The organism is Mesorhizobium sp. P5_C1, from assembly GCF_054049815.1.
Genome location: NZ_JBFULQ010000003.1, coordinates 1 through 54,967 on the forward strand (window position 1 = coordinate 1; position 54,967 = coordinate 54,967).

Below are 54,967 nucleotides of genomic sequence, written 5' to 3' on the forward strand. Positions count from 1 at the left end.
GGCATGCACGGTCGACACCTGAACCCCGACCACCTTGCCCTTGAGGTCCGCGGGCGCGGGCCCGAATTTCTGGTCCTTGGGACCGATGATCGCGGTTGGCGTGTTGTAATATTTGTCGGAGAAGTCGATCGTCTTCTGGCGCTCGGCGGTGATCGACATCGAGCTGGCGATGACATCGATCTTCTTTGTCGTCAGCGCCGGGATGATGCCGTCCCAGGCAACCGGGGTGATGACGCAGTCGAGCTTCTCTTCGGCGCAGACGGCGTCGATGAAATCGATCTCCCAGCCAACCCACTTGCCCGAAGCATCCGGCGAGGTGAAGGGTGGATAGGGCTCGGCGGCGACGCCGATCTTGACCGGATCGGCCTTGGCCACGCCCATGGCGGCGACGCCCAGCAGCAGCGCTGCGGCAAATGTCTTCAGAACAGTCTTCATTTCACGACTCCCAGTTTGTTGTTGGTTCCCGGTTTTCTTCCGTCTCGGCCTGTCCTAGCCGATGTTGCGGATGAACTGCTTGAGCCTTTCGGATCTGGGCGCGCCGAAGATCTGCTCCGGCGGTCCTTCTTCCTCGACCAATCCATTGTAGAGATAGACGACATGCGTCGCGACCTCGCGGGCGAACTTCATCTCGTGGGTGACCAGCACCATGGTGCGGCCTTCGCGCGCCAGGTCGCCGATCACCTTCAGCACTTCACCGACCAGTTCGGGATCGAGCGCCGAAGTCGGCTCGTCGAACAGCATGACGCGCGGATTGATGGCCAGCGCCCGGGCGATCGCGGCACGCTGCTGCTGGCCGCCCGACAGATAGGCCGGATAGACGTCGCGCTTTTCGGCCAGGCCGACGCGGGCGAGCAGCTTCTCAGCCTCGCGGATCGCCACATCGCGCTGGATGCCAAGCACGTGCACGGGAACCTCGATGACGTTCTCGATCAGCGTCATGTGGCTCCACAGGTTGAAGTTCTGGAACACCATGCCGAGCTTGGAGCGGATGCGCTCGATCTGCTTGCGGTCGGCCGGAACCGTGTGGCCGTGGCTGTCCGCCTTCAGCTTGATCTCCTCGCCATTGACCCGGATGATGCCGCTGGTTGGGTTCTCCAGGCAGTTGATGCAGCGCAGCAATGTCGATTTGCCCGAGCCCGAGCCGCCGATAATGGCGATGACCTCGCCGTCGCGGGCCGACAGCGAGACGCCTTTCAGCACATGCACCGAACCGCTTGTGCAGGTTCTCGACATGGATGGCTTCGGCGGCGCCGCCCTGCGCCGTGTGTTTCAGTATGGGGACGGCGCTTTGCGCCATCATCCCTTCGACGCTCCGAGGAGTGGTCGAGCCCGTCGCTGCTGGATTCTTTTACCCATTACCCGTCACTAGACAGAGTTCCCGTTCTCAAGATGGACCGTTCCGCTTGCCTCCGTCAACCATGGTTTTTGGACTATTGATCACAGCTTGCCGTAGTGGTTAGTGGCGGCAACGGACGTGTCGGGAGAATTGAGTGGGCAAATCATACGGGTCGCAGTCCATGGCCGGACCGCTGAAACGCGTGCTTATGCGGTCCGCCGCCAGCGCCATGCGTGATGCCAGGGCGCAGGAGTGGCACTACGGCCCGGGCTTCGAGCCGGGAAGAGCCGCTGCCCAGCATGAGCGATTGACGCAGCTGGTTTCGGCCTCCGGCGCGGAGGTCGAATGGCTGACGGATGCCAACGACGGGCTGGCCGATTCGGTCTTCACCCATGATCCTTCGCTGATGACTGATCACGGCGCGATCATTCTTGCCATGGGCAAGGCGCTGCGCCGGACTGAGCCCGGCCTGCACGAAGCCGCCTACAAGCGCCTGGGCATTCCCATCCTCGGCCGCATCGATGATCCGGGCCAGGTGGAAGGCGGCGACTGCGTCTGGGTGGATGCGAACACGCTGGCCGTCGGCCGTGGCGTGCGCACCAACCAGGACGGCATCCAGCAGCTCGCCAACCTGCTTTCGCCCAGGGGCATTTCGGTTTTTGGCTTCGATCTGCCGCTCTGGCACGGCGAGGAAGCCTGCCTGCACCTGATGTCGGTGATCAGTCCGCTTGCCGACGATCTGGCACTGGTCTACGCGCCTCTGCTGCCGGCCGCCTTCTACCAGATGCTGAAGGGCCGCGGCATCACGCTGGTCGAAGGCGATGCCGAAGAGTTCTATGCCTCCAACGGGCTCAGCCTCAATGTGCTGCCGACGGCCCCGCGCCAGGTCATCGCCGTCGCCGGCTTCCCCAGGACGGCGGCTGCCATGCAGGCGGCTGGCTGCACGGTTTCCACCTTCGAGGCGGATGCGCTGTGCATCGCTTGCGAGGGTGGCCCGACCTGCCTGACGCGACCGGTGCTGCGCCAATGACCACCATTGGGACCACGACTGAGACCACCCCCGGGAACACCATAGGGACGACTGTCGGCGAGGCGCTCATTTCGCTGCTCGAAGCCCATGGCGTCGACACGGTCTTCGGCATTCCCGGCGTGCACACAGTCGAACTCTACCGGGGGCTTGCGCGCTCGAAGATCCGCCATGTCACGCCGCGTCACGAGCAGGGCGCCGGCTTCATGGCCGACGGCTATGCGCGCGCCAGCGGTAGGCCGGGCGTCGCCTTCGTCATCACCGGACCGGGGCTCACCAACACCATCACCGCCATGGGGCAGGCGCGTGCCGATTCGGTGCCGATGCTGGTGATCTCAGGCGTCAACGCAACGCCGACGCTCGGCAAGGGCCTGGGCCATCTGCATGAACTGCCCGACCAGCGCGGCATGATGGAGAAGGTGGCGCTGTCTTCGCTCAGGGTCACCGAGGCCAGTGAATTGCCTGGCGCATTGGCGCAGGCCTTCGCGCTGTTTTCATCGGCCCGGCCCGGTCCGGTGCATATCGAAATCCCGACCGACGTCATGGTCAAGCCGGCGGATGGCATCACCGCCATGCTGAGCAATGCAGCACCGCCTGCGCCGTCCGGCGCGGCAATTGCCAGCGCGGCCAAACTCATCGCCGCCGCGCGCGCTCCGTTGATCCTGGCCGGCGGCGGCGCCAAACGCGCCGAAGCGCCATTGCGGCGTCTGGCCGAACAGCTGGGCGCGCCGGTCGTCGAGACAGCCAATGCGCGCGGCCTCCTGCATGCCCATCCGCTTTGCGTGCCGGCCAGTCCAAGTCTCAAGGCAGTGCGGGCGCTGATGGCGCAAGCGGATCTGGTCATTGCCGCCGGCACCGAATTCGGCCCCACCGACTATGACGGCTACAGCGATGGTGGGTTCGTCCTGCCCGCCAATCTGATCCGCATCGATATCGGCGCGGACCAATTGGCTCGCCGCCCGGCGACGATTTCGATTCAAGCCGATTGCGCCGAGGCGCTCGAAGCGCTGCTGCCGGAAATCAGCCATGTCCCGGCAAGCGAGGGCGGACCATCACGCGCCGCCGCAGCACGAGAGGCGGCCTTTGCCGAGATCAGTTCGACGATGCAGTCGCAGGTGCGCGCCGTGGAAGTGATCCGCGACGCACTACCCGGCGCGCTCATCGTCGGCGATTCGACGCAGCCGATCTATGCCGCCAATCTCTACTACGACCATGATCGCCCCGGCGGCTGGTTCAATGCCGCCACCGGCTTCGGCGCGCTCGGCTACGGCCCGCCGGCGGCGATCGGCGCCGCCCTTGCCGTGCCCGATGCGCCGGTCGTCTGTCTCACGGGGGATGGCGGCTTCCAGTTCACGCTACCGGAACTGGGCGCCGCACTTGATGCCCAGGCACCGGTCATCTTCGTCGTCTGGAACAATCGCGGTTACCGCGAGATCGAAACCTCGATGCTCGATGTCGGCGTCGAGCCGGTCGGCGTGTCGCCGGCGCCGCCGGATTTCTGCAAGCTGGCCGAAGCCTACGGCCTTGGCGCCGAACGGCTTGCCGATATCGACGCCTTGGCGGATGCGTTGAAACGCGCCCGGGCAACCGGGCTGCCGCGCGTCATCGAAATCACTGTCGACTGAAGAGTGGCGGCGCAACGTGCTTCATGTGCCTCAGCCGGCATGGACCCGGCTGGCCGACAGGCCGATGCATGCAAAGACGCAACAACTGCCATGTCGAGATATCAGTTGAGTGATGGTGCGAAAGGCGCGACGCTCTGCGTCGGGCGGCGTAACAAGCGACACAATCAAAAGAATAACAGGAGCGGTCCAGGATGACGGAAACACTTGAAGGCAGGCACATTGTCGTGACCGGAGGCACCGGGGCGCTCGGTGGTGCGGTCGTCGGCAAACTGCTGAGTGAGGGCGCGATCTGCCATGTGCCCAATGCCCATGCCGCGGCACCCGGGCATTTCCCCTTTGCCGAGCATGACCGCGTCAAGCTGGTGCACAATGTCGATCTCTCGGACTCCGCCAAGGTAGAGGCGTTCTACAGCCAGGTTCCAGGTCTGTGGGGCTCGATCCACCTGGCCGGCGGCTTCACCGCGGCACCGGTGGAAAAGATCGAGTCGGCATCCTTTGCCGAGATGATGGACACCAACGCACGCACCGCCTTCTTGTGCTGCCGCGCGGCGGTGCGCTCGATGCTGGCGTCGGACATCGCGGGCCGCATCGTCAATGTCACGGCGCGCGCCGGGCTCGACCCGCGGCGCGGCAGCGGCATGGTTGCCTACGCCGCCAGCAAGGCCGCGGTAGCGGCGATGACGGTGGCGATGGCCGAGGAGTTGAAAGGCAGGGGCATTCTGGTCAATGCCGTGGCGCCATCGACGCTCGATACGCCGGCAAACCGCGCCGATATGCCGGATGCCGACGTCACCAGATGGGTCAGTCTCGAAGCGGCCGCCGAAGCCATTGCCTATCTCGCCTCGCCAGCCAATCAAGCGATGAGCGGAACGCTGGTGCCGCTCTACGGCAGGGCCTGAGCAGAAGCCGTCGAAACAGGGCAGGTGGCCTCCGATCCGTCGGCGTTGCGGTAGCTGTAGAGCCGCAGCGGCGAGGAAGCATCCGTCGGACACTCCTTGAGCCATGATGGCGGGTGGCCCTCCATCAGCGCTGCCGCGAATGGATAGGTGGTTTCGAGATCTGGCGACGGTGGGCCTCTCCACCCGCAAAGGGCGACATGCGTCGCCTTGGACGCATCGAGAAACGAGCGCGGGTCGGCGGTCGAGGGATCAAGGAAGCGATAGCTGCGTTCGATCCCTTGAGCCGACGGGTGATTGGGGATTGTCACCACCTTGGGACCTTCGGCAAGAGCAAGAAAATGCGCTCCGATCAACGGTGGCGTCAGAACGACGGCGCCTGCCGGCCAACCCTGTCGCGGCTCAATGTGCCTGAGATCGCAGCTGTCGGCGAACTCGCCGGCTGGAATGGCTGCATGCGATGGTCTTGCCGACAGCTGGTACAGCGCCATCGCCGCGGACAAAACCAGACCGGGCAGGATCAACGCGTATCTTGGCGATGCCACCGGCACGCGTGATTTCAAATAGCGCCCCAGTCCCGCATCTGGTGGCAGGAAACTCGCCAGCACGAAGGTCAGACCGATGCCGGAAAAGACCGGAAGATAGCGAAAGTAGCGGAAGTAGCCGATCGCCAGCGCCAGCGAGAGCAGCGAGAACAGCGACAGGATGACCAGCGGCCGGCTCCGGCTCCGCGGATTGAGGCAGATGACTGCCGGGGCGAGCGCGCCGACGAACAGCAACGCCATGCTGGGAAAGCTGTCCGACAAAACGAAATCAGGGCGCCGGAACAAGCTCAGTTCCTGAGGGATCCTGTTGAGCATGTTGTCGCGTACATAGGCGTCGAGCGAAGCATAAGGGCCGTCCAGGCATTGCGGGAACAACACCACCAGCGCCGCCGCGCTGGCGGCCGCGAACACCAGCAAGATTGCCGTCCGCGTCGCCCATCCGCCGCGCCGGCCGACAAGCAAAGGCACCACGGCAAATGAAAGCCCGGCCGCTACGAGTGCCGTCACATGCGGTGTCGAATAGGTGTCGCACCTGACGGCGGAATAGGCTGAAGGCGGCACGATCGCGGCGAACAGCCCGAGCCCGCCAAGGGCCAATGCCAGCCCGAAGCCAGCGATCCTGTCGGCACCCCGTTCGCGGCCGAAGATCCAGTCAAAGGCATAGACCGCCATCACCAGCGCATAGAACGGTGCGAACTCGGCGCTGATCGCAAGCGCCAAGGCCGCCAGCAGCCCGTTGATGAAGGCAGCGAAGCGGTTCTGCGACAACATCAAGACCAGGGCCGCGAGCAGAAGCAGTATTTGCAGATTGTGGTAGTCGATCCGTCCCGGGGCATATTCGAAAAAGCTGCGTGCGGCAAAGATCAGAGCCAGCGGCAATGCAACGGCCGGGTTGGCAAAGCCCACTGCGATCACCAGCCGATTGTAGAAATAGAGCGCCGGCGCAAGCAGCAGCAGCGGCACGGCAAAGCTTGCCATCGTCAGCGCCGGCTCGAAGCCGGCAAACGGCATCAGCAGACGCGCGAAGGCGGCATAGGGCAGGTCCACGATCCATGGCCAATGCGAGACATAGGGCTCTGGCTGGGCAACACCGGGCAGCATCCGGTCGAAGATGTTGCCCGTTTCAAGCAAGGTGCGGACTTCATGCAGTTTGACCAGGTCGTCCACGTCGCCGTTGAGCTGGAAGCCCAGGGACCAGAGGACGGCCATCAAGATCGCCATTCCGCAAAAGCAGAACAAGGCCGGTGACCTGATGTAGAGACGCAGCAACCACGAAGAGCCCGTAGCGGGACAATCGTCGTCATTGCGCATGGAAAGCCTCTCCTCGGATTACTGGCAAATACCCGAGGAAGTTTATCTTACCGTAAAGAAAAACCCCGCCGGATCGCTCCGGCGGGGCTTGAACTGACCACCGCGCAAGGCGGTGGGGGCAGATGACTTAGCTGCCCTGCTTCTTCAGCGCGGCACCAAGGATGTCGCCCAGCGAAGCGCCGGAGTCGGTCGAGCCGTACTGGGCGACCGCTTCCTTCTCTTCGGCGATTTCCAGCGCCTTGATCGAGACCTGCAGCTTGCGGGTCTTCTTGTCGAAGGCGATGACGCGCGCGTCGACCTTCTGGCCGACGGTGAAGCGCTCGGGGCGCTGCTCGTCGCGGTCACGGCTCAGATCGGAGCGCTTGATGAAGGTCTCGATGCCGCTGTCGACCAGCCGCACTTCCAGACCGCCATCCTTGACGCCGATGACTTCGCAGGTGACGACCGCGTTCTTGCGCAGTTCGCCGCTCGTCGCTGCTTCGCCGACCGTATCCTTGGCCAGCTGCTTGATGCCGAGCGAGATGCGCTCCTTGTCGATGTCGACGTCGAGCACCTGCGCCTTGACCATGTCGCCGCGATTGTACTCTTCGATGACCTGCTCGCCCGGACGGGTCCAGTCGAGATCGGAGAGATGGACCATGCCGTCCACGTCGCCTTCGAGGCCGATGAACAGGCCGAACTCGGTCKTGTTCTTGACCTCGCCCTCGACCTGGCTGCCGACCGGATGGCTGCTGGCGAAAGCCTGCCACGGGTTCTCGAGCGTCTGCTTGAGGCCGAGCGAGATGCGGCGCTTGGCCGGATCGACTTCGAGCACCACCACGTCGACTTCCTGGGTCGTCGACAGGATCTTGCCAGGATGCACGTTCTTCTTCGTCCACGACATTTCCGAAACGTGGATGAGGCCTTCGATGCCCGGCTCCAACTCGACGAACGCGCCGTAGTCGGTGATGTTGGTGACGGTACCCTTGATCTTCTTGCCGATCGGGAACTTGGTGCCGATCTCGGACCACGGATCGCTCTCGAGCTGCTTCATGCCGAGCGAGATGCGGTGGGTTTCCTGGTTGATGCGGATGATCTGCACCTTGACCGTCTGACCGATGCTGAGGATTTCGGTCGGATGGTTGACGCGGCGCCATGCCATGTCGGTGACATGCAGCAGGCCGTCGATGCCGCCGAGGTCGACGAACGCACCGTAGTCGGTGATGTTCTTGACGACGCCTTCGACAACCTGGCCTTCTTCGAGGTTCTGCACGATTTCCGAACGCTGTTCGGCGCGGCTCTCCTCGAGCACGGTGCGGCGCGACACCACGATGTTGCCGCGGCGGCGATCCATCTTGAGGATCTCGAAGGGCTGCGGGTTGTGCATCAGCGGGGAGACGTCGCGGATCGGGCGGATATCGACCTGGCTGCGCGGCAGGAAGGCCACGGCGCCGTCGAGGTCGACGGTGAAGCCGCCCTTGACCTGGTTGAAGATGACGCCTTCGACGCGCTCACCCTTGGTGAACTTCTCTTCGAGGCGGACCCAGCTCTCTTCGCGGCGGGCCTTTTCACGGCTGAGCATCGCTTCGCCAAGCGCGTTCTCGATGCGCTCGACATAGACTTCGACGGTGTCACCGACCTTGAGGGTGGTGTCCTTGCCCTTGACGCCGAATTCCTTCAGCGGCACGCGGCCTTCGACCTTGAGGCCGACGTCGATGATGGCCATGTCCTTTTCGATCGCCGTGATCGTGCCCTTGACGACCTGGCCTTCGCCGGAATGACCTGTGGTGAATGATTCTTCGAGCAGGCTCGCGAAATCATCGCGAGTGGGATTTGCAGCTGACATTGTTTCTCCTGGAATGCCCCGCTTCTGTCGCGGGACGGGCGCCGTGGGTTAGCGTTGCGTTGGCCTGCCGGCGTTCCGGGCTACAAAAGCCCTGGGCCGCTCTTTAAGCGGCAATTCCGGCGCATGAAGAATGCTAGCAGGCTGGTTCGTGCCCGATATGGGTATTTTCTTCGCCTCCGACAACGGAAACACGAGGGAAAAACCCGGCTCAGGCCTTGTCTCTCTTGGCCAGCACGTCGTCGATGATCGCCATGGCCGCAAGAAACGCGGCTTCTATAGCCATTTCGCTGGTATCAAGCAAGTGCGCGTCTGCCGCCGGCTTCAAGGGCGAGTCGGCGCGGCCCATGTCGCGCTCGTCACGGCGCACGATATCGGCGAGGATCTCGGTGAAATCGGCGGTGCCGCCGATGCTCTCGATCTCGGCCAGTCGCCGCCGCGCCCGCACCTCGGCGCTCGCCGTTACATAGAGTTTTATGTCGGCGTCGGGGCAGACGACGGTGCCGATGTCGCGGCCATCGAGCACGGCGCCCGGCGGCGTCGTGGCGAATGCGCGCTGCTTTTCGACCAGGATGCGCCGCACAGTCGGGAAAACCGCGACCTTCGAGGCCGCCTCGCCGACCGCATGCGCCGACAGCACCGACCGGTCGAGCTTCGCCAGATTGACCTGGCGTGCAGCGGTTTCGGCCGCCGAGACATTGTCGAGCGGCAGCGCGTGCTGGATCAGCGCGTAGGCCACCGCGCGATAGGTAAGGCCAGTGTCGAGCAGGTTCAGACGGTAATGGTCGGCAAGTCGCCGAGCCAGCGTGCCTTTTCCGGCGCCGGCCGGGCCGTCGATGGCGATGGTGAAGACGTGTGTCATTGGTGGGCTACCGTGACTGAGATCGAAGAGCGCAGCGGTCCAGACAAGCGTTGCATTCCTTCGCGCTGTCCCTCCGACCTTCCCGTTCGGTCCCAATCTCCCAGGGTTGCTGCCATCAACCGTTACCCAATCTCCGCGCCCAGCCCCTTCATCAGCCCCATGAATTCCGGAAAACTGGTTGCGATCATCGCCTGGTCGTCGATGGTGACGGGCTTTTCCGTCGCCAGCCCCATGACCAGAAAGCTCATGGCGATGCGGTGGTCGAGATGGGTCTGCACCGTCGTGTCCTGGCCGTTGGGATGGCGGCCAAGTCCCTTGCCGCCCGGTTTGCCGCGCACGGCGAGGGAAGCCTCGCCCTCGGTGCAGTCGACGCCGTTGATCTTCAGCCCGTTGGCGACGGCCGACAGCCGGTCGGATTCCTTCACCCGCAGCTCTTCCAGCCCCTGCATCAGCGTTTCGCCCTCGGCGAAGCTGGCGGCAACCGCAAGCACGGGATATTCGTCGATCATCGACGGYGCCCGCTCGGGCGGCACGGTGACGCCTTTCAGTTCGGAATAACGCACGCGCAGGTCGGCGACATCCTCGCCGCCGGCATTGCGCGGATTGAGGATCTCGATCTTGCCGCCCATTTCCTGCAGCGTCAAAAGCAGGCCGGTGCGGGTCGGGTTCATCAGCACATTCTCGATCGTGATGTCGGAGCCCGGTACGATCAGTGCCGCCACCAGCGGGAAGCCGGCCGAGGACGGGTCGCCCGGCACCGCGATCGTCTGGCCGGTCAGTCTGCCCTGGCCTTCGATGAAGATGTGGCGCACGCCGCGCTCGTCGGTCTCCACCGACAGATTGGCGCCAAAGCCCTTCAGCATCTTTTCGGTGTGGTCGCGCGTCATGACAGGCTCTATGACGGTGGTGATGCCCGGCGTGTTGAGACCGGCGAGCAGCACCGCCGACTTGACCTGCGCCGAGGCCATCGGCACGCGGTAGGTGATGGGTGCGGCGTGCTTCGGCCCATGCAGCGTGATCGGCATGCGGTCGCCGGGCGTCGCCTTCAGCACCTGAACGCCCATCTGGCGCAAGGGTTCGAGCACGCGGCCCATCGGCCGGCCCGACAGCGAAGCGTCGCCGATGAAGGTCGTTTCCATGTCATAGGTACCGACCAGGCCCATGGTCAGCCGCGAGCCAGTACCGGCATTGCCGAAGTCGAGCGGGCCTTCCGGCTGCAGCAGCGCGCCATTGCCGGTGCCGCGGATCACCCACTCGGCGCCGCGCTTCTCGATATTAGCGCCCATTGCCTTCATGGCCGCACCGGTGCGCATCACGTCCTCGCCTTCGAGTAGGCCGGTGATGCGGGTCTCGCCAGAGGCGAGGCCGCCAAACATGAAGGAGCGGTGCGAGATCGACTTGTCGCCCGGCACGCGCGCCGTGCCGGCAAGGGCTGGTGATTTGCGGGCGGTGGCCGACTTTGGGGCGGCGGCGTGAGACATGGAATTTCCCTGGACGGAATGCCGGCGGGCCGGCGCTTTTCATTTGTTGCGGCGGTCTCGTATCACGGCGGGCCGAAATGGTCATCCCCCATGGTCGTCATCGACGCGAGGCCTTTCATTGCATGGTTTTGTGACGCCGGCTTTTCGCTTTGACAGCGCTGCAAACTGTGGTTAAGGGGACCACTCTTTTATTGACGAGGCTTGCCGTGGCAAAAACCGAACTTGGCATAAAGCGCATCGACCCGGAGACGGGTCGAAAATTCTACGACCTGAACAAGGACCCGATCGTCTCGCCCTACACCGGCAAGACCTATCCTCGTTCCTATTTCGAGGAAGGCAAGATCGCCGCCCTCGAGGAGGAAGAGGAAGTGGCCGAGAAGGAAGTGGACGCCGAGGACGAAGAGGGCGTTGAAGTCGTCTCGCTCGAAGAGGCCGACGAAGACGTCAAGGCCGACGATCTGCCGGATCTCGGCGACGACGAGGACGATGTCGACCTCGGCGACGACGAAGATGACACCTTCCTTGCCGACGAAGAAGAAGAAGACGACGACGTTGCCGACATGATCGGCGTCGGCGACGACGACGACGAGGTCTGATCGGCCTTGAAAGCAGGCGTTTGCCAGCTTTCGTGGCCTGTGAAGAAAAAGCCGCTCTTGAAGGCTTGATATTGACGAAAGGCGGGGTTAGAAGCCGCCTGCACTAACGGCGCGGTCTCCAACCCACGCCGGATCTCTTCGCCGGAAACGGCGCCGGTTGACTGCCGGAAGTGGGGCCATAGCTCAGTTGGGAGAGCGCTTGAATGGCATTCAAGAGGTCGTCGGTTCGATTCCGATTGGCTCCACCAAGTTCCCTCTAGACCATTGATTTTCCTGGAAAGCCTTGATTTCAAGGCTCTATTCTACGGATGTGGTCGAAGCACATTCCCACCATCTTCGAAGCCGTTCAATCGGCTACTGAATGCGATCGATTTGGGATGAAACCTTCCCCTTTCGAGCAGGCAGACCAATTGAACAGCCGCGAGCGGGTATGCGGAGCGTTCGATTTCCTTCCCGCATGCGCTCATTTCGAGTAATGCTATGACTGGGCGCCTTCCGATCGCGCGGGGACGGTGCTGTTAGGTGGCGGCTTCACCGTGATCGGCTTTGATTGCAGCGTTTGCCATCTAGGATTGCGTGCTTCGAGGCTGGAACATGGAACACAGGCTCGCGGCGGTGCTGGCAGCCGACATGGCTGGATACTCTCGGCTCATGGAAGCCGACGAGAGGGGCACGCTTGCGCGGCTCAAAACGCACCGGATCGAACTCATTGATCCGGCAATCGCCAAGAACCAGGGCCACATCATCAAAACCACCGGTGACGGCATGCTGGTCGAGTTCCAGAGCGTGGCAGATGCCGTGCGCTGCGCGGCGGAGGTGCAGATCCGCATGCGCCGCCGCAACGCCGACGTACCGGAAGCCGGACGCATTCAGTTTCGGATCGGCATCAATCTCGGCGACATCATCTTCGATGAGGGCGACATTTATGGCGACGGCGTGAATGTCGCCGCCCGGCTAGAGCAGATGGCCGAAGTCGGCGGGGTGTGCGTCACCCAGGCCGTGTACGAACAGGTCTTCGATCGGCTCGAAATCAGGTTCGAGGACCTTGGCGAGAAGGCCCTGAAGAACATCTCTCGCCCGATACGGGTCTGGCGCGCGGTGCTGGACGATGCAGCCGATCCGCGAGTGGGGGACAGCTCGGCCCGGCACAGCGTGGTGAAGCCGTCGATCGCGGTCCTGCCTTTCGCCAATATGAGCGGCGAATCCGAACAGGAATTTTTCGTTGATGGTCTGACCGAGGACATCATCACGGAACTTTCGCGCCGGCACGAGCTGTTCGTCATCTCGCGCAACTCCACCTTCGTCTACAAAGGGCAGTCGGTTAACCTTCGTGAAATTGCCCGGAAGCTGGGCGCGCAATTCCTGGTGGAGGGCAGCGTCCGCAAATCGGGCGGGCAGCTCAGGGTGACGGCGCAGCTGATCGATACTGCCACCGATACGCACATCTGGGCCGAGCGATACGACCGCAAGCTCGACGATGTCTTCGCCATTCAGGACGAACTGACCGCAGCGATCGTGGCCACGCTGCCAGGCCGCGTCGAAGCCGCGCAGCAGGATGTCGTGGCGCGCAAAACACCCGCCAACATGGCAGCATACGAATGCGTGCTCGCGGCCAAGGTCCGCCACCATCGCAGCAGTCGAGCCGAGAATGAGGAGGCGCTGAAGCTGGTGACACGAGCGCTGGAACTCGACCCCGAATACGCGCATGCCCATGCCTGGCGGGGCTGCATCCTGGGGCAAGCTTGGGGCTACGGCTGGTGCGCCGATAAGGACGCCGCTTTCGACGAAGTCATCCGTGAGCTTGAGTTGGCGCAAGAGCTGGACAGCAACGATGCGGACGTCCAACGGATATTGGCGGCCATCAGCATCAGCCGCAACGATCTGACGAAGGCTCGGCACCACCAGGAGCGGGCACTCGCCCTCAATCCAAACTACGATCTCGTCGTGGTCCAGCACGGCGAGCTTTTGACTTGGCTCGGTCACCCCAAGGAAGGGGCCGACTGGATCCGCAAGGCGATGCGGTTGAACCCTCACCACCCCGAACGCTTCTGGAGCCATCTTGGGAAAGCTCACTTTACAGCCCACGAATATCCCGAAGCAATCGAGGCCTTCATGCATCTGTCGAAGATGGATGCCAACCAACACGCCTTTGTCGCGGCGGCCTATCACTGGCTGGGCGATCGGACCGCTGCGTCCGCTCACCTCGCTCAGATAGACAAGGTCGATCCGGAATTTACGATTGATGCGTTGGTCTCTACCCTGCACTACGAGAACGAGGCGGATCTTCATCACCTGGTTGATGGACTGAAGTCACCCAACGCGGCGCAGGTGAAAGCATAGTCATCACCACTCGGCGAAGGAGCCGTCCTTGTGGCGCCAGATTGGGTTGCGCCAGCGGTGGCCTTCCTTGGCGCGCTCCTTGACGTAGTCCTCGTCGATCTCGACGCCGAGGCCCGGGCCGTCGGGAATGGCGACATAACCATCCTGGTAGCGGAAGACATCCTTGTTGGCGGCGTAGTCTAGCAGGTCGTTGGCGGCGTTGTAGTGGATGCCGAGGCTCTGCTCCTGGATGAAGCAGTTGTAGCTCACGGCATCGAGCTGCAGGCAGGCGGCAAGCGCGATCGGCCCGAGCGGGCAGTGTGGCGCCACCGCGACGTCATAGGCCTCGGCCATGGCCGCGATCTTGCGGCATTCGGTGATGCCGCCGGCATGCGAAAGGTCGGGCTGGATGATGTCGACGACGCCTTCCTCGAACACCGACTTGAAGTCCCAGCGGCTGTAGAGCCGTTCCCCCAAAGCAATCGGCGTCGAGCCGAGGGCGGCGATCTCCTTCAGCGCCTCGCGGTTTTCGCTGAGCACCGGCTCCTCGATGAACATCAGCCTGTAGGGCTCGAGCTCCTTGACCAGGATGCGCGCCATCGGCCGGTGCACGCGGCCGTGGAAATCAACGGCGATGCCGATGTTGGGGCCGACGGCCTCGCGCACCATGGCGACCCGCTCGACCGCGGCATCTATCCTGTCATGGCTGTCGACGATCTGCAGTTCCTCGGTGCCGTTCATCTTGAGCGCCAGGAAGCCGCGCGCCACCACTTCCCGGGCGCCGGCGGCGACCTCGGCCGGCCGGTCGCCGCCGATCCAGGAATAAACCTTGATGCTGTCGCGCAACTTGCCGCCGAGCAGTTCATGCACGGGCACGCCGAGCGCCTTGCCCTTGATGTCCCACAGCGCCTGGTCGATACCGGCAATCGCGCTCATCAGGATCGGTCCGCCACGGTAGAAGCCGCCGCGATGCATCACCGTCCAGTGGTCCTCGATCAGGCGCGGGTCCTTGCCGATGAGATAATCACCAAGCTCCTTGACCGCCGCCTCGACGGTCAGCGCCCGGCCTTCAACGACCGGCTCGCCCCAGCCGGTGACGCCGGCATCGGTCTCGATCTTCAGGAACAGCCAGCGCGGTGGAACGATGTAGGTGGTGAGCGAGATGATTTTCATGCGCTGTCTCAGTTGTTCTTGAGTTTCTTGGCGCTGACGAGGTCGCGCGCGGCAAGGTCGAGGATCTTGCTTGCCGCCCGACGCGCCGCCTCGGCGTCGCGCATGCGCAGCGCCTCGACCACCTCGCGGTGCGCCGCCACCGCTTCCAGGCGCCGCTCGAGCGAAATCGTCGCCGTCGCCTCCAGCGAGAATTTCAGCCCCGTGTCGATCAGATTGCCGATCTGGCGAAAGATCGGGTTGTGGCTCGCGGCATAGACGATCTGGTGGAAAGCGATGTCGGAGCGCGAGAAAGCGGCGCGATCCTCTCCGGCGCTGGCCATGCCGCGCCAGGCAGCTTCGAGATCGGCGATCTCCTGCAGTGTCGCGCGTGTCGCGGCAAGCTCGGCGACCAGCGGTTCGATGGCCCGGCGTGTCTCCAGGATGGCGTCGAAGAGCTTGTCGTCCAGCGCGTGCGGCGCGTGCCAGGCCAGCACCTGCGGGTCGATGATGTTCCAGTCGTCCTCGTTGCAGACGATGGTGCCGACGCGCGGCCGCGACAACACCAGCCCCTTGGCGGCCAGCACCTTCAGCGCCTCGCGGATGACGGTGCGGCTGACGCCGTATTCGACGCCAAGTTCGTTTTCGGTCGGCAAGGAGGACCCGGCCGGGTAGCGGCCGGAAAAGATGTCCGAGGCCATCGCTTTGGTCACGTCGGGCATGACGCGTGGGCGTCGGGTGGTAGCCCCCTCGGGGGCTTTCTTCGAAATTTCGGTCACCTTAGCCCTCCTCCAAGGCGGCGAACCTGCGAGTTCGCGCAACCGGCCCGGCATTAGCGGATGCAAACGAGTTGCGCCAGCGATCGTTGGTCAGAGCATGTACATTAATTATCATACCAGATCAATTGACGAGTATGATAAAAGCGAATAGAAACGCCGACACCCGGGCTGAGCGCCCGGCCTATCGCTGGGAGGTAATCATGCGACTTTTGAAGACCGCGCTCGTCGCGGGCGCTCTTGCCGTGCTGTCCGTCACGACGATCGCTTCTGCCTATGCTCAGGACACCAAGATCGGTTTCATCGTCAAACAGCCCGAGGAACCGTGGTTCCAGGACGAATGGAAGTTCGCCGACCAGGCTGCCAAGGAAAAGGGCTTCACCCTCGTCAAGATCGGCGCCGAGGACGGTGAGAAGCTGATGTCGGCGATCGACAATCTCGGCGCCCAGGGCGCCCAGGGCTTCATCGTCTGCACGCCGGATGTGAAGCTCGGACCTGGCATCGTCGCCAAGGCCGCCGCCAACAATCTCAAGCTGATGACCGTCGACGACCGTCTGGTCGGTGCCGACGGCAAGGCGCTGGAAGACGTGCCCCATATGGGCATCTCGGCTACCAAGATCGGCGAGGCCGTCGGCCAGGCGATCGTCGATGAAATGAAGGTGCGTGGCTGGAAGGCCGACGAGGTCGGCGCCATCCGCGTCTCCTATGATCAGCTGCCGACGGCGGTCGATCGTGTCGAAGGCGCCATCTCGGTGCTGAAGGCGAACGGCTTCAAGGCCGAGAACATCTTCGACGCGCCGCAGGCCAAGACCGACACGGAAGCCGCGCTGAACGCCGCGACGGTCGTGCTCAATGCCCATGCCGACATCAAGAAATGGATCTCCTTCGGCCTCAACGACGAAGCCGTGCTGGGCGCTGTGCGCGCCTCAGAAAGCGTCGGCATCCCGGCGGACGGCATGATCGGCGTCGGCATCGGCGGCGCGGATTCGGCGATCAACGAGTTCAAGAAGCCGGCCGCCACTGGCTTTGTCGGCACCGTGATCATCTCGCCGAAGCGCCATGGCTATGAGACGGCGCTCAACATGTACGACTGGGTTGCCAACAACAAGGAGCCGGAGAAGCTGATCCTGACCTCCGGCGCACTGGCCAAGCGCGACGACTATCAGAAGGTCCGCCAGGGTCTCGGCATCGAGTAATCCTCCCTGTACAAACAGGCGGCGGCTCATCCCGCCGCCTGTTTGTCATGGCACAACAAGGATCGACGCCCGTGTCCTTTCTCGACTTCTCGCGCATCACCAAGACCTATCCGGGCGTCAAGGCACTGTCGGACGTCTCGTTCGGCGTCGACAAGGGCGCCGTGCATGGCCTGATGGGCGAGAACGGCGCCGGCAAATCCACCCTGATCAAGATCCTGTCCGGCGACCAGCATGCCGACGCGGGTGAGATAAGCATCGACGGCAAGGTCCAGGCCTATGCCTCGACCCGGGATGCCTTCGACAACGGCGTCATCGTCATTCACCAGGAACTGCAGCTCGTTCCCGAGCTCACCGTTGCCGAAAACCTCAGCCTCGGTCGCTTTCCCGCCAGCGCCGGCATCATCGCGCGCACCAGGATGCTGGACGACGTCGGCGCCAAGCTGAAATCGGCCGGCATCGACATCGACATGTGCCGCAAGGTCAAGACGCTGTCCATCGGCGAACGCCAGATGGTCGAGATCGCCAAGGCGATCATGCTCGACGCGCGCGTCATCGCACTGGACGAGCCGACCTCGTCGCTGTCGTCGCGCGAAAGCGAAATCCTGTTTGCTCTGATCGATCGGCTGCGCGGCGAGGGCAAGGTCATCATCTACGTATCGCACCGATTGGATGAGGTGTTCCGGCTTTGCGACAGCCTGACCGTGCTGCGCGACGGCAAGCTGGCGGCGCACCACATTTCGCTCAAGGGTGTCACCCGCGACCAGGTCGTCGCTGAAATGGTCGGCCGCGAGATTTCGGACATTTGGGGTTTTCGCCCGCGCACGGCAGGCGATATCAGACTGAAGATCGAGACCCTGTCCGGGACAAAGCTGAGGACGCCGGCCAGCTTCGAGGCCCGCGCCGGCGAAATCGTCGGCTTCTTCGGCCTGATCGGCGCCGGGCGCTCGGAACTGATGCGCCTGGTCTTCGGCGCCGATCCGCGCTCGAGCGGCGCCATCATTGTCGACGGCAAAGGGATCCACGCCACCGATCCGCATGGCGCGATCCGGGCCGGCGTCGTGTTGTGTTCGGAAGACCGTAAGCATGACGGCATCATCCAGGGCCGCTCGATCGAGGAGAACATCAACATCTCGTCGCGCCGCCATCACACACGCTTTGGCGTGCTCAACCGCGCCAGCGAGATCGCGACCGCCGAAACATTCATCAAGAAGCTCAAGGTGCGCACGCCGTCGCGCAAGCAGGACATCATCAACCTCTCCGGCGGCAACCAACAGAAGGTCATCCTCGGCCGCTGGCTGTCCGAGCAAGGTGTGCGGGTTCTCATCGTCGACGAGCCGACGCGCGGCATCGATGTCGGCGCCAAATCGGAAATCTACGAACTGCTCTATCAGCTTGCCGAGGACGGCATGGCGATCGTCGTCGTCTCGTCCGAACTGCCGGAGGTGATGGGCATCTGCGACCGCATCCTGGTGATGTGCGGCGGCCGCATCAGCGCTGAACTTAACCGCCACCAGTTCGCCGAGAAGGCGATCCTGGCCGCAGCCCTTCCCGACAAGAAAACCCCCGACGCGATCGCATCCTGAGGACCTCTGCCATGACCGACCGGTTGAAGAAGATCCTGCTCGGCGAACAGGGCCTCGTCGTCATCTTCGTCGTTGCCTTCGCGCTGGTGTCGGCTCTGGTGCCGAACTTCCTCACCGACCGCAACATGCTCGGCCTGCTGYAGTCGGTGGTCACAGTCGGCATCGTCGCCTGCACCATGATGTTCTGCCTCGCTGCGCGCGACTTCGACCTGTCGGTCGGCTCCATCGTCGCCTTTGCCGGCATGGTCGCGGTGATGGCGTCGAACGTCACCGGTTCGATCCTGCTTGGCCTTCTTGCGGCAATCGCCTGCGGCGCCTTCGTCGGCTTCATCAACGGCGTCGTCATCGCCAAATTCCGCATCAACGCGTTGATCACCACGCTGGCCACCATGCAGATCGTGCGGGGCCTTGCGCTGATCGCATCCGACGGCCGCGCCGTTGGCATCAACAGCCCGGATTTTTACCAGCTGGCGCTGTCGAAACTGCTCGGCATACCGACGCCGATCTGGGTGCTGGCCGTTCTCTTCGGCATCTTCGGCTTTGTCTTGAACCGCACTGTCTTCGGCAAGAACACGCTGGCCATCGGCGGCAATCCGGAGGCCTCGCGGCTGGCCGGCGTCAATGTCGACAGGACGCGCATCTGGATCTTTACGCTCCAGGGCGTCGTCTGCGGCATCGCCGGCATCCTGCTCGCGTCACGCATCACCTCCGGCCAGCCCAACGCGGCGGTCGGGCTTGAGCTTTCGGTCATCTCGGCCTGCGTGCTCGGCGGCGTCTCGCTCGCCGGCGGCCGCGCCACCATGTCGGGCGTCATCGTCGGCGTGCTGATCATGGGCATCGCCGAAAACGCCATGAACCTGCTCAACATCCCGGCCTTCTACCAGTACATCGTGCGTGGCGTTATCTTGCTCCTGGCGGTGCTGCTCGACAATCTGCGCTCGTCGGCACTGGGCCGGCGTTGACCGTCTTCGACTGGAGCAACAAGAATGGCTGAGCGCCTGTCCGGCAAACGCATCTTCCTGACAGGGGCCGCGCAAGGCATCGGGCTCGCCATCGCCGAAGCCTGTTTGGCCGAAGGGGCGAGGTTGTTCCTGGTCGACCGCGACAGCGCGTTGCTGGACAAGGCAGTTGCTGGCCTCGCCGCACCGCAAGGTCATGTAGGGCATTCCGCAGCCGACATCAGCGATGGGGCGGCGATTGCCGCGGCTGTCAGCCGGGCAAACAATGAAATCGGCCCCGTCAACGCGCTGATCAACAATGCCGGGGTCAATGTGTTCTCGACGCCGCTCGACACCAGCGAGGAGGAGTGGAACCGCAATTTCGATGTCAACGTCAAGGGCGCCTGGAATTGCAGCAAGGCAGTCTTGCCGGGCATGATCGCAAGCGGCGGTGGCGTCATCCTCAACATCGCCTCGACGCACAGCTTCACCATCATTCCGCATACCTTCCCCTATCCCGTCGCCAAGCACGCGCTGCTCGGACTGACCAAATCGCTGGCGCTCGAATATGCGGCGCAGGGCGTGCGCGTGAACGCGCTGGCGCCGGGCTATGTCGAGACGCAGAAGGCCATCGACTACTGGAGCAGTTTTCCTGATCCGGTGGCAGCGCGCGCCAACACCATGGCGCTGCATCCCGGCGGCCGAATCGCCTCGACGCACGAGATCGCGCTCGCCGCTGTGTTCATGATTTCCGACGAGTGCCCGTTCATGAACGCGGCCACCCTCGTCGTCGATGGCGGGCTGAGCCAGCTGCAGCATCCCGCCTGAACGCCAGGGAATGATCACAACCAAGAGAYGATCGCAGCACGGGTTCGGTGGGCAAAGGGTTGAACCGGGTTGGCGCCACCACCTGAGGAGAGAAATTCTAATCGCCGTCGCGCATTTAGAATAAACTAACTCTACAGAATTTATAGAATAAGCAATCTGCACTGGCGATCTGGTTTCCACCCGGACAGGACCCCGCCATGCCCAACCTTTTGCGCTCGCCCTCAATTCCGTCTGGCATAGTCGGCCAATGTCGTCAGACCGCGGGAGGCAGGTCATGACGCGGGACATCCCTGACCGCATCAAGGTGCTCTGGTTCCTGCCGACGCATGGCGACAGCCGCTATCTCGGCACATCGGAAGGCGGCAGGGCCGTCGACCTGCCCTATCTGACGCAAGTGGCAAAGGCAGCCGACACGCTGGGTTATTACGGCGTGCTGTTGCCGACCGGCCGGGCCTGCGAGGATTCCTGGGTGATCGCCTCGGCTCTGGTGCCGGCGACCGAGCGGTTGCGCTTCCTCGTTGCCGTGCGGCCCGGCCTGCAATCGCCGACGCTCGCCGCGCGCATGACCGCGACGCTCGACCGCATTTCCAACGGCCGATTGCTGATCAACGTCGTCACCGGCGGTGATCCGCTGGAGAACAAGGGTGACGGCATCTTCCTGTCGCACGCCGAGCGCTATGAAGTGACGCAGGAATTCCTGCAGATCTACAAGCGCGTGCTGAGCGGCGAGACGGTCGAGCACGAAGGCAAGCATTTCCGCGTCGAGGATGGCCGGCTGCTGTTTCCGCCGGTGCAGACGCCGTACCCGCCGCTCTATTTCGGCGGCTCCTCCGACGCCGGATCCGTGGTGGCGGCGCAGGAGATCGACAAATACCTGACCTGGGGCGAGCCGCCCGCCGATGTCGAGCGCAAGCTGGACGGCGTGCGCGAACTGGCCGAGAAGGCCGGCCGCAAGCTTTCCTTCGGCATCCGCCTGCATGTCATCGCGCGTGAGACGACCGAACAGGCCTGGGCCGCGGCGGACAGCCTGATCAGCCGGCTCGACGACGCGACGATCGCCTCGGCGCAGAAGGTCTTTGCCCGCATGGATTCGGTCGGCCAGGCGCGGATGAGCGCACTGCACGGCGGCAACCGCGCCAAGCTCGAGATTGCACCCAATCTGTGGGCCGGTGTCGGCCTGGTGCGCGGCGGCGCTGGAACAGCGCTTGTCGGTGACCCCGACACGATTGCCGAACGCATCGACGAGTACCGGCGCCTCGGCATCGATACCTTCATCCTGTCCGGCTATCCGCATCTCGAAGAAGCCTACCGCTTCGGCGAATTGGTCCTGCCGAAACTGCCCACCGATCATCCGGTGAAGGCTGCCGGCTCGTCGGTCAACACCGGCCCGTTCGGCGAGACCATTGCCGGCGACCACCGGCCGAAGTCACTCGCCAGCGCCTCGTGAACGCGCTCCCCCCGACCCGTCGGTTGCGCGTCGCCATCACCGGTGGCGGCTTTTCCGGCGCTGCGGTGGCCTGGCATCTGGCACAGGCATCTCGGTCGGAGCGCCTGTCGATTTCCGTGATCGAGCCGCGACCGGCGCTCGGCGGCGGCCTTGCCTATTCCAGCGAGGAGCCCGCGCACCGGGTCAATGTCCCGGCGCTCAGAATGAGCATGGCTCCCGATGATCCGCAGCATTTTGCGCGCTGGTTGAGCCGTGATGGGGAACTCGAACGCGATCCGGACGCCATCTGGAAGAATGGCGACGCCTATCCGCGTCGGCGCGTGTTCGGTCGCTACGTCGCCGAGCACCTCGCTCCCTGGCTCGGTTCGGGCGCGGTGCGTCATGTCGGCGGTCTCGCCACACATGTCGCACGTGACACGGATGGCAGGGGCTGGACCGTGCACACCACCAGCGGGCCGGTCGCCGCTGACATCGTCGTCCTGGCGGCGACGCATCCGCTGCCCAATATTCCCGCCGCATTGACCTCGCTGGCGGAGGCGCCGGGATTCATCGCCGATCCGTACGCTCCTGCAGCACTTGCCGGGATCGGGCGAGAAGCGTCGGTGCTGATCGTCGGCTCCGGACTGACCTCGGCCGACATGGTTGCCGAACTCGATCGTCGCGGGCATCGCGGCCGCATCCTGGCGCTGTCTCGCCGCGGGCTGCGCTCGCGCGGCCACCCTGACATCAGGGGTGAGGCCTTCGGCGACTTTGCGTCCGAGCCGGCCACGACGGCGCTGCTTCTGCTCAAGACCATCCGTGCGACGCTGGCAGCGGCACAGGCAGCCAATGTCAACTGGCAGTCCGTCTTCGACCAGCTGCGCCAGCAGGGACCGGTGCTGTGGGCAGCACTTGCCCCGCCCGAGCGGGCAAGGTTGGTCCGCCAGCTGCGCGTGTTCTGGGACGTGCATCGCTTCAGGATCGCACCGCAGGTCGCGGCCGTGCTCGACCGCCGCCATGCAGCCGGCACAGTCGACAACATCGCCGCCAGGCTTGTCGCATCGAACCATGAGGACGCGAGGCTGGCGGTCAGCTTTCAACGGCGCGGGCAGACACGGATCGAGACGGCCCGCTTCGACGCGGTCATCAACACCACGGGCCCGGCGCATGGGCAGGCACTACAGAACAACCCGGCACTGCGCTCGCTGACCGAGGCCGGGCTGATCGGGGCCGACCCCTACGGGCTCGGTATCGAGACAAGTCGCGACAGCCGCGCCGTTGCCCGGGACGGCAGGGTGGTCACGACGCTCTTTGTCGCCGGTCCGCTGGCACGGGGGACTTTCGGCGAACTCATGGGCCTGCCGGAGGTTGCCCGCCACGCCCAGGCGGTCGCGGCCGAGATTGCAAAGCTGCTCGACACGCCAGCCGAGGCCGTCGGCGCCACTGCCGCGCACGGTCTGGTCACGGACTGACAACCGGAAGCCGGGTTGGCCGCGCAAAATTGGTATTTCCGTCCCGAGAGGGCACTAAAAACGGAAAATCCTTCTTTGTATATATATTCTATAAACATAATAAATATTGGCGAAACCCGGCTGCGGTCGGATCGATCAACGACACAGCCTGAAGGGGAGACAGTTCATGGCACACGCAGAGACCGACGCGATCAAATTCGCCTACTGGGTGCCCAATGTTTCGGGCGGCCTGGTGATCTCCAACATCGAGCAGCGCACCAACCATTCGGCTGAATACAATCGCAAGCTGGCGCAGATCGCCGAGAAGGCCGGCTTCGACTATGCGCTCAGCCAGATCCGTTTCACCGCCGGCTACGGCGCCGACGAGCAGCATGAGTCGGTGGCGTTCAGCCATGACCTGCTGGCGGCGACCACCACGCTCAAGGTCATAGCGGCGATCCTGCCCGGACCGTGGAATCCGGCGCTGGCGGCCAAGCAGATCGCCACCATCAGCTACCTGACCAACGGCCGCGTCGCCATCAACCTCGTTTCCGGCTGGTTCCGTGGCGAGTTCCACGCCATCGGCGAGCATTGGCTCGACCATGACGAGCGCTATCGCCGCTCGGAGGAATTCATCCGTTCGCTGCGCGGAATATGGACGCAGGACAGCTTCACCTTCCGTGGCGATTTCTATCGCTTCAACGAATATTCGCTGAAGCCGAAGCCGCCGCATCCGCTGCCCGAAATCTTCCAGGGCGGCTCGTCGCGCGCCGCGCGCGACATGGCATCGCGCGTTTCGGACTGGTACTTCACCAATGGCAACACACCGACCGAGATCGCCAAACAGGTGGATGACATCCAGGCCAAGGCAAAGGCCAACAACCATTCGGTCAAGGTCGGCGTCAATGCCTTCGCCATCGTCCGCGAAACCGAGGACGAGGCGAAGGCGGTGCTCGCCGAAATCATCGCCAAGGCCAATCCCGAAGCGGTCAACGCCTTTGGCCATGAGGTCAAGAATGCCGGCAAGGCCTCGCCGGAAGGTGAGGGCAACTGGGCGAAATCGTCCTTCGACGATCTGGTCCAGTACAATGACGGCTTCCGCTCGAACCTGATCGGCACGCCGAGGCAGGTCGCCGAGCGCATCGTCGACCTGAAGCGCGCCGGCGCCGATCTCATCCTGCTCGGCTTCCTGCACTTCCAGGAAGAGGCAGAGTATTTCGGCAAGCATGTCATCCCGCTCGTTCGCGAGCTGGAAGACAGCGAGGCGGCAGCCTCGCTGGCGGCGGAATAGCCACCCTGAAAGGTTGGCCGGACAGGCGCCGGCCAACCCACGAATGAAGCTTGCCCGGCGCGCTCGATCCTTCGAGCGGCAGCGAGGATTTGCGCGCCTGAGGGTGCAATCGAGGACGATTGGAATGCCGTTGCCAAGTTATGCCCTCGGAGCGATGGAGGCTTCGGTCTATGCGCCGGAAATCTTGGCGCGCGGCCTGCCGTCAACTCTGCCGCCAGTGCAGCCAGCCGAAGACCGCGCCGAGCACACAGGGCTTGCCGCGCAAGCCGCCCCACTGCTTTCACTTCAGGGCATCGGCCTGTCGTTTGGCGGCGTCGTCGCACTGGCCGATATCGACCTGTCGGTTCTATCAGGCGAGATCCGCGCCATCATCGGCCCGAACGGCGCCGGCAAGAGCTCGCTGATCAACGTCATCAGCGGCGTCTACCGGCCGGATCGCGGTCATGTCCTGCTCGACGGGATCAGTCACGCCCAGGTCCCGACGCAGCGGCTGGCGCATCTCGGCGTCGCCAGGACCTTCCAGAACCTTGCCCTGTTCAAGGGCCTCAGCGTCCTCGACAATGTCGCCTCAGGCCTTGCCTACAAGGTCGGCTCCAACTTTGCCGGCCAGGTGCTCGGCATCGGCCGCTCGCGCGGCGAGCAGCGCGACACTCTGAGCCGCGCCGATCAGATCCTCGAATTCCTCGACCTCACCGCCGTTCGCGATCGTCTTGTCGGCACCTTGCCGTACGGATTGCAGAAGCGGGTCGAACTTGCCCGCGCGCTGGTCGCGCAGCCGCGCCTGCTTTTGCTCGACGAACCGATGGCCGGCATGACCGCGAGCGAAAAGAGCGAGATGGCGGGCTTCGTGCGTGCCGCGCGCGACCGCTTCGCCACCACCGTCGTGCTGATCGAGCATGATGTCGGCGTCGTCATGGGCCTGTCCGACCGCATCGCCGTTCTCGACTACGGCCGCAAGATCGCCGACGCCACGCCCGACGAAGTCAGGAACGACCAGCGCGTCATCGATGCCTATCTCGGCGTCGCCTCGGACAATGAGGATGGGGCAGGCATATGATCGCCGACTTCGATTATCAGTTCTTCATCGAAGTGCTCGTCGGTGGCCTGCTCTCCGGCGTCATGTACTCGCTGGTCGCCATCGGCTTCGTGCTGATCTACAAGACCTCAGGCGTGCTCAATTTCGCGCAAGGCGCGCTGCTCCTGTTCGCGGCGCTCACCTTCGTCAGCCTGGTCGAACGCGGCATCCCCTTCGCGCTGGCGCTGGTGGTCACCTTCACCATCATGGTGGCGATCGGCATCGCCATCGAGCGCACCGTGCTGCGGCCTCTCACCAACAAGCCGCCGATCACGCTGTTCATGGCCACGCTTGGCCTCTCCTACATCATCGAGGGCGCCGCCCAGTTGATCTGGGGCACGCAGGTCCACGGCCTCGATCTCGGCATCGAGGACGTGCCGCTGGAAATCGGCGGCGTGCTGATCAGCCAGTTCGATATCTTTGCCGCCGTGGTGGCCGCCGGCATGGTTCTGCTTTTGTCGTTGTTCTTCCGCTACACCCGCATCGGCCTCAGCTTTCGCGCCGTCGCCGACGACCAGTTCGCGGCCCTCGCGGTTGGCCTGCGCCTGCCCTTGATCTGGGGCACCGTCTGGGCGGCGGCCGGCCTCGTCGCGCTGGTGGCAGGTTTGCTCTGGGGGGCTCGCCTTGGCGTGCAGTTCTCGCTGTCCCTGGTGGTGCTGAAGGCGCTGCCGGTGCTGGTGCTCGGCGGCTTCGATTCCATCCTCGGCGCCATCGTCGGCGGACTGCTGATCGGCGCCAGCGAAAAGCTCGCCGAGGTCTATATCGGCGACTATTTCGGCGGCGGCATCGAGAGCTGGTTCGCCTATGTCGTCGCGCTCGTCTTCCTCTTGATCCGTCCTTCCGGCCTGTTCGGCCAGAAGCTCGTCGAAAGGATCTGAGCCATGACCGCGATACCAAGCGATTTCTCCTCCGCGCCGGTGCTGCCGAAATGGACCGCGCCCGTCCTGCTGCTCGCCTTCGCCTACGGCGTCGTGCCATTGATTGGCTCGAGCTACCTGTTCGAGGCCATCCTGCTGCCGTTCCTGGCGCTCAGCCTCGCCGGCGTGGGCTTGAATATCCTGACCGGCTATGCCGGCCAGGTTTCGCTGGGCAGCGCCGCCTTCATGGCGGCGGGCGCCTTCGCCGCCTATAATTTCAACCTGCGGGTCGAGGGCCTGCCGCTGATCGGCAGCATTGTCCTGGCCGGTCTGGTCGCGGCCGCGATCGGCATCGTCTTCGGCCTGCCGAGCCTGCGGCTGAAGGGCTTCTATCTCGCGGTTTCGACGCTTGCCGCACAGTTCTTTGTCCAGTGGGCGCTGACCAAGTTCAGCTGGTTCTCCAACGACTCGGCGTCCGGCGTCATCGATGCGCCAAGACTATCAATAGCCGGCTACGCTCTCGATGGCGCCGTCGGCCGTTATCTCTTTGCGCTGACCATCGTCGCCGTCCTCACCTTCCTTGCTTATCGGCTGGTGTCGTCACAGACCGGGCGCAACTTCATCGCCATCCGCGACAATGAAACCGCCGCCCGCATCATCGGCATCCCGGTCCTGAAGACCAAGCTTCTGGCCTTCGCCATCTCGTCCTTCATCATCGGCGTCGCCGGCGTCATCTGGGCCTTCGCCTATCTGCGGACCGTCGAGCCGGATGGTTTCGACCTCGATCGCTCGTTCCAGATCTTGTTCATCATCATCATCGGTGGCCTGGCCTCGATCCGCGGCGCCTTTTTCGGTGCCGCCCTCATCGTGGTCTTTCCGCTCGCTCTGTCTCGCCTCGGCGGCTTTCTGTTCGGCGATCTCTTTGACTCGGGCGTGCTCGACATGAGCCAGCGCATCGTGCTGGGCGCGCTCATCATCCTGTTTCTGATCCTCGAACCCGACGGGCTGGTGGCGCTGTGGGACAGGATCCGAAGACGGCTCCTGTTCGCCTGGCAGTCGACATGAGCTGATCCGGGGCAACCGCCCCGAACTGAAAATGAACCAGAGGCCGGACCCAAGACGGCCCATACCGGGAGTACCTAGCCATGACCTTCCTGAGCACCATCAAGGCGGCGGCGCTGTCCGCGGCGATGATCGTGTCGGTGGCCTTGCCCGCCGCCCACGCCAACGAGCAATATTTCCCTCTGCAAAGCTACCGCGTCGGGCCCTATGCGGCCGGCGGCACCGGCTTCTTCGGCGGCTTCATCGACTATCTCAATCTCATCAACATCCGCGACGGCGGCGTCAACGGCGTCAAGCTGACCTGGGACGAATGCGAGACCCAGTATGAGGTCGAGCGCGGCGTCGAGTGCTACGAACGGCAGAAGAGCCATGCCGGCGCCGCCGCCTGGAACCCGCTCTCGGTCGGCATCGCCTACGCCATGATCGACCGCATCACCGCCGACAAGGTGCCGCTGATCACCGTCAACCATGGCCGAACCGACTCCACCGACGGCCGTGTCTTCCCTTACGTCTTCCCGCTGCTGCTCAATCCCTACAGCGAGACGTCCGGCATCGTGAACTACATCGCCTCGAAGGAAGGCGGCATCGACAAGCTCAAGGGCAAGAAGATCGTCGTGCTCTATCACGGCTCGCCTTACGGCAAGGAGACCATCCCGATCTACGAGTTGCTGGCGCAGAAATACGGCTTCACCGTGCAGCAGATCGAGGTGCCGCATCCCGGCAACGAGCAGCAGTCGCAGTGGCTGACCATCCGCCGCGCCAAGCCGGACTTCGTCGTCCTGCGCGGCTGGGGCGTGATGAATCCGGTGGCGTTGAAGACGGCGGTCAAGGTCGGTTATCCCGTCGACCATATCGTCGGCAATGTCTGGTCGAATTCGGAAGAGGACGTGATCCCGGCCGGCGACGCCGCCAAGGGCTACACCGCCATCACCACGCAGGCCTCCGGCAACTCCTATCCGGTGGTGCAGGAGATCGTGAAGACGGTCTACGACGCCGGCAAGGGCAATCTGGAAGACAAGTCGCGCATCGGCTCGGTCTACCACAACCTCGGCATCGTCAACGGCATCCTCAATGTCGAGGCGATTCGTGTTGCGCAGGAGAAGTTCGGCCATCGCACACTGACCGGCGACGAGGTCCGCTGGGGCTTCGAACATCTCAAGCTTGATCCCGCCAAGGTCGAGGCACTCGGCGCCAAGGACCTGTTCCATTCGATCAATGTCAGCTGGGACAATCACGAGGGCGAGGGCTACGTGACCTTCCAGCAGTGGGACGGCAAGAAATGGAATGTCGTCTCCGACTGGATCGCGCCGGACTGGGCTCTGCTGCGGCCGATCATCGAGAAGTCTGCCGAGGCCTATGCCGCGGAGAAAGGCATCAAGTTGCGCACAGCCGATGACGCCGATGCCGTGACCACCAACTGATTAATCCAAGACGGGCGTCACGGCCAGTTTTCCGCGACGCCCGGCCCATTTCCGGTTTTCGAACCACGGGAAGTAAGAGCTCATGCCAAACGATGACGTCATTCTTGTCGTGGACGCAGTTCATGCGACCTACAACCACGCCATCACCGCCTTGCACGGCGTCAGCTTCGAGCTCAGGCGCGGCGAGATCCTGGCGCTGCTCGGCGCCAACGGCGCCGGCAAGACCACCACGCTGAAGGCCGTCTCCAACCTGCTGCCGGCCGAGCGCGGTCAGGTCAATGCCGGCACCATCCGCTATGACGGCAGCGATGTCTCGCGCCGCCAGCCGGGCGATCTGGTGCGCGCCGGGCTGGTGCAGGTGCTGGAAGGTCGGCATTGCTTCAAGAGCCTCACGGTCGAGGAGAACCTGGTCGCCGGTGGCATCGGCCGCAGCGGCCGCCGCGCCGAGATCAACGGGGATCTCGAGCGGATCTACGGTTATTTCCCCCGTCTCAAGGAGAAGCGCCGGACCCTGTCCGGCCTCACCTCTGGCGGCGAGCAGCAGATGACGGCCATCGGCCGGGCGTTGATGTCGCGGCCGCGTCTTCTGGTTCTCGACGAACCGTCGATGGGGCTCGCGCCGCTCATCGTCCAGGACATCTTCCAGACGCTCCGGAAACTCAACCGTGAGACCGGCCTGTCGATCCTGGTCGCCGAGCAGAATTCGGCGGTCGCACTTAGATATGCCGACCACGCCACGGTGCTCGAAAACGGTGTCTCCGTTCTCTCTGGTGCGGCTGCCGAGCTTCGCCAGCGTGAGGATGTGCGTGCCTTCTACCTGGGGCAACAGGCATCGCCGGCCGCCAAACCAGCTCACCTCCATGCCGTTGCCTGAACCGAAATACGAAGGAGCAGTAAAATGACCGTCTCGACCGTCAAGACCGACCACGCTTCCGCCGCCGTGCCGCCAGTCGCAAGGCCAACCGCGTCGGCGCACATCATCAAGGACGACGCCGAAGCAATTGCCATCGCCGAAGCGCTCGCCGCCGAATTCGCCAGGGATTCCTCCCGGCGCGACCGCGAGCGGATCTGGCCCGTTGCCGAACTCGATGCGTTTTCGCAAAGCGGCCTGTGGTCGATCAATGTGCCGAAGGCATTCGGGGGTCCCGAATTGTCCTATGCCACCCTCGCCAGGGTGATCGAGATCATCTCGGCGGCGGATTCCTCGATCGGTCAGGTTGCGCAGAACCATCTTGGTGTCGTCGCCGCCATTCGTACGGTGTCGGATGCGGATCAGCAGAAGCTGCTGTTCGCCGAAGTGCTGAAAGGCACGCGGTTCGGCAACGCCTTTTCCGAGTTCGGCTCCAAGCGCGCCGCCGATTTCGAGACCCGCTTCACCGATGCCGGCGATCATGTCGTCGTCAACGGCCGGAAATTCTATTCGTCCGGCGCGCTGCTCGCTCATCTGGTGCCGATCGTGGCGCTCGATGACGAGGGCCGTGCCTGGTATGCGATCGCCGACCGCGCCGCGCCCGGCCTGACGGTCATCGACGACTGGTCGAGCTTCGGCCAGCGCACGACGCTGTCCGGCACAGTCATCATCGACAATGTCAAGGTGCCGAAGACGCATCTGGTGCCCGGCTACAAGGGCTATGACAAGCCGACCGCCGACGGCGCCATCTTCCAGATCATCCAGGTGGCGGTGGACACCGGCATCGCCCAGGCGGCGATCGACGAGACGGTCAGTTTCGTCAGGACCAAGAGCCGCGCCTGGATCGACAGCGGCGTCGACAATGCCTGGGACGATCCCTACACCATCCAGGCCATCGGCGACCTGACGCTGCGCCTGCACGCTGCGCAGGCGCTGCTGGAAAAGGCCGGCCTGGCGATAGACCGGGCGGTGGCCGAGCCGACCGCCGAGACGGTGGCGCATGCGCAGATCGTCACCGCCGAGGCGAAAATCTTGTCGACGGAAATCGCCATCGCCGCCACCAACAAGCTGTTCGAACTGGCGGGAACCCGCTCGACGCTGGCCGAGCACAATCTCGACCGGCATTGGCGCAACGCCCGCACGCACACGCTGCACGATCCGGTGCGCTGGAAATACTCCATCCTCGGTAAGTATTTCCTCAACGGCGAAAATCCGCCGCTGCACGCCTGGAGCTGATTTTTCCACCGGCGGGCACAGGTTCGCCGCATCAGACATCGATCATCAAGAGGCCCACTGCCATGTCAAATCCAACAGTCGTCGGCTTTTCCGGCAACATCACCCGGCCGTCAAAGACGCGCGCCTTCGTCGATCTGGTCACTAGGGACATAGCAGCCCGCCACGGCCTGTCGGCGAGCACCTATGATATCGAGGATCTTGGTTCTTCGCTGGGAACGGCAAGATGGGCTCGCGATCTCGACAGCCAGGCGCGCACAATCCTCGAGGAAATCCTCGCTGCCGACGTGCTCGTCGTGGGGTCGCCGACCTACAAGGGCAGCTATACCGGCCTGTTCAAGCACTTCTTCGACCTGATCGATCCGGCCGCGTTGCGGGGAAAGCCCATCCTGTTGACCGCGACCGGCGGTGGCGAGCGCCACGCCTTGATCGTCGAGCACCAGCTGCGGCCGCTGTTCGGCTTCTTCGAGGCCTTCACGCTGCCCACCGCCGTCTACGCCACCGACAAGGATTTTACCGACGGCGTGCTGCGCTCCGATGCCATCCTGAAGCGTGCTGCTCAGGCGGTGGACGAGGTCGGATTCGTGCTGGCCAACCGCTCGGCAGGCAGGATCGCCGCCGAGTAGCATTCCGCCGACGGATTGCGACGATAATTCCTGTGGGCGGTGGCCTCGCTTACGCGCAATTTACGACCGCCCGCTACATCTGTTCCCGTCTGATTCGTCTGGGACAGGAACGTCATGAGCAAAGCCCTCACATCCTTCGCACTGGTCGCGGTGCTGACCGCATTGCTCATGGCGTTGAGCCTGGCCGTGGCCAGGCACGGCTATCCCTATGGTGCGATCGGCGTCAGGCGGCTCGATGGCATTGCCGATGCCGGAACATTCATACCGCTTGCCGCGGTCTATTTCTTCAGCGCCCTGCTGATGATGATCCTGCCGATCAGGGCGGCCAGCATCGTTCTCACCCATGCCGCCGATGCGGTCTTCTGGACCGTGATCGTGCTGTTTGCAGCCATCGTCGGCTGTCTCGCCGCCAGATGGGCCTTCGGCCAGGGCAGCGCCGTGTGGGCGCTGCTCAACTGGCGGTTCCTGTTTGCCGCAGCGATCGTCGGTTGCCACTTCGTCTTGAACGAGTTGCGCCGCAATGTGCTGCTGCGCAGCCTGTTCTTCGTGGTTTTCGCCGCTGCGACGCTGGCCTGCCTGTTCTGGTCGTTCTCACTCTGATCAGATCATAGCCGGCTAGTTTCCTGACCCGGCGGTGATGTTGCTGGCTGCCGTCTTCATCCATGTCCAGAGATAGGCGGCAAGCCCGCGATCGACATGAATACGCAGCCTGCCCTGATGGCGATAGACAACGGCGCTGATGCCGGCGAAGGAAAGTGCCGCACTGGCACTCGCTTGCTTGGGGTCGAGTGTCGTCCCACGGGCGATGAAAGCGTCGAGCGCCGAGCCTTCGACCTCGAACACCTGCAGCCCGGCGCTGATCGCCGTCACCGCGAAGCCTTCTGCGTGCCAGCCCATCGCGACGGCGAGTGGGCTGTTCGACACGACGAGCAGCCGGTCGCGCGCCAGCCGCGCCGCATGGCGGTCGCCTTGCGCTGTGCCAAAGGCACCGACCCCATTTCCGTCCAGGCCGGACGCCCGCGACCAGGCGTCGAGGTCGCCGCTGACCAGCAACTGATTGAGGCCGGCGGTCGCGCGCGCCATGAGGCCGGGTGCCGTGATGACCGCCGACTGCCAGTCGGGCGCGACAGACCATTTTTCAGCGAGATCACGCATGCAGCCGGTCTCCTGCCGGGTCGAAGGCGCAAGGCGCGGCAATCGTCGCCTTGCTGACCTTGCCGAGGTGCTGGATGTCGATCGTCTCGCCGTGGCGGGCGGCGCCGCGTTCGATCAGCCCAAGTGCGACCGGACGACCGAGTGCTGGGCTCTGGTAGCTCGAGGTGACAAAGCCCTGGCTGCGCAATCTGCCGTCGCTCCGCCTGACGCCATGCGCGCCGGTCGGCAGCGGCGCTTCGCCTTGCGGCACTGTCAGTCCGACAAGCTGCAGGCGGTCGCCGCGCGAAGCCTCCTCGGTGAACAACGAGCGGCGGCCGACGAATTCGCCCTGACGTTTGGCGCGCGGACCATCGACGCCGAGGTCATTCGGCAGCGTGGTGCCGTCAGTGTCCTTGCCAATGACGATAAACCCCTTCTCGGCCCGCAGGATCATCAATGCCTCGAGGCCGATGACAACGGCGTCGAACGCCTGGCCGGCATGGCGCAGGTGCGCCCACAGCGGCTCGGCGCGATCAGCCCGGATGGAGATCTCGTAGCTCCTGTCGCCGGTGAAGCTGACGCGGGCGATGCGGACCTCGTCACTGGCATAGGAGCCATGGCTGACCGCCATATGCGGCAGGTCGGCATCGTCGAGCGAGAGGCCGAGATCCAGCGTTTCGAGCAACTTCCGGGCGTTAGGCCCGGAAACGGTCAGCGTCGCCATTTCGGCGGTGGCGTTGTGGATGTAGACGGCGCCGCGCCCGAAGCGGTCCTGGCGCCACTCCTCGAGCCGCGCATGCACTGCAGCGACATGCGAGGACGAGCACGACACCACGAAGCGATGCTCGTCGAGCCGAACCAGCACGCCGTCATCGAAGACCACGCCATTCTCCGACAGCATGAAGCCATAGCGGCAGCGGCCGGGTTTCAGCGTCGACATGGTGTTGTAGTAGATGAAATCGACGAACTCGGCCGCCTTGGGTCCGATCACCTCGATCTTGCCGAGCGTCGAACCATCGAACAGCGCGACCGACTGGCGAGCGCGCCGCGCCTCGTCCGCGATAGAGCGTTCCGCGTCGGCGTTGCCGCCATAGTGAGCCGGGCGCAGCCAGCCGCCATACTCCTGGAAGACGGCGCCGCTGGCACGATGCACGCTCTCGAGCGGCAGCCGGCGCACCGGCGCCATCAGTTCGCCGGCGCGCGCGCCGGCGAAGCTCTCCAGCGGCACCGGCGTGAACGGCGGGCGATAGGTGGTGGTGCCGACCTCCGGCACCGTGCGGCCGGTGATCCCGGCCATCAGCGCCAGACCCGGCAGGTTGGAGGTCTTGCCCTGGTCGGTCGCCATGCCGAGCGTCGTGTAGCGCTTCAGATGTTCGACCGAGACGAAGTTTTCGCGTGCCGCCAGTTCGACGTCCTTCACCGTCACGTCGTTCTGGTAGTCGATCCAGACGCGTCCCTTCGAGCCGGGCATCGGCCATGCCGCGAGAATGCCGCCCGTCGCTTCCGGCCCGGTGCTGCGCGGTACTGCCGTGGTCGTTTGGCCACGCGATGCAATAGCCTTGCCGGCGCCAGCAAAAACCTCCGACAAGGAAACCGCATCGGCTGCGGCGCCGGCCACGGCGATACCGTAGACCGGATCGCCGGGCAGGAAGGCGGCGCGCGCCTCGCTCCAGGCGAGCTTGCCCCTGGCCTGGCCGAAGAGATGAATGGTCGGCGACCAGCCACCCGAAACCAGCACGCAATCGGCATCCAGCCTGGTGCCGTCATCGAGGGTCACGGCTTGGACACGCAACATGCCCTGCGCGGCGGCGAGGCTGCGTCCCGCGATCAGCCGGACATTGGCAGGCCCGGCGGGCGTGTCGTCGCGCCGCAGATCGACAAGCGTGACTTCGGCGCCGGCCGTGGCGAGCGCCTCCGCCACTTCATAGGCGCTGTCATTGTTCGTGGCGATGACGATCCTGCGGCCGACCAGCACCGCATGCCGCCTGAGATAGGCGAGTGCGGCATCCGCCGACATGATGCCCGGCAGGTCGTTGTTGGCGAAGGGCAGCGGCCGCTCGATGGCGCCGGTCGCCAGCACGATCTGGCGCGGCCTGACCCGCCACAGCGTGTCCGGCCGTCCGTCGCGATGGCGCTGGTTCAGGCCGACCAGATTGTGGTCGTAGATGCCGAAGGCGGTGGTCGAAGACAGGACCAGGTGACCGGCTGCGGCAAGCTCCGCAACCACCTCCTCGATCCAGTCGGCGACCGGCTTGCCGTCGATCTCACCAGTCCGGTGGCCGAGCGATCCGCCCGGCCTCAGTTGGTCGTCGACCAGCGTGACGGTGAGACCCGCGCCGGCCGCCAGCCTTGCCGCCGCCAACCCGGCCGGTCCCGCGCCCACCACCAGCACGTCGCAATGGTGGTTGATCTGGTCGGCTGTGCCCTGCGATGTCCAGTCCGTATCGACCGTGCCCAGCCCCGCCATGGCGCGGATGCGCGGCTCGAACATGTGCCAGTCTGGCCACATGAAGGTCTTGTAGTAGAACGCCGCTGGAATGAAGCGGGAGAAGCGATCGAGGAAGGCGTTGCGGTCGCTCAATGCATTGGGCGTGGCGTTGACGCTTTTCGCCACCAGCCCCTCGCGCGCCGCCTCGGTCGTGGCTCGCGTGTTCGGCGTCGCCGGCACGCTGCCGCCGATATCGACCAGTGCGTTCGGCTCCTCGACGCCGGCGCCCCAGATGCCGCGCGGCCGGTGATACTTGAAGCTGCGGCCGACGACCGCGACATCGCCGGCCAGCAGCGCCGAGGCGATGGTGTCGCCGGCAAAGCCGTGCACGGTGGCGCCGTCGAAGCTGAAGCGGACCGGCCGCGACCGGTCGATCGCGCTGCCGCCGGTGGCGAGGCGCGAGGCGGTCACGCTGCGTGCTCCCCACCGAGAGCGGTTGAGGACAGCACCGTGTGGGTGACGGTGTCACGTTCCATGACGAAGAACTCGCCGCAGTTCATATGCACCCAGATTTCGCGCGCGGTGCCTTTCGGGTTGGAACGCAGATAGAGGTAATCAGCCCAGCGCTCGACCGGCACATCGACGCCATCCGGCCGCGTGTTGCCGGCATCGCCGCCATAGTGGAACTCGGTTTCGTCGCGCGGGCCGCAGAACGGGCAAGGGAAAAGCTGCATAAAGTCCTCTTAATGCGCGATGCCGGAGCCTGCCGCTTCGTCGATCAGTCGCCCACTAGCGAAGCGATCCAGATCGAAGGGACGGCTGATGTCGTTGTGCTTGCCTGTTGCCAGCAATTGCGCCAGCAGCGTGCCGCCGGCGGGGATGGCCTTGAAGCCCCCCGTGCCCCAGCCGCAATTGAGGAACAGGCCGGGCAACGGCGATTCACCGATGATGGGTGAGGAGTCCGGCACGACATCGACGATCCCGGCCCATTGCCGCATCAGCTTCAACTGGCCGAAGATCGGGAACATCTCCAGCACGCCGGCAATCACCGTCTCCAAGGAGGGCAGATTGCCGCGCTGCGCATAGGAGGGGATGCGGTCGAGCCCGCCGCCGATGACAATCTCGCCCTTGTCCGACTGGCTGACATAGACGCCTGTGCCGGGCGACAGCACCACCGTGTCGAGGATCGGCTTGACCGGTTCGGAAACGCAGGCCTGCAGCGCGTAGGAGTTGATCGGCAGGCGAAAGCCGGCCTTGGCCGCCAGCACCGAGGAATGTCCGGCGACCGCCATGCCGGTGCGGTCGGCACGGATCGCGCCCCGCGTCGTCTGGACGCCGCGGCAGCGGCCGCCCTCGATGATGAAATCGGTGATCTCGCAGTTCTGGATGATGTCGACGCCGAGCCGGCTCACCGCCCGCGCGTAACCCCAGGCGACCGCGTCATGGCGCGCCGTACCGGCCCGGCCTTGCCAGATGCCGCCGAACACCGGGAAGCGCGCATCGGTTGAGAAATTGTAGATCGGCGCCACCCGGCGCACATCCTCGGGCGAAAACAGCTCCGCATCGATTCCGTTGATCTGCATGGCGTTGACGGTGCGCGCCCCAACCTCCATTTCGGCGGTGCTGTGACAAAGATTGACCATGCCGCGCTGCGACAGCATGACATTGTAGTTCAGATCCCTGGACAACCCCTCGTAGAGCCGGTGCGCCAGCCCATAGAGCTCTACGCTTTCCGGATAATAGTAATTGGAGCGTACCACGGTGGTGTTGCGGCCGGTGTTGCCGCCACCGATCCAGCCCTTTTCCAGCACTGCAACCCGGCTGATATTATGGTTCCTTGCCAGGTAGTAAGCTGTCGCCAGCCCATGGCCGCCGCCGCCAATGACGATCGCGTCATAGGATGGCTTCGGTTCGGGCGATCGCCAAGCGGGCTGCCAGCCGGTCTGGCCGACCAGACCCTCCTTGAAGAGCGACAAAGCGGAATAAATTCTGGTCATGGCGTGCCGGGCAAGCTGCTCTCTCAGTTTAAAGCGTAATGGTATTGTACATATATGTCTAGTACGCCTGTCCATCGTGCACGTAGTGGATAGGTGCTAGCGTTTGCGCGAAATCGTCTCCTCGACGTAGCGCGAGAACGCCTCGACATCCTCTGCCAAAGGCTCCTGGCCGGTGAAGCTGCGCAGATACAAGGCGACCTGAGCCAGGCGGCCGCTCATTGGCTCGTTGAGTTCGAGGGAGTAATAGCCGATCTGCATGAAATAGAGCACGCGGGCGCGCACGAACGCGTCTTCTTCGTCATAGCCGTGACGCACGAACATGTCGCGAATGGCATCGACGCGCTCCTCATCGGCCTCGTCGAGCGCGCGCCTGATGGCAGGCGAGCGACGGGCCCAGGCCCTGATCGCGAAATCGAGCTGCGGATCGAACAGCCTTTCGTCCACCCAGCACTCGAAGATGCTCATTACCCCGCGGATCACGGTCGCGGAGGGCCGTCTGGCGCGTTCGACGATGAACCTGGTGTTGGTCTGCCGCCAGTAGTCCAGCAACTGGTCGAGCAGGTCCTGACGGCTCTTGAAATACCAGTAGAAGCTGGAGCGCGAGACGTCGAGCTTCTGGCCAAGGGTCAGCACGCGGACGCGTTCGACACCATCCGAGATCAACGTTTCGAGCGCAAGCTTGAGCCAGTCTTCGCGGGTGGCCTTGATGTTTCCGGTGGCGCCGGCGCGCTGGATCGTCGTATCTGTGGCTTCCATAGGCACGACGCATGACACGCTGCATCAGGCAAATCAAGGCTATGGACACTTCTGTCCAGGTCAATTCGGCCTGGCCCGGATGATGCCTCACGTATGGCGCTGTCGCCGCCGCGCCATCGGCATGATGCCAGGCCTGGGATTTTGTCGCGGGCGGCCAGCCCACTGCATGCTTTCCCGAAAGGCAATTGTCTGGCAAATACCAATTCAGACAGACGCCGCCGCGCGGCCAACCAGCAGGAAGACAAGACATGACCCTGTTTCGACAGAACCTAATCGATGGCGAATGGGTCGGCGACGCCGGCTCCCGCAACATCAACCCTTCGGACACCGGCGATGTCGTCGGCGACTATGCCTCGGCGGGTGCCGCGCAGGCGGGGCAGGCAATCGCTGCCGCAAAGGCCGCGTTTCCGGCATGGTCCCGGTCTGGTCCGCTGGCGCGCCACGCAGTGCTGAAAAAGGCCTCGGACGAGATTATGGCGCGCAAGGACGAGATCGGCCGCAATTTGGCGCGTGAGGAAGGCAAGACACTGGCCGAAGGCATCGGCGAGACCATTCGCGCCGCCCAGATATTCGATTTCTTCGCCGGCGAAACATTGCGCTTGTCAGGCGAGGTCGTGCCAAGCGTGCGGCCGGGCGTTGGCGTCGAGATCACCCGGGAAGCCGTCGGCGTGGTCGGCATCATCACGCCGTGGAATTTCCCGATCGCCATTCCGGCCTGGAAGATCGCTCCGGCGCTCGCCCATGGCAACACGGTCGTCTTCAAGCCGGCGGAGCTGGTTCCCGAGAGCGCCTGGTCCATCGTCGACATCCTGCATCGCGCCGGCCTGCCGAAGGGCGTGCTCAATCTCGTCATGGGCAAGGGCTCGGTCGTTGGTCAGGCCATGCTCGACAGTCCAGATGTCAACGCTATCAGCTTCACCGGTTCGGTCGGCACGGGCAAGCGCGTCGCCGCCGCAAGCGTCGAGCACATGCGCAAGTTCCAGCTCGAAATGGGCGGCAAGAACCCGCTGGTCGTGCTTGACGATGCCGACCTTGCGGTCGCCGTCGATTGTGCGCTCAACGGTGCCTTCTTCTCGACCGGCCAGCGCTGCACGGCTTCGTCCAGGCTGATCGTGACCGACGCCATCCATGACCGTTTTGTCGATGCCCTCAAGGATCGCATGGGCAAGCTGGTCGTCGGCGACGCTCTCGACGCGCAGACCCAGATCGGCCCGGTCGTCGACGCGACCCAATTGAAGCAGGACGAGGATTATATTGCCATCGGCGTCAGGGAAGGCGCCACGCTCGCCTTCGGCGGCGAACGGCTCGACCGCAAGACGCCCGGCTTCTATCTCAACCCGGCCCTGCTGACCGAAGCCACCAATGCCATGCGCAGCTCGCGCGAGGAGATTTTCGGCCCTGTGGCGAGCGTCATCCGCGTCAAGGACTATGACGAGGCGCTTTCCGTCGCCAACGACACGCCCTTCGGGCTGACCTCGGGCATCTGCACCACGAGCCTCAAGCACGCCACGCACTTCAAGCGCAATTCGGAGGCCGGCATGGTGATGGTCAACCTGCCGACGGCGGGCGTCGATTTCCATGTTCCCTTCGGCGGCCGCAAGGGGTCGAGCTACGGCCCGCGCGAACAGGGCCGCTATGCCATGGAATTCTACACCACGGTGAAGACCGCCTATACCTTCGCAGGCTGATCGGCCACCGCCGATCATGCCAGGCTGATCGGCCACTTCCGATCACGCCTGGCTGATCGGCCACCCTGCCGATCATGCCGGCGATACGGCAACATCAAGAACACCGGACCGGCGCGCGGCGATGACATTGCGAGACCTGACCTGGCTCAATCCGCCGCCGCACCATGCCATCGACGGCGATACAGTTCGTGTGCGCACCGGCAAGGAGACCGATTTCTGGCGCGAGACCTTCTACGATTTCTGGCGCGACAACGGCCACTTCCTCTACCGTAAGGTCGAGGGCGATTTCACGGCCGAAGTCACTGTCGAAGGGCGCTACGAGGTGCTCTACGATCAGGCCGGATTGATGGTCCGGCTCAGCGAAACGCACTGGATCAAGGCCGGTATCGAATACACCGACGGCGTTATGTATTTTTCCGTCGTCGTCACCAACGATGCCTCGGACTGGTCGCTGGCCACCATTCCAGCCAGCCCGCACGGTGTGCGGATCCGCTTGACCCGTCATGCCGAGACGATCCGCATCCAGTATCTCGATGCTTCCGACGGCCGCTGGAAGCCGGTGCGGCTCGCCTATTTTCCGATCTCGAAGGTGCTCGATGTCGGCATGATGTGCTGTTCGCCGCAACGCGAAGGTTTTGAGGTCACGTTCTCCGGCTTTTCGGTCGGCCCGCCGATAGCGCGGGAACTGCACGACTGAAGCCTGCGCTTCTGCGCCTCAATCACCCACCAGCCTCGTCCAGCCCCAGCCCGTCGCGAACGGCGTTGCGGATGGCTCGCGGACCGAACCTGGCCCAGACCGCCTGATGTGCGCGGATGCGTTGCTTTGCTCTGCGTTCAGCGTCCAGGCAAAGTCCGACCGCCATGTCGGCAAGCACTTCATCGGAAACCGACAGCAGCAGCTCCTGGTTCTCGACAAAGCCAAGCCCCTCTGCCGCCAGCGGTGTCGCGATTACCGGCACGCCCCAGGCCATCGCCTCCAGGATCTTGATGCGCGTGCCGCCGCCTGCCACAAGCGGGATGATGGTAAGATGCGCCCTGGACAGGAGCGGCGCCATGGTTTCCGGGTCTTCGACGAGCTCCACCCCTTGCAATCCGGCCAGCGCCCGCACTGCAGGCTTCGGCCTGCGCCCGGCAATAATCAGCGTCGCCGCCGGAAAAGCCGCCTGGATTCGAGGAAATATGATGCCGGCTAATCTCTTGGCGGCATCGACATTTGGCGGATAGTCGAGATGGCCGACGAACAGGATCACCGGAAAGTCATTGTCAGCCGCATCCTGGGCGCGCAGCGTTTCGGGGATATCGCCGGCGTGGGGAATTCCGTTAGGAACGACGTCGACCGGCACCTTGTGCGGGAAAAGGGTCATCAGCCTTGCGCGGTCCTCGTTCGAGCAGACCCATACCCTGTCGACGAGGGAAAGCGCCTTTCCTTCGAGGCGCCTGATGGCAATGGCCGTGGCAAGCCTGGCCGCGGCGGATCGCGCCTTGTCGGCGCGATGCAATTGTCCCGCCAGGTCGGACTCGACATTGTGCATGTCGAGGATGAGCTGTTTCGCCAGGGGTCTCAAAGGCTGCAGCAGCTTGAACAGGCCTATGCCCTCGACCACAATTGTGTCCGGGCGGAAGTCTCGAACGAGGGCCTCGAGCCGCGTCAGGGCAGAGCGCGAAATGCGATGTTCTGCCCTTATGCGCCACCAGCCGATCGAACCGGTACGAGCTTCGCCTTCGTTCGACAGGGCCTCGATGCGGATCGACGGATCGACTGCTTCCACAGCCTGCGGCCGCACCGATGCCAKGCAGACGGGTCCGAACGCCGCTGCCGCCACGGCATTGCGGTGGTTGCGCAGATCGGTGCCGGACTGCGGCGGAAAGGCCGGATCGTGCGACACGACCAGCACACGCCGTTCGGCGCTCCGAGGCTCTGTTCCAGACGGCATTCCAGACCGTTCCGCAATCACAAAAGGGGTTCGACTTGTTTAGCTGAACGGCGCTTTCGTCAAGCGGCGGATATACATTGGATGTCTGGTGCAGCAACATGGCGGCGGGCCACAGGGGTCACCGCCTGGACCACGCCAGCCAGCGCGCCGACAACCGCTTCCACAGCGAGGTGAACCGGGTTCGCCGGTAAGCGTCTCCGGCCATCTTTATGCCTTGTGCCTGCGTCGGGAAGGGATGGATGACGTCGGCAAGCGCGTGCAGTCCCATACCGGATTTGATGGCGAGCGACACCGCATTGATCATCTCGCCTGCATGGCTGGCGACGACCGTGGCACCCAGGATGCGATCCGACCCTTCCTTGACGTGGATTTTGACAAAGCCCTCCTCCTCGCCGTCCATGACCGCACGCGCGACGTCGTGCATCAGCACCGTATAGGTCTTGACCGGGATGCCATCCTGGCGCGCCTGTGCCGGATAGAGGCCGACATGGGCAATTTCCGGATCGGTATAGGTGCACCACGGCACGACCAGCTGGCTCACCCTCTTGCGCCCGAGGAACAGGGCGTTCTGCACGACGATGCGGGCCGTTGCCTCCGCGATATGGGTGAATTTGTAGTCGAGGCAGACATCGCCCGCCGCATAGACGCGCGGATTTGTGGTCCGCAGATAATCGTCGACCTTGATGCCGTTGGCATCGTATGCCACCCCGGCGTTTTCCAAGTCGAGACCGTCGACATTGGGCGAACGGCCGATGCCGGTGATGATCTCGTCGACGGAAATCGTCGTCGTGTCGTCGTCCCGCAGCAGGTCGGCGAGCTTCTTGCCGCCTGCCGTCCGTACCGCCACAACCTCGGTGTTGAGCCGAACCTCGACCCCTTCGCGCGCCAGCGCATCCGAAAGGACCTGGGCGGCGTCGCGCTCCTCGCCGGGCAGGAACATCGGGTCCCGCTGGGCCAGGATGACTTTCGCACCCAGCAGGCAGAAGGCCTGCGCCGCCTCGCAACCGAGCGGCCCGCCGCCGATGACCAGAAGCCGTGGCGGGCAGGCTGTGAGGTTGAACACGGTCTCGTTGCTGAGATAACCGGCTTCGGCCAGCCCCGGAATCGTCGGCAGGCTCGCACGGGCACCTGTCGCGACCAGCGCCTTCTTGAAACGCAGCGTCTTGCCGGCGACCATGACCGCGTCCAGTCCGGCAAACCGCGCTTCGCCGAAAAAGACATCGATGCCTTCCGAGGCGATGGTCGCGGCCGAATCGGCGCGGCTGATCCGCTGCCGGATTTGCCGCATCCGCCTCATGGCCCGCTGGAAGTCGACGTGAAGACGGTCCGGCGTGTCGCCGCCAAAACTTTCGGCATCGCGCATATCGGCATAGAGCCTGGCCGTGCGGATGACCGACTTCGACGGGATGCAGCCGACATTGACGCAGGCTCCGCCGATCAGGTTGCGCTCGATCAGCGCGACCTTTGCGCCGAGGCCGGCCGCGTCGCGGGCGGCGGTCAGCCCGGCCGGCCCGGCGCCGATAACGACGAGGTTGTAGGGACCGTCCGGCTCCGGGTTCTTCCAGTGCGGTGGATGGGCGTGCTGGATCAGCTCGACGTCATTGCGGTCGACAGGGAAGGCGGCAGTCCGGTCACGCGCCATCGCCGTCATCCCTCGACAGCCATCCACCCGTGAAGCCCGCCTTGCGCAAGCCGCGACGGATGTGCTGGTTGGAGCGCATCAGTTTCCAGACCAGGCGCGAGCGGTGGTTCTCGATCATCATCACCACAATGCCCTGGTCCAGACCGTAGTGGCCTTCCGACACCCAACCGTTGCGGCCGAATTTTCGCCGGTTCGCCAGTGTCGGGTTGAAGCCGCTCGGCAGCCGGAAATTGTCGACCACCTCGGGGTAGCGATCCCCGAGATGGCGCAGCGCCGCCAGGCAGATCTCCGGCGCGAAAGGCAGTGACGCGGGGTAGGACCATGGGGCGATCGTCCCGTCATCCGGCCCGAACGGAGCGCCACGCGCGGCATAGCCGGAAAACCGGCGACGCTGACGCTCCACGCTGGTGCGAAAGCCGCCGGGCCCGTCGCCTGCCGAAAGTCCCCACAGGTTCTCGTCGTAACCCCCATAGCCATAGGGGTTGTGTCGCGCATAGTCGCGGTGGAGGTAGGTCGAGCGGCGGCTGTTTTCGAAATAGTCCGAATTCTTCTCGCGCATGAAAGCGTCGCGGATGCCGGCGAAATCGATCCAGGCATGCGAGAACTGGTGCATGAACAGCGGTCCGCCATAGAGCACGTCGTAGCCGTAGATGTTTTCCCACTGGTAGGTGGCCGTCCAACCTTCGTAGCTGTCGCCGGAGGTCGGGCTGTCGGGCGAGGCCATCGACAGCACATAGAGGATCGTCGCTTCGTTGTAGCCTTCCCAGCCATAGTGGAGAAAGCCGCTCTTCGGCTTCCAGCCCTGCCGCAAGGTCGGACTGCTGCCTTGCGCCCACCGCCAGTCGACACGCCGGTAGAGTGCCTCGGCCAGCCGGCGGATTTCGGCTTCCTCGTCATCGTCACCGGAGAAATAGGCGCCCGCCACCAGCACGCCGGCGATCAGCAATGCCGTATCCACCATCGACAGTTCGCAGCGCCAGACGCGCAGGCCGGTCCGCATGTCGAGAAAGTGGTAGTAGAAGCCTTTGTGGCCGGTGACGTCGTCGCCATTGCCTTGCGTGGAGGTCGAGAAGAAGCGCAGTGCAGCAAGGGTCAGTTTCACCGCCGCCTCGCGTGTCATCCAGCCGCGCTCGACGCCAATCGGATAGCAGGACAGGGCGAAACCGACGACGGCGATGCTGGCCGGCGAATTCGGCCGCGACGTATCGGCGACCAGCCCGTTCTCCGCGTTCACATTCTCCAGGAAATAGTCGAAGGCCGCACGCTGGTAGCGATCCAGAAGCTCGTCATCGGACAGCGCGGCGGGTTCGGCCCTAAGCAAACGATGCACACTCCAGCCTGACCGCTGCAGGTTCCGCCGGTCGCATGGCGAGCCCATGGCAGGTCATCGCGCATGCCGAACAGTCACTCGGTCTCATGGCTTTCCCATATCTTTCTTGCGTTCTCGTCGATTCGGGCGTTGGCAATCATACGCGTGTAGCGCTCCCTTCGTTGCCCCCGTCACGCAGAATTGTAGCTGTATCCGCCGACGCAGGGAATGGTCCGGTGGATGGCGCTGTCACATCGCCACCGACGGAAAGGCACGTCGACGCAGGAGCATCTATCGGTCCACCTGGTGCTGGAAGAACTGCAGGAACAGTTCCCGCTCGGTGGTGATGTCGAGTTTTTCGTAGATGCGGCGGCGATGGTTCTTCACGGTGCCGACGGTGATGCCGAGGCGCTCGGCGATGTTCGCCGTCGGGTGGCCGGCCAGGATCAGCTGGACCAGTTCCCGCTCGCGCAGCGACAGTTCCGGCCACAGGCTTGCCGGGATGGTCGGCTCCTGCCGGGGCGAGGCACCGGGGCCGGTCGGTGCTGAGGTGCGGGAGAACTCGGTTCCGCGCGCCTTGATGTCGAGCGCATGCAACGCCTCGAACACCGGCAGCCGCTCGTCCAGCAGGGCGATCTCGCTGTCCTTGAATGCGGTGGTCGAGCGGTCGAGGAAGATGCCGAGGCACCAGTCGCCGCCATCGGCCAGCATGATGCCAACCTCGTCGCAGATTTCCGACTGCGCCAGGAAGCCGGCTATGTACTGGCCGCGCTTGGCCGCGTCGTCGGCAAGCCGCTTCAGCGGCATGATGCCGAGCCTTCGCTCGCGCCGCCACGAGGCATAGAACGGGTCGAAGACGTAGTAGCTGGCGAGATAGCGCTGCACCATCTCGTCCGAGAAGCGCCGGTGCTTGACGAATTCCGGTGTCTGCGTCGCCGAATAGCGCGTCACGGTGACGAGGTCGTGCGCGATGTCCGCGCCGATCAGGTCGATCAGGCAATCGACATGCCTGTCCGTGCCGGTGGCGGCGATCGCTTTGGCGAGCGGCGCCCAGATGGTCCCCATGCGCATGCCCTTTTCTCGGCGATGTCGGTCAGCCCGTCATTGTGTCTTTAGGCATATGGCGCGAGGCCACCCGTCGAATCTAGCCTAGCGACAACTTAGACCAGATTCCGAGGCGACCGTGACCCAGCCCAACCTCACCAGCCCCATCGTTGGCAATTCGCCAATCATTGGCAATCCAATTGTCATCGGTATCGACGCCGGCGGCACCATGACCGACACGATCCTTGTCGATCAGGACGGCCACTTCAAGATCGGCAAGTCGGCGACCACGCCGAAGAACGAAGCCGAAGGTTTCCTCGCTTCGGCCGAGGACGCGGCGGACGCCTGGGGCATCTCGCTGGAGCAGCTGTTTTCCGGCGTCAATGTCGTGCTCTATTCCGGTACCGGCATGCTCAACACGCTGCTGTCGCGCACCGGGCGCCGGCTCGGCCTGATCACCACCAAGGGCCTCGAGGACATGATCCTGATGGGTCGCGGCCTGCAGGCCTGGGCCGACTATTCCTACGCCGACCGGCTGCATGCGGTCACCCACCATCATCCCGATCCGCTGGTGCCGCGCCGCCGTACCCATGGCGTTACCGAACGCATCGACCAGTTCGGCGACATCGTGCTGCCGCTCTACGAGCATGAGGTCGCGGCGGCCGCGAAAAAGCTGATCGCCGACAAGGTCGAGGGGATCTGCATCATGACGATCTTCTCGCACGTCAATCCGGTGCACGAGAAGCGCATCGCCGAGATCTGCCGCGAGGAGATCGAGAAGGCCGGCGCCGAGACCACCGTCTACACCAGCCACGAAGTCCGCCCTGTCATCCGCGAACAGTCGCGGCTGAACTCGGTGCTGATCGAGGCCTACGCCACCTCGCGCGGCCGCAAGCAGCTCAAGGGGATCGAAGACGTCTCGAAGAAATACGGCTTCAAATATGGCGTGCAGACGCTGCTCTCCTTCGGCGGCCTGACCTCGATCAATCATCCGCGCCTGCATGAAACCATGATCTCAGGCCCGATCGGCGGCATTCTCGGTGCTGCCTATGTCGGCAAGCTGATCGGCAACGACTCGCTGATCTGCTCGGACATGGGCGGCACTTCCTTCGACATGGGCGTCATTACGCGCGGCCAGACGCGGATCGAGAACGAGCCGCTGATGGACCGTTTCAAGCTCAATGTGCCGACGCTGCATCTCGACACCATTGGTGCCGGCGCCGGCATGATCCTCAAGGTCGATCCGCTGACCAAGAAAGTCAGTCTCGGACCGGAAAGCGCCGGCTCCGATCCCGGCCCGATCTGCTTTGCCAGGGGCGGTACCGAACCGACCATCGCCGATTGCGACGCCATTCTCGGCCGGCTGAACCCGTATTACTTCCTCGGCGGCAAGGTCGTGCTGCAGGTCGAGAAGGCCCGCAAGGCTTTCGAGGAAAAGTGCGCCAACGTGCTCGGCGTCGGTGTCGAGGAGGCCGCCGAAGGCATGATCGACATGCTGGAGGCCGACGCCAACAACGCGCTGCGCCGCGTCATCTCGGGCCAGGGCATCCATCCGTCGGAATTCACGCTGCTCTCCTATGGCGGTTCGGGTCCGCTGCACCTGGCTGGTTGCTCCAGGGGCATCGGCTTCAAGGACATCATCACCTTCCAGTTTGCCGCCGCCTTCTCCGCCTTCGGCTGCACCACGGCCGATTTCATGCGCCGGCATTCGGTATCGACGCAGCACGACATCCCCTCCCGCGCCGACGAGGCGACGCTTGCCGCTTTCGGCGCCAAGGTCACCACGGTCTGGAACGATCTGACCAAGGCCGCGGTCGACGAGATGATCGCCGACGGCCATGCGCGCGAAAAGATCAGGACCGTGCCGTTCCTGATGATGCGCTACACCGGCCAGCTCGAGGACGTCGAAGTGATGGCGCCGCTCGCCGAAGTCAATTCGGCCGACGACATGCGCAAGGTGCTCGACGAGTTCGAGGCGGTCTATGCCAAGGTCAACCACCGCGTGTCGCGCTATGGCGAGGCCGGGTTCACCATCACCGAACTCGGATTGATCGCCACCGCCGACAAGGTCAAGCCGGTGCTGCTCAAGCGGTCACTCGGTGCCTCCAATCCGGCTGCCGCCCATAAGGGCGTGCGCGAGGCCTATATCGGTGGGCGCTGGCACAAGGCCAACCTCTACGAGATGGATCTCTTGCAGCCAGGCCATGAGGTGATCGGCCCGGCCATCATCGAACATCCCGCCACGACGCTCGTCGTCCACCCGCAAGATCGCGTCCATGTCGATGAATGGACGCTGCTGCACTACACCCACGCTTGAGAGGGCGATCGCCATGTTGGACAAACCTACCTCGGCCCTGCGCCTTCGCGAAAGACTGCTCGATTCCGAGCGGTTGATGGAGGAGACCGGCTGCTATGACGGCATCACGGAACTCACGCTGCGCAACCAGGATCCGCTGAAATTCGAGACGTTGCACACGAAGCTGCGCGCCTATTGCGTCTCTGCACGCGAAATGGCCCGCCGCATCTCGGCCTCGCCTGGCGTGCGCGAGGTCGGCGAAATGGTGGTCGCCATCTACACTCCCGAGGGCGACGCCATCGCGCTGTCCAACGGGATAATGGTGCATGTCCACACGATGAGCCGCTTCATCAAGTGGATGATCAAGAACAATTACGAGGAAAACCCGCGCATCCGCGAAGGCGATATCTTCGCCAACAACGATGCCTTCATCGGCACCGTGCAGGTGCCCGACGTCATGGACGTGGTGCCGATCTTCCATGAGGGCACGCTGGTCGGCTGGGCCGGTGCCGTCTGCCATGAGCTCGAGGCCGGCGGCATCACGCCCGGCGGCGACGTCTGCCTGGCGCAGGAGCGCTTCACCGAAGGCCTGTTCGTCTGCGCCGAGAAGATCGGCGAGAACGACGAGATCCGCCGCGACTATGTCATCCGCTGCGAGCGCAATCTGCGCATGCCGATCTACTGGGTGCTGGACGAAAAGGCCAAGGTCGCCTCCTGCATCGACATGCGCGAAAGCGTCAAGCAGCTGATTTCCGAGATCGGCCTCGACTATTGGATGAAGGTGTCGAAGGAGTTCATCGAGGAAGGCCGTCGTGCCCAGCTTGCCCGTACCCGCCAGCTCACCGTGCCCGGCATCTATCGCGGCCACACCTTCTATGGCCACGTCACCGCGGGCAAGCCCGGCTTCCAACTGCTCGGCGATCCGGACTGGCTCTACAACATCCCGATCGAGATGGAGATCACCACCGACGGCAAGATCACCATGGACTTCGAGGGCACCCAGCCCTGGGGCTACCATTCGATGAACTGCACGCCGGCCGGCATGGATGGCGGCATGTTCGTCACCTTGACCCAGCACATGAATTTCGAAGGCCTGGTCAATGACGGCGCCTGGATGGCGACCGAGCTGAAATTGCCGCATGGCACCTGGACCAACCCCGACAACGAGATGGTGGCGACAGCCACGTCATGGGCGCTGCTGCTGCCGGCCTATGGCGTGTTCCAGCGGCTGCTGTCGCGCAGCTTCATTGCCCGTGGTTTCGTCGAGGAGGCGTTCGTCGGCCAGGTCAACAGCCCGATGATCGAGATGGGCGGCGAAAGCCAGTACGGCACACCGTTCGGCATGGCGCACTTCGAATGCGCCGCCGCCGGCTCCGGTGCGCTCGCCATCAAGGACGGTCTCGACACCGCTTATGTCGGCTGGAACCCGGAATCCGACATGGGCAACATCGAGGTCTGGGAACAGTCGATGCCGATGGTCTATATCGGCCGCTCGATCGTGCCGAATTCCGGCGGCGCCGGCAAATATCGCGGCGGCTGTTCCTTCGTTTCGACCTGGCTGATCAACAAGACCCCGCATCTGCGGCTCCACACCTCGGAACATTCTTCGCGTGTGTTCGACAATGGCGGCATGTGCGGCGGCTATCCGGCGCCGACCTGCCAGAAGCACCGAGCCGTGCGCAATTCCAACATCCATGAACTGGCGGCCAGGGGCGAACCGCTGGCGCATGCGCCAGGCATCGACCCGCTTGTGTCGGACTATGAGAAGAACATTGGCGGCGACCATGTCGTGGTCGAGGGCCCCTACATCACCTCGCCGCACAAGGAAGGCGATATCTTCAGCCATTCCTACAATGGCGGTGGCGGCTACGGCGACGTGCTGGAGCGCGATCCGCTCAAGACGGCCTGGGATGTCGAGAACGGCTTTCTCACCCGCGAAGCGGCGGACAGCGTGTTCGGCATCGTGCTGAAGGACGATGAAGATGGTTATCCCAAAGCCGATATCGATGCGACCGTGACGCGTCGCGCCGCCATGCGCAAAGAGCGTCTGGCGAAAGCAATCCCCGTGGCGGACTGGATCGCCGCCGAGCGTGGCCGGGTCGAAAAGGCCGACTTTGCGCCCGAGGTGAAGAAAATGTACGCCAGCGCGATCAAGCTGTCGTCGCGCTTCACCAAGGATTTCAGTGATTTCTGGAACGTCGACGCCAGGTCGATCTTCACACCGGGAGCAAAGCCATGACCTCGTACAGCAAGGAAGTCATCCGCGATCTCGCTGCCGGCCAGCTGCCATGGCCGCAGACCCGGCGCATCATGAGCGCCTACAAGGACGATGACCGCTTCTTCAAGATGGTCGCCGTCTATCAGGATCGCGTCGCCTGGAAGGATACGATCCTGCTGCCGGTCTCGGATCACCTGTTCATCTGCCAGAGCGGCGATGAGCGGATAACCCGCTGCGAGTGCGGCCACTCCTTCGGCGACTACCGCAAGAACTGGAAGCTCAACGCCGCGATCAACGTGCGCAACACCGAGCAATCCCTGCGCGAGATCTATCCGAACAGCGATCTTCCCGATCCCGAATGGATGGAAATCCGCGAATTCATCTGCCCGCAGTGCGGTACCTTGCACGAGGTCGAGGCGGCGGCGCCGGGCTATCCGATCGTGCATGATTTCGAACCCGATCTCGAAGGCTTTTATCGCGAATGGCTGGGCAAACCACTTTGACGACACTGATCTTGTGAGGCGCATCGCAGGCAAGGTAGCCTGGTTGCCCGCACCGAATTGTCTGGAGACCATGCCTGATGACAAACCTTTCCGGCCGCAGCGCGATCATCACTGGCGGGTTTTCCGGAATGGGCTTTGCCATTGCCACGGCACTCGCTGAGGCTGGCGCCAATGTCGCCGTCGGCTCCTACATCGCGCCCGCCGGCGCCGACAAATCCGATGCCGCCTATTATCCCGGCGCCGACGAAATCGTGCGCGTGCGTTCGGCTCTTGCCGCCCATGGCACCAGCGTTCACGCCGCCCATCTCGACGTGCGCGACAGCGACGTCACCAACCGATTCGCGGCGGAAGCCGAAGCCGCTATCGGCCCCGCCGACATATTGGTCAACGCCGCCGGCACCACCGCCGAGCAGCCGGTCTGCGGCCACTCCGACGCGCTGTGGGACAAGATCGTCGACACCAATCTGACCGGCGCCTTCCGCGTCACCCGTGCCGTGCTGCCCGGCATGATCGGGCGCGGCTGGGGCCGTATCGTCAACATAGGCTCGACCGCCGCCTCCGTCGGCTGGAAGGACAACCCGGCGTATTGCGCTTCCAAGGCCGGCCTGCTCGGCCTGACCCGCTGCGTGGCGCTGGAAGGGGCGGCGCATGGCGTCACCTGCGTCATGATCAGCCCGACCTGGGTCGAGACCGAACTGATGCGCCGCAACGTGGCGCAGGTCGTCGAGCGCGAAGGCAAGGGGCGCACGGCGGAGCAAGCCATGGCCGAAATCGCCAGCGGCAACCCGCAGCAGCGCCTCCTGCAGCCACAGGAGATCGCGGCTCTTGCCGTCTTCCTGTGCTCGGATCTGGCCAAGGGCATCACCATGGAAAACATACAGATCACCGGCGGGGCACTGTGGTAGCGCTGATCCAGGCAGCTGTGTGGCCGGACAAGCGCCGGCTGATCTCGGCAATCGCCTCGCTGTAAGACAAGGTGACCGGATTTGCCATTGAGCGCAGGGCGCGATAGGTTATATTGCACTGCACAATGGAGACGCCGTTTATTGCACGCCCTTGTTTGCGGATATGCCGACAGGCCCACAGCCTGCCGGCCTTGGGTCGCGCCGGCGGGACTCTGAGATGAAGATTCCAAAGTCCCTGCTGGTCGATCCCGAGAAGAATTCGGTCTATGGCAGTTTTGCCGTTGCCGTCTCGATCTGGGCATTTTCCTATTCGGTCATTTTCGGCCAGATCCTGATTCTCGCTTACTACGCGGTCTGGCTGCCGCTCATCCTGGTCGACTACCGGCGGTTCCTGCGGCACCTGTCCAGTGCCTGGCTCCCGCTGCTGTTTGCCGCCTATGTCTGCTTCTCGGTCTTCTGGTCACAGGCGCCCGGCATCACCGCGAGGACGTCGATCCAATATTTTTCCCATATCGCCTGCGCCTACGTCGCGGCGCGCACCGTCAGCGTGCGCACATTGACCATAGGCGCCCTGATCGGGATATTTGTCGTCCTGCTCTATTCGCTGCGGGTCGGAAACTATTCCGAGGACGTTCTCGACGGTACCTACAACTTCGTCGGCGCTTTCGCCTCCAAGAACCAGATTGGCTTTGTCGCCTCGCTCGGCATCTACTTCTGCGTCGTTTTCGTTGCTTTTTACRGGCGCGGCTGGCGGAGCGTCATCCTGGCGGTGCCTATCGTGCTGTTGTCGGCCTATCTGCTCGTCATTGCGCATTCCGCCACCTCGATGGCCTCGATACCGGCGGTCCTGGCGCTGGTCGCGCTTCTTACCATGAGCAAGCTGCTGTCGCGGCGCTACCGCCGGGTGATCTTCCTGATCGGCGCCGGCCTGCTGGTCGTGGTTGCCTTCGTCGCCTTGAATCTCGGGCTGATGGACTTCGTCCTTGGCCTCTTCGGCAAGGATTCGACGCTCACCGGGCGGACCTATCTGTGGGAGCAGGGCTGGAACGCCGTGCAGAAAGCACCGATTCTCGGCCTCGGCTATGCCGCCTATTGGGTGCAGGGCTTCGCCGAAGCCGAGCGGCTGTGGAACGAATTCTACATCACCACCCGCACCGGCTTCCATTTCCACAACACCTATATCGAAGCCCTCGTCGAACTCGGCTTCGTCGGAGCGACGCTGGTCTCGCTGATCATGCTGCGCACGCTCTATGGCCATGTCTCGGCGGTGATCTTCAAGGCATGGCAAGCGGATTCGGTGATTCTCTTCGGCGTGATGGTGCTGCTCCTGATCCGCTCCTTCGTCGAGGTCGAGATTCTCAACCCCTACATCATGGGCTCCTTCCTGATGTATTTCAGCTTCTTCAAGCTGGCGCGGCTGCCGGTCACCCGCACGCGGTGGAGCCCCGCTTTCGAGCAGGCCGAGGCGGCCAAGAGAGAGGCCGCCTGGCCCCGGCATGTGAATGGTCCGGCGGCCGCCAACCCGTCCTGAGCCAGTGCATGGCGCTCAAACTGCGCAGCAATTTTGAAATGCATAAAAACAAAGGCTTGAAGTGCGTCGCATGAATCCCTTCAAACGCGACGCGCTTTATCGTTTCGCAGGCTGAAGCCGGGCCAAAGGTGGCTTCGCCTGGGAGCCTTCGCCCAGGCAGGCCTGGCGCAAGGCGGGATCCATCCCTGGCGGGAAGGATCGAAACACCGGATCGTGCTGGGGTTTCCGGGGTCTGCGGGCTGGGGGCTACTGGCTGGTCAACGGCGCCAGCTTGACCTTGATCACGTCGCCGGGCAGCACCGGCGTATCTTCCTTCGCCGAGATTTCGCTGCTCTTGCCGTCGACGACCCGCACCAGTGCGTAGAGCAGGCTGGGTTGCTGGTCGGTGTCACTGGCGGACCTCATCGAGGGATCGCTTGCCTGGGCCATCAGGCCTTTCTGCATATTCACCTTGAGCGCGGCCTCGTTGAGGTCGGCTTCGGTCTGCTGCCGGTCGGTGGCGAGATTTGAACTCAAGGTGTTCTGGGCATCGATGGCGTCCTGCGTCGCCTTGCTGATCGCCTGCTTGGCGGTGAGGATGGCCGTTTCGTAGTCCAGGATCTTGCCCTGCAGGTCGGCGACGGACTGCCGCGAATCGAGCAGCCGGGCGTTGGCGATCAGGCCTTTCTGTGCCAGCGGGCCGATGCTGGTGAGCTGCTGCTGTGCCAGGTCGACCTGCTGCTGCTGGTTGACGATCTTCTTCTGCAGCGACTCGATTTCGGACTGCAGAACCCCCTTCAGATCGCTGAGCGCCTCAAGCTTCAGCTTCAGCGCCTTTTGGTCGGACGTCAGGATCGTCATCTCGTCTGCGACGATGGCTGGCAACCGCGGATCGCCCTCGGCCTCCTTCGGCACGTCGAAACTCGCCTTGCCGGCCATATCGGCGTCGATGCGGGCGCGCTTGACGAGCAGCCGAATGCGCTGGTCGTCAGAGATATCGAAATTGCCCTTGGCGGTGACCAGGTCCTTGCCGAGCTGCGGGCCATAGTCGGCGTTTCGCCTGATCCCACCGGCGACACTTATGGCCTTCAGCACCGTCAGCTCGGGCACATAGGGAAATTGGCCGGGGTTCTGGACTTCGCCCGAGATGTAGAACGGCCGGTACTGCGCCATTTCGACGGAGGCTTCGGGCTTGTCCGACAAAGCGAGCTTGCGTTGCAATGCCTGGCCGATCGCCGCTGCGATTTCCGACGTGGTCTTACCGGATGCCGGAAGCTCGCCGGCGAACGGCACCGACAGCGTGCCGGAAGGGCCAACCGTGTACTCGCCATTCACCGCCGACCAATCACGGAATGTGCCTTCGACCGTCTGCCATTCGGCAACGCGGATGGTGAGCTTGTCCTGCGATCCGAGACGGTATTCGTCGGCTGCGGCGATGCGAGGAATGACCAGCGACATGGCAAGGCATGTGGCCAGCAAACGCGCCCGCCGCAGCCGGCCGGAAACCGGGCCGCTGCGAAGGGCTTCAAACATATCTCTTTTCAACTGAACGTTCCGATCCGCTTTAGCCCCATCGCCCGATGATGCTTGCCGCGAAAGCCTGGCATCGCGGCGGTCAGTAAGAGCCGCGTGACATCCAGACGGCGGGGACAGTCTTGATGATGATGCGAACGTCCTCGAACAGCGACCAGTTCTCGACATAGTGGCGATCGAAGGCGACGCGGCTGTCATAGGAGACGTCGTTGCGGCCGCTGACCTGCCACAGGCCGGTCAGGCCCGGGCGGGATTTCAGATAGTAGACAGCGGAGGTGCCATAGATCTCGAGCTCGTCGCGCACAACCGGACGCGGCCCGACAAGGCTCATGTCGCCCTGCAGGATGTTGATGATCTGCGGCAGCTCATCGAGGCTGAGTTTCCTCAAGACCGCTCCGACGCGGGTGACGCGCGGATCGTTCTTCAGC

At 63.9% G+C, this 54,967-nt stretch carries 45 protein-coding genes, 1 tRNA gene and 1 pseudogene; 28 read left to right on the forward strand and 19 right to left on the reverse strand.

The window, feature by feature from the left end:
- Both ACXJ7R_RS00630 and ACXJ7R_RS00635 read right to left on the reverse strand, forming a co-directional pair.
- The coding region (locus ACXJ7R_RS00630; RefSeq protein WP_457150105.1) for a transporter substrate-binding domain-containing protein at nt 1-435 on the reverse strand (435 nt) is incomplete at its 3' end.
- A 54-nt stretch (nt 436-489) separates the two neighbouring features.
- A pseudogene (locus ACXJ7R_RS00635) lies at nt 490-1,297 on the reverse strand (ABC transporter ATP-binding protein).
- 220 nt (nt 1,298-1,517) lie between these two features.
- On the opposite strand from ACXJ7R_RS00635, the gene ACXJ7R_RS00640 reads away from it, so the two are divergent.
- The 3 genes from ACXJ7R_RS00640 (at nt 1,518) to ACXJ7R_RS00650 (ending at nt 4,887) form a co-directional block, all read left to right on the forward strand.
- Entirely contained in the window at nt 1,518-2,366 is an 849-nt protein-coding gene (locus tag ACXJ7R_RS00640; RefSeq protein WP_457150145.1) for a dimethylarginine dimethylaminohydrolase family protein, read from the forward strand.
- Nucleotides 2,363-3,988, forward strand: coding sequence for a 5-guanidino-2-oxopentanoate decarboxylase (locus ACXJ7R_RS00645; protein WP_457150106.1), 1,626 nt, complete (start codon nt 2,363-2,365; stop codon nt 3,986-3,988). The genes ACXJ7R_RS00640 and ACXJ7R_RS00645 overlap by 4 nt, the downstream gene beginning before the upstream one ends.
- Before the next feature lie 191 nt (nt 3,989-4,179).
- The gene (locus ACXJ7R_RS00650; RefSeq protein WP_457150107.1) at nt 4,180-4,887 is read left to right on the forward strand and encodes an SDR family NAD(P)-dependent oxidoreductase; all 708 of its coding nucleotides are present in this window, start codon (nt 4,180-4,182) and stop codon (nt 4,885-4,887) included.
- Here ACXJ7R_RS00650 and ACXJ7R_RS00655 read toward each other — a convergent pair.
- The 4 genes from ACXJ7R_RS00655 to aroA form a co-directional block, all read right to left on the reverse strand.
- Nucleotides 4,872-6,638: a hypothetical protein gene (locus tag ACXJ7R_RS00655; protein WP_457150108.1), complete on the reverse strand. Its 1,767-nt coding sequence runs from the start codon at nt 6,636-6,638 to the stop codon at nt 4,872-4,874. The two genes, ACXJ7R_RS00650 and ACXJ7R_RS00655, sit on opposite strands and share 16 nt — an antisense overlap.
- Before the next feature lie 229 nt (nt 6,639-6,867).
- On the reverse strand, nt 6,868-8,565 hold the full coding sequence (gene rpsA, locus ACXJ7R_RS00660; RefSeq protein WP_457150109.1) for a 30S ribosomal protein S1: 1,698 nt from the start codon (nt 8,563-8,565) through the stop codon (nt 6,868-6,870).
- A 208-nt stretch (nt 8,566-8,773) separates the two neighbouring features.
- The gene (gene cmk, locus ACXJ7R_RS00665) at nt 8,774-9,424 is read right to left on the reverse strand and encodes a (d)CMP kinase (RefSeq protein WP_457150110.1); all 651 of its coding nucleotides are present in this window, start codon (nt 9,422-9,424) and stop codon (nt 8,774-8,776) included.
- Between the two features lie 122 nt (nt 9,425-9,546).
- Nucleotides 9,547-10,905 carry a 3-phosphoshikimate 1-carboxyvinyltransferase gene (gene aroA / locus ACXJ7R_RS00670; RefSeq protein ID WP_457150111.1) on the reverse strand — a complete coding sequence of 453 codons (1,359 nt, stop codon included), beginning with the start codon at nt 10,903-10,905 and terminating at the stop codon, nt 9,547-9,549.
- Between the two features lie 206 nt (nt 10,906-11,111).
- Here aroA and ACXJ7R_RS00675 point away from each other — a divergent pair, with 206 nt between their 5' ends.
- The 3 genes from ACXJ7R_RS00675 (at nt 11,112) to ACXJ7R_RS00685 (ending at nt 13,841) form a co-directional block, all read left to right on the forward strand.
- On the forward strand, nt 11,112-11,501 hold the full coding sequence (locus ACXJ7R_RS00675; RefSeq protein WP_457150112.1) for a TIGR02300 family protein: 390 nt from the start codon (nt 11,112-11,114) through the stop codon (nt 11,499-11,501).
- Between the two features lie 172 nt (nt 11,502-11,673).
- Nucleotides 11,674-11,749, forward strand: a tRNA-Ala gene (locus ACXJ7R_RS00680).
- 346 nt (nt 11,750-12,095) lie between these two features.
- A complete protein-coding gene (locus ACXJ7R_RS00685) occupies nt 12,096-13,841 on the forward strand; it encodes an adenylate/guanylate cyclase domain-containing protein (RefSeq protein ID WP_457150113.1) in 1,746 nt (581 codons plus the stop codon).
- A gap of 3 nt (nt 13,842-13,844) precedes the next feature.
- On the opposite strand, the gene dgoD is transcribed toward ACXJ7R_RS00685, so the two are convergent.
- Entirely contained in the window at nt 13,845-14,993 is a 1,149-nt protein-coding gene (dgoD, locus tag ACXJ7R_RS00690; protein WP_095082920.1) for a galactonate dehydratase, read from the reverse strand.
- Between the two features lie 8 nt (nt 14,994-15,001).
- On the reverse strand, nt 15,002-15,691 hold the full coding sequence (locus ACXJ7R_RS00695) for a FadR/GntR family transcriptional regulator (protein ID WP_457150146.1): 690 nt from the start codon (nt 15,689-15,691) through the stop codon (nt 15,002-15,004).
- A 257-nt stretch (nt 15,692-15,948) separates the two neighbouring features.
- On the opposite strand from ACXJ7R_RS00695, the gene ACXJ7R_RS00700 reads away from it, so the two are divergent.
- The 15 genes from ACXJ7R_RS00700 (at nt 15,949) to ACXJ7R_RS00770 (ending at nt 32,242) form a co-directional block, all read left to right on the forward strand.
- Entirely contained in the window at nt 15,949-16,941 is a 993-nt protein-coding gene (locus ACXJ7R_RS00700) for an arabinose ABC transporter substrate-binding protein (RefSeq protein WP_457150114.1), read from the forward strand.
- Nucleotides 16,942-17,012: 71 nt separating this feature from the next.
- Nucleotides 17,013-18,524: an L-arabinose ABC transporter ATP-binding protein AraG gene (gene araG, locus ACXJ7R_RS00705; protein WP_457150115.1), complete on the forward strand. Its 1,512-nt coding sequence runs from the start codon at nt 17,013-17,015 to the stop codon at nt 18,522-18,524.
- Between the two features lie 11 nt (nt 18,525-18,535).
- Entirely contained in the window at nt 18,536-19,486 is a 951-nt protein-coding gene (gene araH / locus ACXJ7R_RS00710; RefSeq protein WP_457150116.1) for an L-arabinose ABC transporter permease AraH, read from the forward strand.
- Between the two features lie 24 nt (nt 19,487-19,510).
- The gene (locus tag ACXJ7R_RS00715) at nt 19,511-20,290 is read left to right on the forward strand and encodes an SDR family oxidoreductase (RefSeq protein WP_457150117.1); all 780 of its coding nucleotides are present in this window, start codon (nt 19,511-19,513) and stop codon (nt 20,288-20,290) included.
- 274 nt (nt 20,291-20,564) lie between these two features.
- Entirely contained in the window at nt 20,565-21,737 is a 1,173-nt protein-coding gene (ssuD, locus tag ACXJ7R_RS00720) for an FMNH2-dependent alkanesulfonate monooxygenase (RefSeq protein ID WP_457150118.1), read from the forward strand.
- Nucleotides 21,734-23,188: an FAD/NAD(P)-binding protein gene (locus ACXJ7R_RS00725; RefSeq protein WP_457150119.1), complete on the forward strand. Its 1,455-nt coding sequence runs from the start codon at nt 21,734-21,736 to the stop codon at nt 23,186-23,188. The genes ssuD and ACXJ7R_RS00725 overlap by 4 nt, the downstream gene beginning before the upstream one ends.
- A 166-nt stretch (nt 23,189-23,354) precedes the next feature.
- Nucleotides 23,355-24,458: a dimethylsulfone monooxygenase SfnG gene (gene sfnG, locus ACXJ7R_RS00730; RefSeq protein WP_457150120.1), complete on the forward strand. Its 1,104-nt coding sequence runs from the start codon at nt 23,355-23,357 to the stop codon at nt 24,456-24,458.
- 124 nt (nt 24,459-24,582) lie between these two features.
- The gene (locus tag ACXJ7R_RS00735) at nt 24,583-25,515 is read left to right on the forward strand and encodes an ABC transporter ATP-binding protein (RefSeq protein ID WP_457150121.1); all 933 of its coding nucleotides are present in this window, start codon (nt 24,583-24,585) and stop codon (nt 25,513-25,515) included.
- Nucleotides 25,512-26,411, forward strand: coding sequence for a branched-chain amino acid ABC transporter permease (locus tag ACXJ7R_RS00740; RefSeq protein WP_457150122.1), 900 nt, complete (start codon nt 25,512-25,514; stop codon nt 26,409-26,411). The genes ACXJ7R_RS00735 and ACXJ7R_RS00740 overlap by 4 nt, the downstream gene beginning before the upstream one ends.
- 3 nt (nt 26,412-26,414) lie before the next feature.
- Nucleotides 26,415-27,455, forward strand: coding sequence for a branched-chain amino acid ABC transporter permease (locus tag ACXJ7R_RS00745; RefSeq protein WP_457150123.1), 1,041 nt, complete (start codon nt 26,415-26,417; stop codon nt 27,453-27,455).
- 80 nt (nt 27,456-27,535) lie between these two features.
- Nucleotides 27,536-28,873 (forward strand): ABC transporter substrate-binding protein, encoded by a 1,338-nt coding sequence (locus ACXJ7R_RS00750; RefSeq protein WP_457150124.1) that lies wholly within the window; start codon nt 27,536-27,538, stop codon nt 28,871-28,873.
- 82 nt (nt 28,874-28,955) lie between these two features.
- Nucleotides 28,956-29,747 (forward strand): ABC transporter ATP-binding protein, encoded by a 792-nt coding sequence (locus ACXJ7R_RS00755; protein WP_457150125.1) that lies wholly within the window; start codon nt 28,956-28,958, stop codon nt 29,745-29,747.
- Nucleotides 29,748-29,771: 24 nt separating this feature from the next.
- Nucleotides 29,772-31,019: an SfnB family sulfur acquisition oxidoreductase gene (locus ACXJ7R_RS00760; protein WP_457150126.1), complete on the forward strand. Its 1,248-nt coding sequence runs from the start codon at nt 29,772-29,774 to the stop codon at nt 31,017-31,019.
- A gap of 62 nt (nt 31,020-31,081) precedes the next feature.
- Nucleotides 31,082-31,642 (forward strand): FMN reductase, encoded by a 561-nt coding sequence (gene msuE / locus ACXJ7R_RS00765; protein WP_457150127.1) that lies wholly within the window; start codon nt 31,082-31,084, stop codon nt 31,640-31,642.
- 114 nt (nt 31,643-31,756) lie between these two features.
- Nucleotides 31,757-32,242, forward strand: a complete 486-nt coding sequence (locus tag ACXJ7R_RS00770; protein WP_457150128.1) for a hypothetical protein — start codon at nt 31,757-31,759, stop codon at nt 32,240-32,242.
- Nucleotides 32,243-32,257: 15 nt separating this feature from the next.
- Here the strand turns inward: ACXJ7R_RS00770 and ACXJ7R_RS00775 are convergent, their stop codons facing one another.
- The 5 genes from ACXJ7R_RS00775 to ACXJ7R_RS00795 form a co-directional block, all read right to left on the reverse strand.
- Nucleotides 32,258-32,797 (reverse strand): hypothetical protein, encoded by a 540-nt coding sequence (locus ACXJ7R_RS00775; protein WP_457150129.1) that lies wholly within the window; start codon nt 32,795-32,797, stop codon nt 32,258-32,260.
- Entirely contained in the window at nt 32,790-35,675 is a 2,886-nt protein-coding gene (locus ACXJ7R_RS00780) for a sarcosine oxidase subunit alpha family protein (protein ID WP_457150130.1), read from the reverse strand. The genes ACXJ7R_RS00775 and ACXJ7R_RS00780 overlap by 8 nt, the downstream gene beginning before the upstream one ends.
- Nucleotides 35,672-35,938: a sarcosine oxidase subunit delta family protein gene (locus ACXJ7R_RS00785; RefSeq protein WP_457150131.1), complete on the reverse strand. Its 267-nt coding sequence runs from the start codon at nt 35,936-35,938 to the stop codon at nt 35,672-35,674. The genes ACXJ7R_RS00780 and ACXJ7R_RS00785 overlap by 4 nt, the downstream gene beginning before the upstream one ends.
- A gap of 9 nt (nt 35,939-35,947) precedes the next feature.
- Nucleotides 35,948-37,201 (reverse strand): sarcosine oxidase subunit beta family protein, encoded by a 1,254-nt coding sequence (locus ACXJ7R_RS00790; RefSeq protein ID WP_457150132.1) that lies wholly within the window; start codon nt 37,199-37,201, stop codon nt 35,948-35,950.
- A 96-nt stretch (nt 37,202-37,297) separates the two neighbouring features.
- A complete protein-coding gene (locus ACXJ7R_RS00795; protein ID WP_457150133.1) occupies nt 37,298-37,957 on the reverse strand; it encodes a TetR/AcrR family transcriptional regulator in 660 nt (219 codons plus the stop codon).
- Between the two features lie 248 nt (nt 37,958-38,205).
- On the opposite strand from ACXJ7R_RS00795, the gene ACXJ7R_RS00800 reads away from it, so the two are divergent.
- Both ACXJ7R_RS00800 and ACXJ7R_RS00805 read left to right on the forward strand, forming a co-directional pair.
- The gene (locus ACXJ7R_RS00800; RefSeq protein WP_457150134.1) at nt 38,206-39,645 is read left to right on the forward strand and encodes an aldehyde dehydrogenase family protein; all 1,440 of its coding nucleotides are present in this window, start codon (nt 38,206-38,208) and stop codon (nt 39,643-39,645) included.
- Between the two features lie 121 nt (nt 39,646-39,766).
- Nucleotides 39,767-40,342: a DUF1349 domain-containing protein gene (locus ACXJ7R_RS00805; RefSeq protein WP_457150135.1), complete on the forward strand. Its 576-nt coding sequence runs from the start codon at nt 39,767-39,769 to the stop codon at nt 40,340-40,342.
- Between the two features lie 22 nt (nt 40,343-40,364).
- On the opposite strand, the gene ACXJ7R_RS00810 is transcribed toward ACXJ7R_RS00805, so the two are convergent.
- From ACXJ7R_RS00810 to ACXJ7R_RS00825, 4 genes are all read right to left on the reverse strand, one after another.
- Nucleotides 40,365-41,579: a glycosyltransferase family 4 protein gene (locus ACXJ7R_RS00810; RefSeq protein ID WP_457150136.1), complete on the reverse strand. Its 1,215-nt coding sequence runs from the start codon at nt 41,577-41,579 to the stop codon at nt 40,365-40,367.
- 118 nt (nt 41,580-41,697) lie between these two features.
- A complete protein-coding gene (locus ACXJ7R_RS00815) occupies nt 41,698-43,221 on the reverse strand; it encodes a mercuric reductase (protein ID WP_457150137.1) in 1,524 nt (507 codons plus the stop codon).
- The gene (locus ACXJ7R_RS00820) at nt 43,211-44,542 is read right to left on the reverse strand and encodes a glucoamylase family protein (RefSeq protein WP_457150147.1); all 1,332 of its coding nucleotides are present in this window, start codon (nt 44,540-44,542) and stop codon (nt 43,211-43,213) included. Before ACXJ7R_RS00820 ends, ACXJ7R_RS00815 begins: the two co-directional genes overlap by 11 nt.
- A 279-nt stretch (nt 44,543-44,821) precedes the next feature.
- On the reverse strand, nt 44,822-45,601 hold the full coding sequence (locus tag ACXJ7R_RS00825) for a helix-turn-helix transcriptional regulator (RefSeq protein ID WP_457150138.1): 780 nt from the start codon (nt 45,599-45,601) through the stop codon (nt 44,822-44,824).
- A gap of 160 nt (nt 45,602-45,761) precedes the next feature.
- Here ACXJ7R_RS00825 and ACXJ7R_RS00830 point away from each other — a divergent pair, with 160 nt between their 5' ends.
- From ACXJ7R_RS00830 to ACXJ7R_RS00850, 5 genes are all read left to right on the forward strand, one after another.
- The gene (locus ACXJ7R_RS00830; protein ID WP_457150148.1) at nt 45,762-47,891 is read left to right on the forward strand and encodes a hydantoinase/oxoprolinase family protein; all 2,130 of its coding nucleotides are present in this window, start codon (nt 45,762-45,764) and stop codon (nt 47,889-47,891) included.
- Between the two features lie 13 nt (nt 47,892-47,904).
- The gene (locus tag ACXJ7R_RS00835; RefSeq protein WP_457150139.1) at nt 47,905-50,109 is read left to right on the forward strand and encodes a hydantoinase B/oxoprolinase family protein; all 2,205 of its coding nucleotides are present in this window, start codon (nt 47,905-47,907) and stop codon (nt 50,107-50,109) included.
- Complete coding sequence (locus tag ACXJ7R_RS00840; RefSeq protein WP_457150140.1) at nt 50,106-50,591, forward strand: acetone carboxylase subunit gamma; 486 nt, start codon at nt 50,106-50,108, stop codon at nt 50,589-50,591. Before ACXJ7R_RS00835 ends, ACXJ7R_RS00840 begins: the two co-directional genes overlap by 4 nt.
- Nucleotides 50,592-50,668: 77 nt before the next feature.
- The gene (locus ACXJ7R_RS00845; RefSeq protein ID WP_457150141.1) at nt 50,669-51,496 is read left to right on the forward strand and encodes an SDR family NAD(P)-dependent oxidoreductase; all 828 of its coding nucleotides are present in this window, start codon (nt 50,669-50,671) and stop codon (nt 51,494-51,496) included.
- Nucleotides 51,497-51,713: 217 nt separating this feature from the next.
- Nucleotides 51,714-53,027, forward strand: coding sequence for an O-antigen ligase family protein (locus tag ACXJ7R_RS00850; RefSeq protein WP_457150142.1), 1,314 nt, complete (start codon nt 51,714-51,716; stop codon nt 53,025-53,027).
- 246 nt (nt 53,028-53,273) lie between these two features.
- Here ACXJ7R_RS00850 and ACXJ7R_RS00855 read toward each other — a convergent pair whose 3' ends face one another.
- Both ACXJ7R_RS00855 and ACXJ7R_RS00860 read right to left on the reverse strand, forming a co-directional pair.
- The gene (locus tag ACXJ7R_RS00855) at nt 53,274-54,539 is read right to left on the reverse strand and encodes a polysaccharide biosynthesis/export family protein (protein WP_457150143.1); all 1,266 of its coding nucleotides are present in this window, start codon (nt 54,537-54,539) and stop codon (nt 53,274-53,276) included.
- An 82-nt stretch (nt 54,540-54,621) separates the two neighbouring features.
- Nucleotides 54,622-54,967 (reverse strand): sugar transferase (locus tag ACXJ7R_RS00860; protein WP_457150144.1); only part of this gene is annotated, 346 nt, incomplete at its 5' end.

What these genes read in the sequence shown, in the direction of transcription:
- ACXJ7R_RS00825 (WP_457150138.1), bottom strand. Translation starts at nt 45,601, where the DNA reads ATGCGCATGGGGACCATCTGGGCGCCGCTCGCCAAAGCGATCGCCGCC.
- ACXJ7R_RS00735 (WP_457150121.1), top strand. Translation starts at nt 24,583, where the DNA reads ATGCCGTTGCCAAGTTATGCCCTCGGAGCGATGGAGGCTTCGGTCTAT.
- cmk (WP_457150110.1), bottom strand. Translation starts at nt 9,424, where the DNA reads ATGACACACGTCTTCACCATCGCCATCGACGGCCCGGCCGGCGCCGGA.
- ACXJ7R_RS00655 (WP_457150108.1), bottom strand. Translation starts at nt 6,638, where the DNA reads ATGGCCGTCCTCTGGTCCCTGGGCTTCCAGCTCAACGGCGACGTGGAC.
- sfnG (WP_457150120.1), top strand. Translation starts at nt 23,355, where the DNA reads ATGGCACACGCAGAGACCGACGCGATCAAATTCGCCTACTGGGTGCCC.
- ACXJ7R_RS00650 (WP_457150107.1), top strand. Translation starts at nt 4,180, where the DNA reads ATGACGGAAACACTTGAAGGCAGGCACATTGTCGTGACCGGAGGCACC.
- ACXJ7R_RS00700 (WP_457150114.1), top strand. Translation starts at nt 15,949, where the DNA reads ATGCGACTTTTGAAGACCGCGCTCGTCGCGGGCGCTCTTGCCGTGCTG.
- ACXJ7R_RS00770 (WP_457150128.1), top strand. Translation starts at nt 31,757, where the DNA reads ATGAGCAAAGCCCTCACATCCTTCGCACTGGTCGCGGTGCTGACCGCA.
- ACXJ7R_RS00775 (WP_457150129.1), bottom strand. Translation starts at nt 32,797, where the DNA reads ATGCGTGATCTCGCTGAAAAATGGTCTGTCGCGCCCGACTGGCAGTCG.
- ACXJ7R_RS00695 (WP_457150146.1), bottom strand. Translation starts at nt 15,691, where the DNA reads ATGCCCGACGTGACCAAAGCGATGGCCTCGGACATCTTTTCCGGCCGC.
- ACXJ7R_RS00815 (WP_457150137.1), bottom strand. Translation starts at nt 43,221, where the DNA reads ATGGCGCGTGACCGGACTGCCGCCTTCCCTGTCGACCGCAATGACGTC.
- ACXJ7R_RS00785 (WP_457150131.1), bottom strand. Translation starts at nt 35,938, where the DNA reads ATGCAGCTTTTCCCTTGCCCGTTCTGCGGCCCGCGCGACGAAACCGAG.
- ACXJ7R_RS00750 (WP_457150124.1), top strand. Translation starts at nt 27,536, where the DNA reads ATGACCTTCCTGAGCACCATCAAGGCGGCGGCGCTGTCCGCGGCGATG.
- ACXJ7R_RS00835 (WP_457150139.1), top strand. Translation starts at nt 47,905, where the DNA reads ATGTTGGACAAACCTACCTCGGCCCTGCGCCTTCGCGAAAGACTGCTC.
- ACXJ7R_RS00745 (WP_457150123.1), top strand. Translation starts at nt 26,415, where the DNA reads ATGACCGCGATACCAAGCGATTTCTCCTCCGCGCCGGTGCTGCCGAAA.
- ACXJ7R_RS00790 (WP_457150132.1), bottom strand. Translation starts at nt 37,201, where the DNA reads ATGACCAGAATTTATTCCGCTTTGTCGCTCTTCAAGGAGGGTCTGGTC.
- ACXJ7R_RS00640 (WP_457150145.1), top strand. Translation starts at nt 1,518, where the DNA reads ATGGCCGGACCGCTGAAACGCGTGCTTATGCGGTCCGCCGCCAGCGCC.
- ACXJ7R_RS00755 (WP_457150125.1), top strand. Translation starts at nt 28,956, where the DNA reads ATGCCAAACGATGACGTCATTCTTGTCGTGGACGCAGTTCATGCGACC.
- ACXJ7R_RS00645 (WP_457150106.1), top strand. Translation starts at nt 2,363, where the DNA reads ATGACCACCATTGGGACCACGACTGAGACCACCCCCGGGAACACCATA.
- ACXJ7R_RS00740 (WP_457150122.1), top strand. Translation starts at nt 25,512, where the DNA reads ATGATCGCCGACTTCGATTATCAGTTCTTCATCGAAGTGCTCGTCGGT.
- dgoD (WP_095082920.1), bottom strand. Translation starts at nt 14,993, where the DNA reads ATGAAAATCATCTCGCTCACCACCTACATCGTTCCACCGCGCTGGCTG.
- ACXJ7R_RS00715 (WP_457150117.1), top strand. Translation starts at nt 19,511, where the DNA reads ATGGCTGAGCGCCTGTCCGGCAAACGCATCTTCCTGACAGGGGCCGCG.
- ACXJ7R_RS00795 (WP_457150133.1), bottom strand. Translation starts at nt 37,957, where the DNA reads ATGGAAGCCACAGATACGACGATCCAGCGCGCCGGCGCCACCGGAAAC.
- ACXJ7R_RS00760 (WP_457150126.1), top strand. Translation starts at nt 29,772, where the DNA reads ATGACCGTCTCGACCGTCAAGACCGACCACGCTTCCGCCGCCGTGCCG.
- ACXJ7R_RS00855 (WP_457150143.1), bottom strand. Translation starts at nt 54,539, where the DNA reads ATGTTTGAAGCCCTTCGCAGCGGCCCGGTTTCCGGCCGGCTGCGGCGG.
- ACXJ7R_RS00805 (WP_457150135.1), top strand. Translation starts at nt 39,767, where the DNA reads ATGACATTGCGAGACCTGACCTGGCTCAATCCGCCGCCGCACCATGCC.
- ACXJ7R_RS00800 (WP_457150134.1), top strand. Translation starts at nt 38,206, where the DNA reads ATGACCCTGTTTCGACAGAACCTAATCGATGGCGAATGGGTCGGCGAC.
- ssuD (WP_457150118.1), top strand. Translation starts at nt 20,565, where the DNA reads ATGACGCGGGACATCCCTGACCGCATCAAGGTGCTCTGGTTCCTGCCG.
- ACXJ7R_RS00840 (WP_457150140.1), top strand. Translation starts at nt 50,106, where the DNA reads ATGACCTCGTACAGCAAGGAAGTCATCCGCGATCTCGCTGCCGGCCAG.
- msuE (WP_457150127.1), top strand. Translation starts at nt 31,082, where the DNA reads ATGTCAAATCCAACAGTCGTCGGCTTTTCCGGCAACATCACCCGGCCG.
- ACXJ7R_RS00685 (WP_457150113.1), top strand. Translation starts at nt 12,096, where the DNA reads ATGGAACACAGGCTCGCGGCGGTGCTGGCAGCCGACATGGCTGGATAC.
- ACXJ7R_RS00845 (WP_457150141.1), top strand. Translation starts at nt 50,669, where the DNA reads ATGACAAACCTTTCCGGCCGCAGCGCGATCATCACTGGCGGGTTTTCC.